Source organism: Paenibacillus sp. 102, from assembly GCF_039549175.1.
Lineage (GTDB): Bacteria > Bacillota > Bacilli > Bacillales > Bacillaceae_G > Bacillus_A.
In genome coordinates, this window is the sequence record NZ_JBCGHT010000016.1 from 57,672 (window position 1) to 101,527 (window position 43,856).

A 43,856-nucleotide genomic window follows, 5' to 3' on the forward strand; every position below is an offset into this window, starting at 1 on the left:
ATAGCGGTGCTGAAGCGGTTGAAAATGCTGTGAAAATTGCTCGTAAGTATACGAAAAGAACTGGCATTATTGCGTTTTCAAAAGGATTTCACGGTCGTACATTGATGACAATGACGATGACAAGTAAAGTAAAGCCTTATAAATTCGGGTTTGGTCCATTTGCACCGGAAGTATATAAAGCGCCATTCCCATATGAATATCGTCGTCCAGAAGGTTTAACAGACGAACAATACGATAATTTTATGATTGAAGAATTTAAGAACTTTTTAATATCAGAAGTTGCACCAGAAAGCATAGCTGCTGTTGTAATGGAGCCTGTTCAAGGTGAAGGTGGTTTTATCGTTCCAAGTAAGAAGTTTGTACAAGAAGTACGTCGTCTTTGCTCGGAACACGGCATTTTATTTGTAGCGGATGAAATTCAAACAGGATTTAGCCGTACAGGAAAATATTTTGCAATTGATCACTATGATGTTGTTCCAGATTTAATTACTGTTTCGAAATCATTAGGGGCCGGAGTACCAATTAGTGGTGTTATTGGGAGAAAAGAAATTATGAATGAATCAGCGCCAGGAGAACTTGGTGGAACATATGCAGGAAGTCCATTAGGATGCGCTGCGGCATTAGCTGTTTTGGATATTATAGAGAAAGAAAAGTTAAATGATCGAGCTCTGCATGTAGGGAAAGTTGTGATGGATCGATTTGAGGAAATGAAGAAAAAATATAACTGTATTGGTGATGTTCGTGGTTTAGGAGCGATGTGTGCGTTCGAACTTGTTAAAGACCATACAACGAAAGAGCCTGATAAAGCATTAACAGCAAGTTTATGTGCTGAAGCAAATAAAAGAGGACTGCTCTTATTATCTGCTGGAACGTATGGGAATGTAGTTCGTGTGTTAATGCCACTTGTCATTACGGATGAACAACTAGAAGAGGGGCTTACAATTATTGAAGATTCCTTGCAAGCTTGTTATGAGCAAGCAGATATCGCTCGTGTGTAAATAATAGCGAAATAAAACCTTTCTTTTTAGGTAGGAGAGAGCATCCGTCCATACGTAGAGGTGGTCAGAGCCGTTTTTAGCCCCATGCCGAGTGAAAACAAAAGGAGAAAATGAGTGCGGAGCCCTTTTTGTTTTCGTGGTAGTAACCTATCTGCCTGAAAATCAAAACGGATTTACAACAAATATGCAATCATTCTAGTTTACTCTGTTCAGAAAAAATGCAGAAAATTCCCTTAAATAAAGATTTCACTTTATAATGAAATGTAAGCGATAATAAAGTGAAGCAATGGACCCTGAATTTGAGGAGTGGCTGGAATGGTTGCAGAAAAGGAACGAGCATTTATGGATTTAAAAGATGTGTTTGAATATGCATTTGATGAGATTTTTGTTACGGATGAGAAAGGGACTGTTGTCCGTGTAAATAGCACATGTGAAAGACACTATCAATTATCTGCTGAGGAGCTCGTAGGTAAGCATGTAAAAGAACTACAAAAAGAAGGGATTTTTTATCCATCTGCAACATTGGAGGTAATTGAGAAGAAGAAACCGATTGAACTTGTTCAGACAACAAAATCAGGAGAGTATTTACATGTTCGTACAAGGCCTGTATTTGATGAACAAGGTAATTTACGAAGAGTGATTAGTTATTCTCGTGACCTCACTGAACTCTACCAATTACGAAAAAAGGTAGAGGAGATGGATAATCAGTTAAAGACATATAAAAAAGAATTAAGAGAAACATATGAACATGAAGGGCTTATTTTTAAAAGTGTAGCTATGCAAAAAATAGTCGCAACAATCAAAAAAGTTGCTATGGTAGATAGTACGGTTCTTATTTTAGGTGAGACTGGGGTAGGAAAAAGTAGATTAGTACGGCATTTGCATGAAGTGAGTCATCGTAAAAATGAAATGTTTTATGAAATTAACTGTGCGGCATTACCGACAAATTTAATTGAATCGGAACTGTTTGGCTACTCAGGTGGTTCCTTTACAGGCGCGAATCGCGAAGGGAAAAAAGGGATTTTGGAATTAGCACATAAAGGGACCCTTTTTTTAGATGAGATTGGTGAAATGCCGCTTGAAATTCAGGCGAAACTGCTGCAAGTATTACAGGAAAAAACATTTCGTCCAGTAGGAGGTAGGGAACTAAAAAAAGTAGATGTTCGTATTGTTGCAGCAACGAATAGGGATTTAGCTGAAATGGTAAAGCAAGGGACGTTTCGGAAAGACTTATATTATCGTCTTAATGTCATACCAATCCAAATTCCACCACTTCGCGAGAGAACGGAAGATATTTTACCGTTAGTTTATCATTACCTACAACATTTTAATGAAAAGTATGGGCGCGATGTAAAGTTAGCACCCAGTACATTACAAATGTTCTTAGGGTATCCTTGGGAAGGAAATAATAGGGAAATAGAAAATGTAATTGAAAGGATTGTCATTACTGCTGATGATATTGTTATGATAGAAGACTTACCAATATCTATGCAGAAATCTACAGTTGAGCAATCTGGTCAAAGCCTCTATAAAATGCTGGAAGAAGTAGAACGAAATATTATTCTTAAAGCGTATAAAATACATGGATCAAGTTATAAAGTCGCAGAATTCCTGAAAATAAGTCAATCTGCAGCTACTAGGAAAATTAAGAAGTTTATAGGGGAGGAATATTTAGTTGGAGGAGAAGAAGGAACTTAAAAAAGTACTATCACGTTTTGATGTTCTTTTCCTTGCGATAGGTGCAATGCTTGGATGGGGTTGGGTTGTGCTTTCGGGGGATTGGGTTACATCTGCTGGTTCTATGGGGGCAGTTATTGCTTTTATTATAGGAGGATTACTTGTTATTTTCGTTGGATTAACATATGCTGAACTTGCCTCAGCTATGCCAGAAACTGGCGGCGGTTTATTATATGTATATAAGGCATTTGGAAAGAAGGCAGCCTTTATTGCTTCTTGGGCAATGGTATTAGGCTATGTATCAGTTGTTACTTTTGAGGCTGTTGCGCTTCCAACCGTTGTAGACTATATACTACCAGACTATCAAAGTATCTATTTATGGACGATTGGTGGTTGGGATGTATATTTAACATGGGCGATGATTGGGATGGGGGGAGCACTCCTTATTACAGTTATTAACTATTTTGGGGTGAAAACAGCAGCGGTATTTCAAAGTATATTTACAATATTCATCGTCGCGACAGGTATCATGCTTGTCTTTGGTGCTGGTTTGAATGGTGATACGAAAAACTTAGAACCGTTTTTTATAGATGGTGCAGGCGGTGTGATGGCTGTCCTTATTATGGTTCCGTTTTTATTTGTTGGATTTGATGTCATTCCACAAGTAGCAGAAGAAGTTAATCTTCCGTTCAAAGAAATTGGAAAGCTTTTAATTTTCTCTGTCGTTTGTGCGGTTATTTTTTATCTCTTAATTGCATTAGGTGTATCGATGGCGTTAGATCAAAATGCGTTAATGCAAACAAAACTAGCAACAGCTGATGCAATGGGAGCCGTATTTGGTTCGAAAATCTTTGCGAATGTCTTAATTTTTGGCGGGTTAGCGGGAATTATTACAAGTTGGAATGCTTTTATTATAGGAGGCAGTCGCGTCTTATACGCAATGGCGAAAACAGGAATGATTCCAGCTTGGTTTGGGAAAGTCCATCCAAAATATAAAACACCTTCAAATGCTATTATATTTTTAGGGATGCTTTCATTCTTTGCTCCATTACTAGGAAGACCAGCGCTTGTTTGGATTGTAAATGCTGGTGGACTTGGAATTGTTGTTTCTTACCTATTAGTTAGTCTGTCCTTTTTAGTACTACGTAAAAAGGATCCGAATATGAATCGACCATTTAAAGTGAAAAAGGGTAAAGTTGTTGGAAGTATTGCAACGATATTAAGTATTGGGTTTATTTTGCTATATATGCCTGGAATGCCAGCTGCATTAATTTGGCCATATGAGTGGTTAATGGTATTAGGCTGGGTAGTTTTTGGAGGCTATTTCTTTGTTAGAATGATTCTCGGTAAGTATGAAGGAAATAACTTAGAAAATGAAGAGAATATAAAGGAGGAAGAGAACATTGGATAAGAAAGCGACGTATGTAAATTTAGATCAAAAGGCAATGTATATAAATGGGGAATGGATTCAATTGCAAGAACAAATTGAAATTAATAATCCAGCGACTCAAGAAATATTTGCGACTGTTCCAAAGGGTGGGGTTACGGAAGCGAAGCAAGCAGTTGATGCTGCACATGAGGCGTTTAAATCTTGGTCAAAATTAACAGCAGCTGACCGTGCGCAAAAATTAAAAAAGTGGTTTACCTTAATTGATGAAAACAAAGAAGAAATTGCGGCGATTATGACGAAAGAACAAGGGAAACCATTTGCAGAAGCACTTGGGGAAGTGAACTATGCAAATAGTTTTGTAGAATGGTATGCAGAAGAAGGAAAACGAGTATATGGCGAAATGATTCCAGCTTCTCATCCGAATAAACGTATTTTAGTAACGAAGCAACCTGTTGGTGTTATTGCAGCAATTACACCGTGGAATTTTCCAGCTGCAATGATTACAAGAAAAGTAGCACCAGCTCTTGCAGCAGGTTGTACAGCAGTTGTAAAACCTGCAAGTCAAACGCCGTTAACAGCATTAAAATTAGCTGAATTAGCACATGAAGCTGATATTCCGAAAGGTGTTTTAAACATTGTAACAGGTAGTGCAAAGGCAATTGCTGATACTTGGATGGAGGATGGACGCGTAAGAAAGGTTTCATTTACAGGATCGACTGAAATCGGAAAAGAATTAATGTGTGGAGCTGCGAAAACGATGAAGAAAGTTTCACTTGAGCTAGGTGGCCATGCTCCATTCATCGTAATGAACGATGCGGATTTAGATAAAGCAGTAGAAGCAGTAATTGGTTCGAAATTCCGCAATGCTGGACAAACATGTATATGTACAAATCGCGTGTTTGTGCAAGAAGCGGTGTATGGAGAATTCGCAGCGAAATTCCAAAAAGCAGTAGGTCAGCTTAAAGTAGGCGATGGATTTGGAGAGGATACGACTGTAGGACCGCTTATCGATGCGAATGCTGTAGAAAAAGTACAGGAACACATTGAAGATGCAATCAAAAAGGGTGGCGAAATTCTGTCTGGAGGTCAAACACTTACAGAGTTAAATGGTCACTTTATTGAGCCAACGGTCATTGGAGGCGCAAATGACACAATGTTATGTATGAATGAAGAAACATTTGGCCCAGTAGCACCAGTTGCGAAATTTGAAACGGTAGAAGAAGTCATTGAGCGTGCAAATAACACGCCATATGGCTTAGCGGCTTATGTATTTACAAAAGATATTAGCCAAGCGTTTCAAATTAGTGAAGCACTAGAATATGGAATTATTGGCTTAAATGATGGACTTCCATCTGTTGCACAAGCGCCATTTGGCGGATTTAAAGAAAGTGGAATTGGCCGTGAAGGTGGTCATTTTGGAATCGAAGAGTATTTAGAAATTAAATATATTTCGTTAGGATTGTAATAAAAAGGGCTGTTTTCCTAGGAAAACAGCCCTTTTTATTAAGTCATTTGTAGTCTTAGAATGCCCAGTTCCCTTTACGGAAAATTGGTTCATGTGTTCCATCAGCTGTAATACCGTCAATATCAAGCTCGGCAGAACCAATCATAAAGTCTTCATGTGTAATACTAGAGTTTGCACCATTTTCTGCAAGCTCTTCTTTTGTCATTGTTTTACCGCCGTCTAAGTTAAATGCATAAGCATTTCCAATTGCTAAATGGCAAGAGGCATTTTCATCAAATAAAGTATTATAGAATAAAATATTTGTGTTAGAAATTGGCGAGTCGTGAGGTACTAATGCAACTTCTCCTAAGAAGTGAGAGCCTTCATCTGTCTCAACTAAATGTTTTAAAGCTTCTTCACCAACATCAGCTTTATAATCTACAATACGCCCATTTTCAAATGTAAGTGTAAAGTTATCGATGATGTTACCAGCAAATACTAATGGTTTTGTACTCGATACTTGGCCATTTACACCTGTTTTTAAAGGCATTGTAAATACTTCTTCTGTTGGAATGTTAGCCATAAATGGTACATTTTTTTCATTTAGACTACCAGCTCCAGCCCATACGTGTTTTTCTGGAAGTTCAATTGTTAAATCTGTTCCAGGGCCTGTATAATGAAGAGCTTTATAATGTTTTTCATTTAAGTAATCTACTTTTTTATGTAATGTTTCATCATGTTCTTTCCATGCTTCCACAGGGTTTTCTAGATTTGCACGAGTTGCTTGGAAAATTGCATCCCATAGCTTTTCTTCTTGCTTTTCTGATGCGACATCAGGGAATACTTTAGCTGCCCATTCTTTCGTAGGAACAGAGATCACACACCAACTTACTTTATCTGCTTGTACATAATCACGGTATACTTTCATTGCTTCTCCAGCAACCTTATGAGCACTTGCAATTCGTTTTGCATCTACACCTTTTAATAAATCTGGATTTTCTGCATAGATAGACATAAATGCAGCGCCTTCTTTTGCTAATTCTTCACGTGCATGCGCCTTCCAAGCAGGGAATTCTGAGAATGCTTCTTCAGGAGCTAAATCAAATTTTAAACGCGTTAACACTTCATCATTCCAATCTACATATACATGTTTTGCGCCTGATTTATATGCCTTTTCTGTAACAAGACGGACAAATGGAGCAGCTTCAAGTGGGGCATTAATAGATAATGTTTGCCCAGGTTGAATATTAACACCGACATTTACTGCAAGAGCAGCATACTTTTCTAACGTTTGTTCAAATGACATATGTACAATCTCCTTTATTCGAAAGATTTCTTATATACATAATACAAGAAAATTTCAAAAATATAAATAGAACTCAGATGAGATTGCGTTCTATTTTTACTTATTTAATAGCAAGTCCAAACTGTTCAACTGTTGTGGAATGGTGCATGCGAACGCGCTTTATTTTTAACAGTTCATCTGTTTCACCTTTTGTAATAAACTGTCCCGGTTTTGTTGTTGTCGCAAATTGATAATATTTCTTTGTTTCTTCTACAACTTGATCATTTACATGTCCAAATGGATAGGCAACTGCAATAACTGGTTTACCAGTAATTTTTTCAAGTTTTTCCTTCAAATTCTTTTACATCAAAAGGAATTGTAAATTGTTTGTCTTTCTCTTTTGATGTAAATGATTTTGCCCCCTCTTTTCCGTCAGCAGTTCGCCAAATTTTATATTGTACTTCGGTTAAAGAATCCTTTATATCGTCATATAGATAGAGGTGTTTGTGGATTCATGTGTAACAGGATTCCAAGATATTTTACCCTGTGGTTGTACTTTTTCTTCTTGCTTTTTTGGTTGTTCTTGAACCGTTTTCTCTGTTTTCGGTCCATTACTTGCATTGCTAGAATTACAACCTGCTAGAATGGCAGATGTACATAAAGCAATAGCTGCATATTTTTTCATAACGTTCACCTTCTATTGTGTATTTTCTTTTGTATTGTCATAGTAAAGTGGTGGTAGTTCAAAGAAACAAATAGTTAAGATGTTTCTCTATTTCGAAGTCTTTTTCTTTTTACAGGCTTGTTCAGCGTTATAATCATGTAGCCAACAATAAAAATAAAAGGAATTAAAAATACATAACTAGGGATGCCAAACACATAATAACTTTTTATGCTGAAAAATAATAAATGTAGAAACTCAAAAAAAGCATGTAATTTCATTTTGACCTCCAATAACTTTTTTACAAATTATAACATTTTTAGAGGCGTACTAAATGTTCAAGGCTATAATTTAAGCTAATTTTAAAGTTGAAGAAGTAAAGAAAAGGCCACTTTTTCATAAAAGTAGCCTAAGTATGATTAATAGTTTTCTTTTACAAGCGACATGAACTGTGCCATTGTTGTATTAGGACCAACAAAATGACGTTTGATTAAGTGTTGTTCGTTCGGTGTGCCTTTTGTAATATGAGTTCCATGATCGGTAGTTACTGCAAATTCATAATGTTTCTTTGTTTCTTCCACAGCTGGATCATTATAAGAACCTACCGGATAGGCAAGGGCGATGACCTTTTTGCCTGTAAGACTTTCAATTTTTTCTTTAGATATACGTAATTCTTCATCATAATTAGTTGTATAAGCCATCATTGTATGATTAGCAGTATGAGATTGAATGGAAAAAATACCGGAATCAAGCATTTGTTTTATATCATCTGTCGTAAGACGATTTGGTGTATCAATCGTACTTGAAACGAGGAATTCTGTTGCCGCTGGTTGGAATTTATCATCTTTTAATTTTTGTAAAATATGAAGGGCATTCATATTATTTTTTCGACCATCATCCATTGTTACAAAGACAGGTTTATTGACGCGGTTTACATCACTCCAACGTTCAAACGTTAACATTGTATAACCGTTATCTTTTAAATATTGCATATGCTTTTCAAACTGTTCTGGTGGTACATATAAACCTAAATCACCATCACTTGGTCCAGGGTATTTTTCAATCGCATGATACATAAGGAAAGGTACATATTGCTGGAATGTAATCGTAGATTTCACTAGGGGAACTTCTGTGTTGTCATCTTTTAATCCCACTGCTTCAATTTGAAATTCTCCACGTTTTAAATGAAATGATTGTAAATGAAACGGGAGAGCAAAATCACGAGCTTTGTCTTGTGATACAAAGGTTTGTTTACTTTCAGGACCGTCAGCTGTACGCCAAATATTGTAACGCACTTCTTTAAATGAATCTCTTAAACTTTTTGTATAAAGCGTCGTATTTTTTGCGTTGTATTCAAATGGATCCCATGAAATGATTCCTTGTGTCAAAGGTACTTCTACTGCTTTGGTCGGTACTTCCTTCATTTCCTTTTGGCCCTTGTAAGTTGCTTCTTTTGTCTGTTTTTCACTAGCAGTACTAGTGTTACAACCTACGAGAATAGTAGAAGAAAGCAAAGCAATACATGCATATTTCTTCATAATATCATCCTTCTATTGTGTTTTTATTTTTGTCTCTCATATGTAATAGATTCTCTATCTAGTTTTGTCATAAGAGATTGTTTATGTAAATCATACCCTTGTCTATCATATCACTATGGAATATAGAGGGGAATAGCTCATTTGGGAGAATTCGACACAAATGCTGTTTATTAGGATTGAATTTGTCGTATGTAAAATTTTTGTGAATAAAAATAATGGTAGTTATCTAGTTTTTATAAAAAAAGATACCTCCCGAAAATGGATATTTTCGGGAGGTATCTTGAAATTTACTTTATGTTAGGATGTTTTTTTACTATGTAAAAGAAATATCACCCTCACATCCAAAACGAAAAGGAAAGAGAGGGTGATTTCATGATTAAATAAATAATCCAGCAATCGTAGCGGATAAAATAGAAGCAAGTGTGGATGCAAATAGCATTTTCCAGCCAAACTTAGATACGACACTTCCTTGTTTTTCAGAAAGGGCACGGATTGTACCAACGATCGCACCGATTTGGCTAATACTTGCGAAGCTAATTAAGAATACGGTAACGATTCCAACTGTACGTGGAGATAACGTTTTTGCAACTTCTTTTAGATCAAGAATAGCTACGAATTCATTTAAAACGATTTTTGTTCCCATGATTCCGCCAGCTGGGATAATATCGTGAGCTGGAATCCCCATTAAGAATGCAAACGGAGCAAGAATGTAACCGAAGATTTGTTGCAGTGTAACAGCATATCCCATTGCGCCTGAAGCTGCACTAATTACATAATTTACAACTTCCATAACGCCGATAAAGGCGATCATTAGAGCAGCAACGATACCAGCTACTTTTAAGCCATCTAGTGCACCGTTAATCATTGCACCGATAAAGCTGTCACCGAATAGGCTTCTATCAAATTTTTGAACTACTTCTTCTTCTTTTTGTGTGTCAACTGGTGTTAATAATGAACAAACAATTAAGCTAGAGAATAAGTTCAACGGAAGTGCTGCTAGTACATATTTCGCATCTAACATCATAACGTACGATGCTGTAACAGAAGCTGAAACTGAGCTCATTGCTGAACAGCAAATGATAAACATACGGTTTTTATTGAAATGTTTTAAATCATTTTTAATAACGATTAATGCTTCACTTGAACCGAAGAATACAGAGTTTACTGCATGGAATGATTCAACGCGTGGTAAACCAGTAATTTTTGAAATGGCACCGCCAACAATGCGAACGATGAATGGTAAAACACCTAAGTAACTAAAAATAGAAAGTAGTGCTGAGAAAAAGACGATAATTAATAATACATTTAAGAAAAAGACAAAGTCTCTTTGGATTCCGTTAAAGAGGAAATCAACACCTGTTGTACCAAGTTTAATCAGCTTGTTGAAGACTTTACTAATAAAAATAATAATCTGCTGACCAACCTTTGTGCCAAACATAAACCAACCAATTAAAATTTGGAAACCAATCATAATAGCAATTGCACGGAAGTTGATTTTACTTTTGTTGTTTGACAAAGCAAAACATAAACCTAAAACGACAAGAATGCCGATAACGCTCATTACATATTGCATGTAGTTGCCCCTTTCAGAAGTTCGTATAAAGTTTTTACATAAAACACTCGTTATATAACTAATAAATACAAATTGAAAAACCGGCATAAAAACCCTTTCCTTTAGAGAGAAGAGAGGATCCAGCCAAGCATAGAAGCGGTCAGGTCCTTTTTTAGCACCATGCCAAGTGAAACCAAAAAAAAAACGAGAGTAGGTCACCTTTTGGGTTTCATGGCCGCGGATTATATGCTTGAAAAACCGACATCCTTTTTTAGGTTGGAGAGAGAATCCGGCCAAGCGTAGAAGCGGTCAGGTCCTTTTTCAGCCCCGTGCCAAGTGAAACCCAAAAGAGAAAGTGAGAGCAGGTCAATGTTTATTCTTCATAGCCGCAGCTTATATGCTTGGAAATCAAAATGAAAATAAATAAAGTTAGAGAAGTTTTATGTCATACGTAAGATGTCTGACCTTTTAGAAAAGTAAAAAAAGACTCATATGGATTCACTTTCATCTATGAGAGAAAGCTAATCAATATGAGTCTTTGTATACACAAAAAAGCTAATATTCATTAGTTTTCCCCATAGTCCAGCAATTTTCGGTTGCCGGGTAGAAACTCTCGATCCATATTATCGAGTATATATGAGGTAACATCGTCCGTATTAAATTAGTAGTAGCGTAACATTACTAGAGAACTATCGTCAATAGCTTTTTTTCTTCCAATAGAAATAGACCATATAAGTATGATAAAATGTAACGCAGTGTTATGAAAAAGAGAGGTCGGAAAATGAGTACTAAAATGACGCCACCAGTTGAAAAAAACGAGTTTATAGATGTAGTATTTGAAGATTTAACACATGATGGTGCCGGTGTTGCGAAAGTGAAAGGATATCCTATTTTCGTCAAAAACGGATTACCAGGTGAAGAAGCACAAATTAAAATTATTAAAGTAAAGAAGAACTTCGCATTTGGTCGTTTAATGAAGCTTCATACAGAAAGCACATATCGTAAGGATGCAGAATGCCCAGTTTACAACCAATGCGGTGGTTGCCAGCTTCAGCACTTAACATATGAAGGACAACTAAAGGCGAAAGAAAAACAAGTGCGTGACGTAATGCAGCGCATCGGTGGACTTCAAGATGTACCGGTTCATCCTGTTCTCGGTATGGAGAATCCGTGGGTTTATCGAAACAAAGCGCAAGTACCGATTGGAGAACGTGAAGGCGGACTTGTGGCTGGTTTTTATCGCCAAGGAACGCATGACATCATTAATATGGAAACGTGTTTAATTCAAGCAGAAGAGAACGATACGCTAATTCAAGAAGTAAAACGTATTTGTGAAAAGAACGGCATCACAGCGTACAACGAAGAACGTCATAAAGGAACACTTCGTCACGTAATGGCCCGCTATGGACAAGTAACAGGGGAAATTATGCTTGTCTTCATCACACGTACGGCAGATCTTCCAAATAAAAAGGCGATTATCGAAGAAATTACAGCGAAGTTCCCAAATGTAAAATCAATCGTTCAAAATGTAAACACGAAACGTACAAACGTAATTTTCGGAGACACAACAACAGTCCTATATGGATCAGAATATATTTATGACTTTATCGGTGACATCAAATTTGCCATCTCAGCACGTTCTTTCTATCAAGTAAACCCAGAACAAACGAAAGTGCTATATGACAAAGCATTAGAATACGCAAAATTAGATGGAAACGAAACAGTTATCGATGCATATTGCGGAATCGGATCAATCTCACTATTCCTAGCGCAAAAAGCGAAAAAAGTATACGGCGTTGAAATCGTCCCAGAAGCAATCGAAGACGCAAACCGAAACGCTGCACTAAACAACATGACAAACGTTGAATTTGGTGTAGGAGAAGCAGAAGTAGTCATTCCAAACTGGTACAAAGAAGGCGTAATTGCCGACACAATGGTCGTTGATCCACCGCGTAAAGGCTGTGACGAAGCATTACTAAACACAATCATTGATATGAAGCCAAAGCGTGTTGTATACGTATCATGTAACCCAGCAACATTAGCACGTGACTTAAAAGTATTAGAAGAAGGCGGATATAAAACGCAGGAAGTTCAGCCTGTTGATATGTTCCCACATACGACTCATGTGGAGTGTGTGGCTTGGCTTAAGTTGGTATAATAGAAAAGCAGTTGATATAGAAAAAATCTATACCATCTGCTTTTTGGTTTATAAAAATACCATTCAGGAACGATTTTAGTTAAAATAAACATGGCCAATTTTCACAAATTATAAATGTCCAAATATACTTGTGTTTGATAATAAGTTATGAAGCATGATATAAGTGGAACATTTAGCTTAATATTTTTGGGTCGTGAGTTTGAAGTTGTAACCATAGTGAGAGGATTTGAGTTTGAAATGATAGATAATTTTTGGCGTGATTTACCACGACCATTTTTTGTACTTGCACCAATGGAAGATGTGACAGATGTTGTTTTTCGTCACGTAGTAAGTGAAGCCGGTCGACCGGATGTATTTTTCACAGAGTTTACAAACTCGGATAGCTATTGTCATCCAGAGGGTATGAAAAGTGTGCGTGGCCGTTTGATTTTTACAGAAGATGAACAGCCAATGGTGGCACATATTTGGGGGGATAATCCCGAATATTTCCGTCAAATGAGTATTGGCATGGCAGAGCTAGGATTTAAAGGCATCGATATTAATATGGGCTGCCCTGTACCGAATGTGGCATCGAGAGGGAAAGGTAGTGGCCTTATTCTGCGTCCAGACGTTGCGGCAGAACTTATCCAAGCAGCAAAAGCGGGCGGACTGCCTGTCAGCGTGAAAACACGACTTGGCTTTAAGGAGTTAAATGAGTGGGAGGAGTGGTTAACGCATATTTTAAAACAGGATATTGCGAACCTTTCTATTCATTTACGTACAAGAGAAGAAATGAGCCAAGTAGATGCACATTGGGAGCTAATTCCGGAAATCAAAAAATTACGTGACCGTATTGCACCAAATACGCTACTAACAATCAATGGAGACATTCCTGACCGTCAAACCGGGCTGCAGCTTGCCCAGCAATATGGTATTGATGGTGTTATGATCGGGCGAGGTATTTTTAAGAATCCTTTTGCTTTTGAAAAAGAGCCAAAAGAGCATAGCAGTAAAGAATACCTTGATCTTTTAAGACTGCAGCTTGATCTTCAAGATCAATATGCGGAAGTACTGCCACGTTCAATCACAGGGCTTCATCGCTTTTTCAAAATTTATGTAAAAGGATTCCATGGAGCTGCTGAATTAAGAAATCAATTGATGAGCACGAAATCAACAGATGAAGTGCGTGCATTGCTTGATAACTTTGAAAAGAGTGTTGATGAGGCAGGGAACAGTGAAATGATGTAACTCTCAAAAAGTTAGAGGGGAAATGAATCGCATCAACTCATGTGTACTTATTTTAAAATAAAGCAGCCAGCTCTCTGATAAGAGGGCGCTGCTTTTTTAAGTTTTTTGAAAAGGATTAACGAAACTATATTGAATTCGAATATTTCCAAGCGATATTATAAGAGACGCTTTCTACTCGTGAATGTAGAATGGAAGGCGTAAGTTTTTTAGTATTAGAAAATTCTTTAACTTAGTTGAAAGTGAAAGATATAGTTTCCTTTGGGATTATTGGTGATTTTTTCCATTTTTTATTTGTGATAATATGAATAAAGCTTAAGTGGGATAGATCTTATGGAGGTTATTATGAAAAAAGTCGCTGTAATACAGGATTTATCATCTTTTGGAAAATGTTCATTAACAGCCGCGATTCCGGTTCTTTCGGTAATGGGGGTGCAGGCATGTCCTTTACCAACTGCTATATTGTCTTCACAAACAGGTTATCCAAGTTTTTTTTGTGAAGATTTTACATCTAAAATGCAATATTTCGAAGAGGAATGGAGCAAGCTTCATGTAACCTTTGACGGAATCTATACTGGTTTCGTAACTGGTCGAGAGCAAATTGATAATATTTTTCGTTTTTTAGATAAATTTCATACAAAAGAAAATATCTTGCTTGTTGATCCTGTGATGGGGGATATAGGTGAGGCCTATAAACTTTTTACAGAAGAATTGTTAGTACGAATGAGAGAACTTGTGAAATGTGCAGATGTGATTACACCAAATGTAACGGAGTGCTGTCTATTAACCGGATTATCTTATGAAAAACTATATAGCTATTTAAATGAAAGTGATTTTATCGAAGCGTTAGAAGAAGCTGGAAAGACATTGCAGCAAGAAACTGATGCTAAGGTGATCATAACTGGCGTGAATCCACCGTCAGCAAATCCAGATAAGCAGTTTATCGGGAATATGTATTTGGACGAGAATAAAACCTTTTATGACGCAATTCTGTATAATGGTAAAAGTTATTCTGGTACGGGTGATTTATTTGCTTCTGTCATAATGGGAAGCATGATGCGAGGAGAGGACCTAGAAAAATCTGTACAGCTTGCAGAGGCATTTCTAACAGCGGCCATTCATGATACCTCCTTGGAGCAAATTCCTGAAGTAGAAGGAGTTAACTTCGAAAAATATTTGAGAATGTTATTATAAAGTGAAACTTTAATCGGGATAAAATGTCTAATATCAAAGCGCTATTAATTTTTGAAAGAATGATAATAGAATATATAAAATGTTAAAGTATTAATTTAGCGGCCAGTAGTTTGAAAATTATACTTAACATAATAGTTTTTTAAAGCACGTTAGAGAATACACTCTGACGGTTAGAGAAATAATCAACATTTTAGGAGGACTAACAATGGCAATGAGCAACAACGATATATTAAAAAGAGTAAGATATGCTATGGATATAAAAGATATAGATATGGTGGAAATCTTTAAACTTGGTGGTATGGAAGTAACGAAAGAAGACGTAGTTGATATGCTTACAAAAATAAAGAGAGCGCCTCAGCATGAAGCTGAAAACGCTGATGTGGCCGAAGATGAGTACGTATTAACATGCGATATGATGATGTTAGAGGCATTTTTAAATGGATTTATTACTTTAAAAAGAGGAAAGCAAGATCCGAAACCAGGACAACCGGCACCTGTACAGAGCAATGAGAGTGCTAATAACCTTCTTTTAAAGAAAATGAAAATCGCACTATCTTTAACGAGTGAGGATGTACTTGATATATTAGATAACGTAGGCGTTAAGGTAACAAAAGGGGAGTTAGGCGCTCTATTAAGAAAAAAAGGCCATAAGAATTACAAAGAGTGCGGCGATAGATATGCAAGGAATTTCATTAAAGGATTAGCTGTAAAGTATAGAGGATGATAAGTCTGTTAAAAAAGTAAATGATATAATAGGTAGAGTAGGACGTTTGTATCCTACTCTTTTTTATTTGTAAAAATAATACGCTAGGTGATGAAATGGTACATACATATTTAGGTGAGACAATTAATTTTCATATAACTTATAAGAAGAAAAAATCAGTACGTCTTTATGTAGATTCGTACGGGAATGTGGAAGTACAAGCTCCAAAAGGAACGCCTGTTGAATACTTAGTCCAATTGTTAGAGGAGAAATGGGATTGGATTCAGAAAACACGTAAGGAAATGCAGGAGCGAGTGCGCGGTCCACAGGAAAAGGGGTATGATCAAGGAGAGGGTTTTCTGTATTTAGGGAACACATATCCGATACAGATTTCTCAAGATGTAAGCATTGAGCAAGACAATGCAGTTTTTGAAGGGAATAAGCTACACATTTATGTGAAAGAGCTTGAGAATGAGAAAATACAAAAGGCTTTAAAGCGGTTTTACTATAAACAGTGTAAAGCGTTAGTGGAGAAGAGTATTAAATCATATCAAAGTAACTTTAAAACAAAGCCACGTTCCATCCGTATTTCAGATAGTAACCGTACTTGGGGTACCTGTGATTCAAACCTACAGTTAACGTTTAATTGGAAACTGGCAATGGCACCACAGCGGGTGATTGACTATGTAGTCGTTCATGAAATGTGTCATATGGTCCATCTAAATCATGATCGATCCTTTTGGCGCCTTGTTGGGAAAATAATGCCTGATTATAAGGAAATGGAAAACTGGTTAGCGTTATCAAGCTGGAAAATGACTGTTTAGCAGTGATATCGTTGGAGCGATTACTATTGCATTACAGTTTTAGTTTATAATTGCTTCTTCTTTTATAACTGAACTCACAAACATTCCATTGTATTCCCGCATACACTCTGGACATGTGGAGTGTGTGGCTTGGTTTATTAAAAAAGAAGAGTAGATATATGACTAAGAGCCTCTCCATGTGGAGGGGCTCTTGTTGATTTTTGAAGGGTAAGAAGGAATATGCAGCTGAATTTATTTTTCTTCCACGTTATCATAGTGGTTAAAATTAAATTCATCAGCAAGAGTAAATACTTGGAATCCATTTTAAAATACTGATTAATGATTATACACCACTAACACATTACAATAATTTTATAGGGAGTGGTTTGAGCTGGTATACTTTTGGTGGTAGCGCCATAGACAACAATTAGGTTTCGGTTTACAGGAATTCTGGTAAAGGGTTGCCCATTTATTAATAAAATTTGAGTATGTGGGGAAATATTTAATCTTAATTGGCCATCGTTACTCTCTAACTGATTATTAAAATAGTCTACTTTTACATTTCGATTTGGTATATCTTTTGCCATAACAATTGCTCGAAATTGTGGAGGGAATATGAGGGGAACAGGCGCATTTGCATCATAATATCCAGTTACTCTATCTCCTACTTCCACTATTGCATTGTCAACAAAGTAAGTAGTGGGTGCCACTACGAAATTTACTAAAGTTCCAAATCCATTATCTACTGATACTAATTTATAACAACCCGCCCCTTCATCATTTTCCCCTATCAAAAAATCACTAATCATGGTTATGGTACCGTTAAAAGATTGGAATTTTATCATTCTTGTACCTCCATAGCTAATTAAACTCATACCTATGTAGATTATGCATTCTTAAGGCACTGTGTTATTTATCAATTCTTTTTTGGTGCTTCTCCATTCTAGAACGTTAAAAGAACCCTAATTTTAATCAGGGTTCTTTTTAGAGAAAGTAGAATTTTATTTAACAGCTTAAGAAGGGAACCTTATCTTTCTCCTATATTAAAATAAACAAAATCACTAAAAATAATTGAATATTAAGGAGTAACAAATACCGCCCTATTTCCCAAACTGAACAAAATAATCCCCATCACGATGTTTCATCTCATAACCACGATAACCTTCTACTAGAAGTTTCTGCTGCCCAACTACATCACTCATTTGAAGTGTCTCAATACTTATCCAATTTTTCTTGTCATTTGCCCGCAATTCTTTAACAAAAATATAACGAAGATTATCACTATACTTTTCCTTCAACGCCGCAACCTCCATCCCTTGCGCAAACTTATCTTTCAAGCTAGGAATATTAAACGGCGCAACAGTGCAGCAAACGTAATCATATTTGCTGTCTGATTGTGTTAATTGCTCCATAATCACTTTCGCCAATATTTTTTGCATCCCATTCCCGCGGCACTTTGGATGAACATTTGATATTTCTTGATAGATGACGCGGTCTAATTCTTCATGTGTTAAACCGATATCAAGTCCTAAATGCTCGTCATCGATAGGTGGAGCTAAGAGAGCGCGAAATGCGATCAGTTCTTGCTCTACAAATGCACCAATCATTAGGCCGTTCTCATCTAATATATATTGATATTCTTCTAACGTAAGAGGTTGCAAGCTATCTTTATTTTCTAATGCTTCAATTACGATATCCTGTAATGATAGGATTTGCTCGATATGATCGATAGACAATCGTGCAACTTTGAATATTTGTTCATTCTGTTTTAATGTTCCTTCATAAAGAATATTCATGGTGGGCCTCCTTTAACGAATCGTTTCTTGAAAAGCGGTTAATTCATTTAGTATATCTTCATTCATATCAACGCCTAATCCAGGTTTTTCTGTTAGGCGAATAAAAGGTACATCATAGGAGAGGTTCCCAACATCTTTCGTAAATTTTAATGGTCCTGTTAGTTCAACACTTGTAATGATTTTTTTCGAAAAGGCAACATGGAATCCTGCGGAAGAAGCAATAGAAGATTCGACCATGGAACCAACTTGGCATTCAATTCCAGCCATTTCTGCTTGGTGAGCTAGTTTAACAGCAGGGTATATGCCGCCACATTTCATTAATTTAATATTCACTTTATCAGCGGCCTGCATCCCGATAATTTGGCGCATTTCACGTGAACCTTTTAATCCTTCGTCAATCATCAGGGAAAGATCTGTTTTAGAGCGAATGTAAGCCATCGCATCAATATCGTCAGCTATAACAGGTTGTTCAATCCAATCAATGTTCAAATGTCCAAGTGAGCGCAGGGCAGTTAATGTAGTAGCGCTGTTTTTCCAGCCTTGGTTTACGTCAACGCGAATTGCGATATCATTTCCTACTCGTTCACGTACAGCTTCAATTCTCTCTACATCGTTTTTGACATCTGTTCCCACTTTCATTTTAAAAGATTGATACCCTTTGTTTATCATGGAAGCAGCTTCTTCTGCCATATCTTCTGGGGAAGCGATGCTTAAAACATGAGTAATTGGAAATTCTTCATGATAGCGGCCACCAATTAATTGGTATACAGGCTGATTTGATTTTTTTCCCATTATATCAAAGCAAGCGATATCAATCGCAGCTTTTGCGGTAGGAACTCCGTAAATCGTTTGATTCATGACGTCATGTATCTTTTCGATATTCATTGGGTTTACACCGATTAGGGCCGGAGCTAATGTATGTTTTAAAACATGGAAGGTGCTTTCCCATGTTTCACCTGTGACATGATCATCGGCTACTCCTTCGCCGTAACCGACAATTCCCTCATCTGTTTCTATTTTTACGATAATTGAAGGCATATCATGATAAGTACCATAACTAATAATAAATGGATCTCGAAGTGGTAAACGAATAGCGTAAAGATGGATTGCTGTAATTTTCATTGGATAGTCCCCTTCCTGTTTACAATGCTTTTGTGCATTTGATATAGTTGACGTTAAATAGTCGTTAAATAATTATAAGGAGTTAGAGCATATAATGATAAAAATTGCAGTTATCGGTTCAAAGGAGTTTATGGAGAATCTTTTATCTTTTTCTCATAAACTAGAAGAAATAGAGATTGATCCATATATTTACCTTCATCCGACGGAATCTTCTGAAATATTAAGGCGTTTAAAACCTTGCGATGTTATCTTTTTCTCAGGTGCCTTACCTTATTATATGGCAAAAGAAATAAGAGAACAATTAACAATTCCAAGTGTATATTTGCAGCAAGACGAGACGACTGTCGCATCTTCACTTCTTTCTATAGTATATCATCAAGGTATTCAACCTCATAAAATTTCAATTGATTTAGTAAATCGTTCGTTTATTACAAATGTGTTCAATGATATCGGTCTAAAAGAAACTCCGCAAGTGATGGATTATGAAAATATGTTGTGGAGTAATGATGAAATTATGAAAATCACTGATTTTCATTTGGCTAAATATCAATCAGGAGCGGTTGATTTAGCTTTAACAAGTATTCACGCTGTCTACGATGAACTTCAAAGATTAGGTGTTCCTGCAGAGCGTATGATTGACCCTACGAAATCGATTATACAAGGGCTAAAAGATGCAAAAATAAAAGCTGAGTTAGCAAAAAGCCATTCAGCTACTGTTGGTGCTTGTATTATATCCTTTATAGAGTTACAAGAAAGCTCGCTTGAACAATTAAATGTAATTTCAAAAGAATTACGTGGTTCATTTAAACAAGTTGATGAAATGACATTTATTTTGTATACAACTCGTGGTGATATCGAATCGATTATAAAAACAAATACGCTAAATCAATTATTTATGAATATAGAAGGAGCGATAGCTATTGGATTTGGTTACGGAAAAACAGTAAACGAAGCGGAGCAAAATGCAAAAATCGCCCAAGGCTTCGCAAAGAATAATCCGGTAGAAAGCTGCTTTTATATACTAACAAGTGATAAAGAATTATTTGGTCCGTTCCCAAAAGAACAGAGAGTACAAAGTTTAAAAAACGATAATCCGGAATTAATTAAAATAGCGAAGGAAACAAAGCTTAGTCCAGCAAACTTGTCAAAAATCATTCAATTTAGTCAATCGCATCCATCGTTGAAATTTACAGCAGCTGATCTTTCTGAGTACTTGCAAGTGACTCGGCGATCGACAGAAAGGTTGTTAAAGAAATTAGTTGATTATGGGTATGCAAATATTTGCGGCGAGGAAATGCCCTATCAACAAGGGCGTCCTCGTGCAATATATGAACTGAATTTACCGATGTATTCGTTTCAAAAATTTTAAGCTTCTAGTTGAGCTTCTTGTTTTTTCAGTAGCTCTGCTTTTTCAATATCTGACAGTTTCGTAATCGTGAAGCCAATTATACCGTAGATGATTGAGATAATAGGAACGATGAAATTCAATATAGCATAAGGAGCATATTCAAAGGCGCCTACTCCAAGCGTTGCGAGAATAAATACACCACATGTATTCCAAGGTACGAAAACAGAAGTTAATGTTCCACCATCTTCTAATGCCCTGGATAAATTTTTAGAATGTAGTCCTTTTTCTGTGTACGCATTTGCATACATTCTTGAAGGAACAACAATTGAAATATATTGTTCAGAGCAAGTAAGGTTCGTTGCAAAGCAAGAAGCGATAGTAGAAGCAATAAGCCCTTTTGCTGATGTTGCTAATTTTAAAATTTGATTTACAATTGCACGAAGAATACCAGTATGTTCTAATACTCCGCCGAAAGTCATAGCGACAATTGTCATAGAAACTGTATTCATCATAGAATTTAAGCCACCACGGTTAAATAGTTCGTCTACTAGCTTGTTTCCAGTATCTATGACAAATCCATTTTGGAGTGCACCGACAGATGCTGAGACAGAACCGCCCTGAATGAAGACTTGTGATAAGAATCCTAAAATAATACCTACGAGAATAGCTGGTATAGCAGGAACTTTTTTTGCGACTAATACCATGACGATCACAGGTATGATTAATAGGAAAGGCGAAATAACAAAGTTTTGTTGTAGTACTTGTAATGTTTGATCGATACTTTTCGCATCAATATTGTTAGCACCAAAGCTTCTTCCTAAGAAAGCGTAAACGATAAGAGTAATAATTAAGCCTGGAATTGTAGTAAATAACATGTGACGAATATGAGTGAATAAATCTGTGTTTGTTAATCCTGCGGCTAAGTTTGTTGTGTCTGAAAGCGGTGACATTTTATCGCCAAAATAAGAACCAGAAATAATGGCACCAGCAACCATTGGAGCTGGGATTCCCATGCTTAGGCCAATGCCCATTCCAGCAACGCCGATTGTCCCCATTGTAGACCAAGAGCTACCGATAGCTAATGCAACGATAGAACAAATAATTGTAATTGAAACTAAAAATAGTGATGGAGTTAAAAGCTTTAAACCGTAATAAATCATTGTTGCGACGATTCCGCCGCCAATCCAAGCACCAATCGTTAAACCAACAAGGATAATGATAACGATAGCGGGTAATGCGAGGCGAATTCCTTTATACATTGCTTCTTCAATGTCGTTCCATTTATAACCGTAACGCCAGGCAACGATAGAAGCAACGGTTGTACCGATAATAAGTGGAACGTGAGGACTTTGTTCTAATACAACAATTGTAACCATCATAACTGCAACTGTAATGATAATAGGGATAATTGCTACTGAAAAAGGTATATCTTTTTTCATAAATTTCCTCCTTATTATGTTTGTTCTTATTTTTAGAATTGTCGCAAAATAGACGCTTATTAGGTTATAATAACTAAAGATATATGTAAGCGTCAATAAAAAACAGAAAATATAGAATGTTTCATTTGTATAAATACTTTTATAAAATGAGTGGAAATCAGGTATTATTAACATTTAAAAATAAATAATTGACTTTTTTCTTAAAATTCAATATGTTCGTAAAAACATCTGTTTTTTCAGAAATATAATTAACTTTGATGGTTTGTAATTTGGGAAGGAGAATGAAACGTTGAAAACATTAGAACTACAAGAGCGTGTAACGGAAATTTTTCAGCATTTACATGAAAATCCTGAAGTGAGCTGGAAGGAATATGAAACAACAACTTATATTACTAATTTTCTAAAAGAAGAAGGAATTTCATATAAAACATTTGATGATTGCCCAGGTGTGATTGCTGAAGTTGGAAGTGGGAATCCAGTTATTGCGATTCGTGCTGATATGGATGCACTGTGGCAAGAAGTAGACGGAGAATTTAAAGCGAACCATTCATGTGGCCACGATGCTCATATGACAATTGTGATGGGGCTTATTTTACAATTGAAGAATATGAGATGGGAAAGTGGCACAGTTAGATTTATTTTTCAGCCGGCAGAAGAAAAAGGAAATGGTGCTTTAAAGATGGTAGAGAAAGGTGCCGTGGATGATGTTGATTTCTTATTTGGTGTTCATTTGCGACCAATTGAAGAATTACCTTTAAAACAAGCGGCACCATCTATTCGTCACGGAGCAGCAGGATTTTTAGAAGCTCATATACATGGGGATGATGCACACGGGGCAAGACCACACCAAGGTGTGAACGCGATTGATGTTATTTCTATGATTAATATTGGGTTGAAAAATATATGGTTACCGCCGCAAACGTCACATTCTGTTAAGATGACGAGATGTCAAGCTGGTGGTGAAAATTTGAATATTATTCCAGGTAATGGGCATTTTGGTTTAGATGTAAGGGCAGAGAATAATGTATTATTAGATGAATTGAAGCGAAAAATAGAGCACGTAATTCAGTCAGCTGAATCAATGGGATCTAAAATTTCTTATGAGTGGGTTGATCTCGCACCAGGAGCGGAAGTGTCAGAAGAAGCTGAGCGTTTTATGCGTAAAGGTATTCTAGAAGTATATGGGGAAGAGGGATGTACGGGACCACTGTATACGACAGGAAGTGATGATTTCCATTACTATACAGTGAAAAGACCCTATTTAAAAGCAGTTATGCTTGGACTAGGGGCAAACTTACAACCTGGATTACACCATCCGTATATGAAGTTTGATCATAGTTGCATAATGGATGGGGTAGAAATATTGAAGCAAACTGTATTGAAAGCTTTAAAATGATTATTGATTTAACGTGAAAGCCTGATTTTATCAGGCTTTTTTCTGTGGTGTATAATTGAAGTATTATTTCTTAATAGGAGAAAATCAATGAACGAACAATATTATGATGCAGTATTAAATATAAAAACAGCAGGAGAACAAAAGGGATTCAATAAATCTTTGCATTATCATCGCTATGAACCAACGCCATATAGTGGGCTAGAAGAACTGTTGAACCAATATGAAATAAGTAGTAACGATCGAGTTGTAGACTTCGGGTGCGGGAAAGGTCGATTGAATTTTTACATGCATCATAAATGCGGTGCTTCAGCAGTTGGCATTGAAATGAATGAGACATTTTATAAAGAAGCGATGGAGAATCGTGAACGTTACGCGAGAAAGACAAGGAATAGTAAAGATAAAATTCAATTTGAATGTTGCTTAGCGCAAGAATACGAAATTGATCCGCGTGATAATCGATTTTATTTCTTTAATCCATTTTCTGTGCAGGTGTTTATGAATGTAGTGAATAACATTTTGCTTTCGGTAGAAGCGGTGGAGAGGCATGTAGATCTTATTTTATATTATCCTTCTGAAGATTATATTTTCTTCTTAGAGAATCAGACGGCTTTTGAGCTGAAGAAGGAAATTAGGTTGCCGGGAGCTTATGAGAAGAATGGGAATGAGAGGTTTTTAATTTATAGATTAGGATCGTAAAATAGAAGGTGGAAGAAGAATGTATTTATCAATATTTGTCGTTAAGTCGATATTCCTTGTCGAATCGCTGATATATTGAAAAAATCGCCGATATAATTGAAGAACCGATCGATATATTTGAATTATCGCTGATATAATTTTATTTACTATTTGATAAACTCAAAAAAGCAGGTGCCAAAGGCACCTGCTCTTTTAAAATCCACGTCTGTTTTATTAGTTACGGATTAGATAATCAAATGCACCTAAAGCTGCATTCGCACCTGATCCCATAGAAATAATGATTTGTTTGTATGGATTATTTGTACAGTCACCTGCAGCAAACACTCCTGGTACATTTGTAGCACCGTGCTTGTCTGTAACGATCTCACCACGATTACGTTCAACCGTTTCGCCTAACCAATCTGTATTTGGTACAAGACCGATTTGAACGAACACACCTTGTAATTCGATGTGATGAACTTCTTCAGTTTCACGATCGATATAAGAAATACCGTCTACTTTGTCAGTACCAGTAATTTCTTTTGTTTGAACGTTCTTAAGAACAGTTACGTTAGGTAGGCTGTGAAGACGCTCTTGCAGTACAGCGTCAGCTTTTAATTCTGGCATGAACTCAAGAACAGTTACGTGTTTTACGATACCTGCTAAATCGATTGCTGCTTCAATACCAGAGTTGCCGCCGCCGATAACTGCTACGTGTTTTCCAATGAATAATGGACCGTCACAGTGAGGGCAGTATGCTACACCTTTGTTTTTGAACTCAGCTTCACCTGGTACGCCAACATTGCGCCAACGAGCACCTGTCGAAACGATTACGCTCTTACTTTTTAGAACAGCGCCGTTTTCAAGTTCCACTTCAATAAGTTCTTTCTTTTCTAAACGTTTCGCACGTTGTAGATTCATTACATCAATGTCGTACTCTTTTACGTGTTCTTCAAGGCTTGCTACAAGTTTAGGACCTTCAGTTTGTTTTACACTGATGAAGTTCTCGATACCCATCGTATCCATCACTTGACCACCGAAGCGTTCAGCAACGATACCAGTGCGGATACCTTTACGTGCTGCATAAATAGCTGCACTTGCACCAGCAGGGCCACCGCCGACAACAAGAACATCGTATGGATCTTTATCAGAAAGCTCTGATGCATCAGGGCCATTACCCATCTTAGCTAGAATTTCTTCAAGTGTCATACGACCACTGCCGAAGGATTCGCCATTTAAGTGAACAGTTGGTACTGCCATGATGTCTTTGCTTTCCACTTCTTCTTTGAATGCAGCGCCGTCAATCATAGTATGTGTGATACCAGGGTTAAGAACGCTCATTACGTTAAGTGCTTGTACAACATCCGGGCAGTTATGACAGCTTAAGCTGATATAAGATTCAAAATGATATTCGCCTTGAATATTTTTTACTTGATCGATTACTTTTTGTTCAACTTTTGGAGCTCGTCCACTAACTTGCAGTAAAGCTAACACTAATGAAGTAAATTCGTGTCCTAGAGGGATACCAGCGAAAGTTACTCCAGTGTCTTCACCGATGCGATTCACGCTAAAGCTTGGTGTTCTCTCAAGCTCAGCTTTTTCTACTGTAATCTTAGATGACATAGTAGCTAATTCATCAACTAGAGCTAACATATCTTTAGATATGTCATCGGATCCTGCGCTAACTTTAAGTAAGATATCGTTCTCCATTAGTTGAAGATATTGGGTTAGTTGTGCTTTTATATCTGCATCTAGTATCATTTTGATCGCGCTCCTTAAATTTTGCCTACAAGGTCAAGGCTTGGCTTAAGTGTTGCAGAACCTTCTTGCCATTTAGCTGGGCAAACTTCACCTGGATTGTTGCGAACGTATTGTGCTGCTTTAATTTTGTTAACAAGAATGCTTGCATCGCGGCCGATACCGTCTGCATTGATTTCCATAGATTGGATAACGCCGTCTGGATCGATGATGAATGTACCACGAGCAGCAAGACCTTCTGCTTCAACTAATACGTTGAAGTTGCTAGTGATTGTGCGAGTAGGGTCACCAATCATAATGTATTCGATTTTGCCGATAGTTTCTGAGCTATCATGCCATGCTTTATGTGTGAAGTGAGTGTCTGTAGAAACAGAGTATACTTCAACGCCTAATTCTTTTAGAGTTGCGTATTGGTTTTGTAAATCTTCAAGTTCAGTTGGACATACGAATGTGAAGTCTGCTGGGTAGAAGCAAACTACGCTCCATTTTCCTTTGAAACTTTCGTCAGTAACTTGGATAAACTCTCCATTATGATAAGCATTAGCTGCAAACGGTTTTACTTCTGTGCCGATTAATAACATATTAAAATTCCTCCTAAGTGTGGGTTTAGAGCAACATAAATTATCTTGCTCATAAAGTATTTTTTTTAATTAACTATAATAATTCTAATTCGATACTAATTATCATATAAAATCTGTTATTTTGTCAAGGGAAATGTACAAGTTTATTGAAAATAATTATCAATTATTTTAGGAATGTAGGGTCCTTTCCCTTAAAATGGTTGTGATATTGGTAAGATCTATTGTTTCCTTTCATTCTATTATAGTAAAGGTACCATCAATAACTCCAATTATAATTTGAAAATTATTTGAAACTTCAAGCTATTCTTTCGCAGTGAGCCCATGTAGTTAAAATTCTATTTTTGATGTAGACGAATAAAGTAATTTTATACATTGCAATTGTAAAATAAGTAATTCCGAAGAATCCAGTGAATGTGGTAAGACCTCTATCTTAACATTCGGTAAGAACAAAGAAGTTGGGTGGAAATTCAACTTTCCATAAAGGATCAGATGGTTTTGTAAAGATACATAATGAGGTTTCTGATGGTGTGTTAACGATTGAACCAGAACTTCTTAAAGAGAATACAACTTACACACTCAAAATGAAAAAGGAAGCTATTTGAGGTTATCTAGGTATTCATTTATCTAATGATATTGAGATAGAGTTTAAAACTAAATCAACGAAAACTGGTTGGATACAAATGGATGGAAAGTGGTATTATTACTCTCCTACTACAGGTGAAAAAGAGATTGGTTGGAATGAGATCTCAGGAACTTGGTACTATTTCAATAATAATGGTGAAATGAGAACTGGCTGGGGAAAAGTAAATAATATTTGGTATTACTTTGAGGGAAGTGGCGCAATGAAGACAGGCTGGCTAAAGTCAGGAAGCACTTGGTATTACTTTGAGGGAAGTGGCGCAATGAAGACAGGCTGGCTAAAGTCAGGAAGCACTTGGTATTACTTTGAAGAAAGTGGTGCAATGAAAACAGGATGGTAAAGTATAGGAGGAGTTTGGTATTACTTCTATAGCAGTGGAGAAATGGCTCATAATACAAGAGTAGATGGACATAAGATTGGTCCAGACGGGGCATGGATAAAATAGAAGAGTTATACATTCATATAAAAAGTAAAACATGAAGAAACAGAGAAATACCCTGTTTCTTTCATTTTTGGACTATAATTTTTTTCTGTTCAAACAATCACTGAATCATTTACTACAGCTACCTCTTCTTTTAGCTAAAATCATTGACTCCAACATTCAACTAGCTATAATAAAAACTAGATGTTCGTTTCAAACAAAAACTGATACAAAAAGAACAACCTATAACATAGATTGAGCAAAAAGCTTTCAATCTATAATTTTTTATGGCTTTTAGAAAACGCTTACATTTAGTGTGGAGGGAGAAACCATGGCTAAGTTCACAGAGTATTTTTTAATGGAAGCTAACGATGTAATTGAGTATGTGAAAGAGAAGTTACCTAAGTTTGAAAGTGCAAAAGATTTACAGTGTCAGGAAATTGGGGATGGCAATTTAAATTATGTGTTTCGTGTTTGGGATGAGGAGAATGGAACTTCTGTCATTGTGAAGCAAGCCGGCGACACGGCGCGTATTTCAGATGAGTTTAAACTATCTACGAATCGAATTCGTATTGAGTCAAATGTGTTGCAGCTAGAGGGGAAGCTGGCACCTGGACTTGTACCGGATGTGTATGTATTTGATGGTGTAATGAATTGCTGTGTGATGGAAGATTTATCAGACCATACGATTTTGCGGACCGCACTTATTAACCATCAAATATTTCCAAAGCTTGCGGATGATTTAACGACTTTTATGGTCAATACGCTTTTACTAACATCTGATGTAGTAATGCATCATAAAGAGAAGAAGGAACTTGTGAAAAATTATATTAATCCTGAGTTATGTGAGATTACGGAAGATCTTGTATATTCAGAGCCTTTTACAGATCATAACAAGCGTAATGAGTTGTTTTCACTAAATGAAGGATGGATTCGGGAGCATATATATGGAGATGATCAGCTCCGTCTAGAAGTAGCAAAACGTAAATTTTCATTTATGACGAATGCGCAGGCATTACTTCATGGTGATTTACATACTGGTTCTGTGTTTGTAAGAAAAGACTCTACCAAGGTGATTGATCCAGAGTTTGCTTTCTATGGTCCGATGGGATATGACGTTGGGAATGTGATGGCAAATTTAATATTTGCTTGGGTAAATGCTGATGTGGTGAAGGTCGATGGAGTAGAGAAAGATACATATATGAGTTGGCTGGAGTCTACGATTATCGATGTAATCGATTTATTTAAGAAGAAGTTTTTAGAAGCATGGGATACCAATGTAACAGAAATTATGGCAAAGGAAACTGGATTTGATCGTTGGTATTTACAGTCTATATTAGAGGATACGGCTGCTGTGACGGGACTTGAGTTAATCCGTCGCATTGTTGGATTAGCGAAGGTGAAAGATATTACATCGATTCCTAATGATGAATCTCGTACGAGAGCAGAACGTATTTGTTTACAAGCAGCGAAGAAATTTATTTTACGAGCAGATGAATATAGAACAGGAACGAGCTTTTTACAAACGTTAAAAGAACAGTCTATGCATAGTGCAAAGTAAGGAGAGAAGACAATGTCAGAGCAATTAATACCAATTCAATGGAAAGACGATGCTTTAGTTTTATTAGATCAAACGTTATTACCGAATGAGGTAGTCTATGAATCTTTTACAACAGCTGAAGGTGTGTGGGATGCCATTCAAGTCATGAAAGTGCGCGGGGCACCAGCAATTGGTGTTTCAGCAGCTTACGGTGTGTATTTGGGAGTTAAAGAAGTAGCTGAAGATTCCATGGAGTCATTTATAGAAGAAGTAAACAAGGTCTGCACATATTTAGCGACATCAAGGCCAACAGCGGTAAACTTATTTTGGGCACTTGAGAGGATGGAAAGTGTGGCCAAAGAACATTCTCATTTATCTATTGTCGATTTGAAAAATAGATTACTAGAGGAAGCGAAAGCGATTCATAAAGAAGATGAAGAAATTAACCGTCAAATTGGAGAGCATGCATTAACATTATTCCAAGATGGCATGGGTGTATTAACGCATTGTAATGCAGGGGCTTTAGCAACAACGAAATATGGCACTGCGACCGCACCTATGTATTTAGCAAAAGAAAAGGGATGGGATTTAAAAATTTATTCTGATGAGACCCGCCCTAGATTACAAGGCTCAACGCTAACGGCACTAGAATTGCAGAGAGCTGGTATTGATGTAACAGTCATTACAGATAACATGGCGGCAATGGTTATGTCACAAGGGAAAATTAACGCAGTTATAGTTGGTTGTGACCGCGTAGCAGCAAATGGTGATGTGGCAAATAAAATTGGAACACTTGGTGTATCTATTTTAGCAAAATACTATAACATCCCATTTTATGTCGCAGCACCGACTCCAACAATTGACTTAAAAACACCAACAGGTAAGGAGATTCCAATTGAAGAACGAGATGCTTCTGAAGTAATTAATCGATTTGGCCAATATTCAGCTCCAAAAGAAAGTAAAGTATATAATCCAGCGTTTGATGTAACGCCGCATGAGAATGTAACAGCAATTATTACGGAAAAGGGAATTGTTAGGGCGCCATTTACCGAGAATTTAAGAAAGCTATTTTAGCAAGTTAGCCGTCATAAGGATTACACCAAGGGGGATTGTATATATGTTACTACAAAAAGAAAGAGAAGAGATTGTAGCGTATGGAAAGAAAATGATCGCTAGCGGATTAACAAAGGGAACTGGCGGTAATATTAGTATTTTTAATCGTGAGCAAGGTCTTGTTGCGATAAGCCCAAGTGGGTTAGATTACTTTGAAACAACACTTGAAGATGTAGTTGTTTTAAATTTAGATGGCGAAATTGTAGAAGGCAAGAGAAAGCCTTCAAGTGAACTAGATATGCATCTAATTTATTATCGAAAGCGTGAAGATATCAATGCGCTTGTGCACACTCACTCACCTTATGCAAAAACAATTGCATCATTAGGATGGGAGCTTCCAGCAGTATCTTATTTAATCGCCTTTGCAGGACCAAATGTCCGCTGTGCCCCTTATGAAACATTTGGCACAAAGGAATTAGCTGAGGCAGCGTATGAAGGAATGATTGACCGCCGTGCAGTTCTGCTTGCGAATCACGGTTTAATGGCTGGCGGGAACAGTATCAAAATGGCATTTACCGTTGCTGAAGAAATTGAGTTTTGTGCACAAATTTATTATCAAACGAAGTGTATTGGAGAGCCAAAATTGTTGCCAGAGGAAGAGATGGCAACATTGGCGAAGAAGTTTGATGGGTATGGTCAACAATAGAATTAGTGGATAGAAAAAATCCCTCGAGAACAAATTGGTTCTCAAGGGATTTTATTTTTATTTCTTAAGCAACAAATACATAAAATAAGGAGCACCAATCAAAGCAACCATAGTCCCCGCAGGAATACCGCTTGGTTCCACAATATGACGACCAATCGTATCCGCAAGTAACAATAGCCACCCGCCGATTAATATAGCGACAGGGATGAATAGTTGATGTCTTGGTCCAACTAAAGATTTTGCAATGTGAGGAGCCATAAGTCCGATAAAGGCGATTCCTCCTGTTACTGAAACGGCAGAAGCTGCTAATGCGACGGCAGCGATAAGGAGTGAACGGCGTTCTTTTTCGAGCGCGATACCAACGCCAATTGCTACATGCTCGTTTAAAGCAAGGAGATTTAAGCGATTTGCTTTATAGAGCGTAAATGGAATGAGTACAGCTAACCATGGAAGAAGGGCGAGAACAAAAACCCAGTCATCTCCCCAAATGTTTCCGGCAATCCATTTTGCGATAAAGTCTACTTTTGCACGCTCAGCCGATGAAATGAGAACAATCATCATTCCAGAAAGTGCGAATGAAAATCCAATTCCTGTTAGTGTCAGCCTTATTGGCTGAAGCCCAGCAGTTTTACTATATGAAAATACATAGATGAGACAGGCTGTAAGGAAGGCACCGATAAATCCAACGATTGGTAGCAAGTAAACAAATGAACCTGCGTCTGTTGGAAAATATAAAAAGAAAAGAGCAACTGCAACGCCTGCCCCTGAGTTAATACCGATAATACCAGGCTCGGCTAGATCATTACGTGTTATGCCTTGTAGTATAGCCCCTGATAAGGCAAGTGCCATACCAGCTAATAGTGTAATTACAATTCGCGGTAACCGAAGAGAAAATAAAATAAATTCCTCTTTAAATGTACCTTGGCCAAAAAGTGTAGGTAGCAGTCTATCATAGGGTAGTGAAGCTGCACCTAGGCCCATTCCAATTGTAATGGTTGCTGCAATAAGCAGGAGTAAGGCAAGTACGGTTACTCGTTGTTTTTTAGTTTGTTGAATCATGAGAATGATCTTCCTCCTTTACGGACGATGAATAGGAAGAATGGTAAGCCTACGATTGCGACAATGGCAGCTATTGGTGTTTCATAAGGAGCGTTAATTGTACGTCCAAGCGTGTCTGCTAATAGCATAAAAGAAGCACCCGCAATAGCAGACATCGGTATAACAAATCGATAGTCAGGTCCGACAATAGAACGGACCATATGAGGTACCATTAAGCCTATGAATGCCATATTCCCCACAAGTGCAACAGAAGCACCAGCAAGTAAAATGATAACGATAAAAAGAATGGTTTTAATGACGATAATTTTTTGACCTAATCCGACGGCTACTTCTTCGCTTAGGCTAAGAATCGTCAATTTCTTTGAAAATAAGATTGCAATGAATATACTAATTGAAATAACTGGAACAATAACTTGTAATTGGCTCCAAGATGTTCCGATTACGCCCCCAGCAGTCCACATCGATACATCTTGTGAGATTTTAAAATAAATGCCGACTCCCTCCGAAACAGCGATTAAGAAAGCAGAGACAGCAGCACCAGCGAGTACAATCCGAAGAGGAGAAAGTCCACCTTTTTTCATCATACCAATTCCGAAAACCATAATAGCTCCGACAGCCGCCCCGATAAAGCAAGCAATCATTATATAAAAATAGTTTACAGAAGGGATGAAGGCAATTGTAATTGCGAGTGCAGCATTTGCACCGCCAGTTAGCCCAAGTAATCCTGGATCAGCGAGTGGGTTTCGCGTGATGCCCTGCATAATCGCACCAGAAACAGCGAGCCCAGCTCCAACAAAAATGGCTGCAATTTCACGCGGCAATCGGAGTTCACGGATGAGGATTAATTTTTCTCCATTAGCATTGGAAGTTAGCGCCGTCCATACATCCTTTATAGTGGTATCTGCTGCGCCAAATACCATGGCAATCATAAATATAATAAAGAACATAATGATTCCTAAAATGAGTTTGTACACAAAGGAAGTGGAACGTAGATTGTCTTTTGTCATTAGTTTCACATCTTTTCTTTTCATAGAATAAAGGAAGAGGAATTCTTTAAATAAGAATTCCTCATTGTTGTTGTGTTATTTACCAAGAAAGCTTTTCTTGAAGAAATCTAGTTGGAAATCTAATGTAATTGGATCATTAAAATAGAATTCTTTCGCGTTTACTTCAAATGCTTTATTGTTTTTAACAGCTGGAATGTTTTTATACGACTCTGTTTCTTGGAATGAATTATTCGTATCGTTGTTTTTACTTATAATTAAGTAATCTCCAGCATATTCAGGTAGAACTTCAGCAGATAATGCATAGTAGCCATCTTTTAGGGCCTTTTCTTTTACTTTTTCAGGAATTTTTAATTTCATTTCTTGATAAAGAATTTCTGTTCCGCGGCCCCAGTTATCGCCGAATACATAAATTTGTTTGTCGAAGTTTTCGATAACAGAAACGGTTGTATCTTCACCAATTTTTGCTCTAATATCTTTTCCAGCAACTTGCGCACGTTTTTTGAAGTCATCAACCCAAGCTTTTGCTTCTTTTTCTTTATTTAGTAGTTTACCGATTTCTAAATGTTGTGTTAAGTAGTCGACTTTCCCATATGTGAAAGTTACAGTAGGAGCGATTTTCTTTAACTTATCGATATTTTTAATGTTTGATAAACCAATGATTAAATCTGGATTTAATTCGATAATCTTTTCAACATTTTCATCAGATACTTCTGTAACATCTTTTAATTCTTTTTCAAAACGTGGATTCATTTTAGACCATGAATCTACACCAACAAGATTTACACCTAAAGACATTACGTTACCTGCGAATGATGATAGTACAACAACACGTTTTGGATTTGCAGGAACTTCAACTTTCCCGTTTTCAGATTGGTATGTAATTGTTTCTGATTTGCTTCCCTTTGCAGTTGAATCGTTTTTCTTCTCTGTCGAGCCGTTGCTACAAGCACTCATAACGAGTACGAATAGAACTGTAAGTGAAATGAATAATTTTTTCATTGTTTTTCTCCTTTTATAAAGTGTATGTAATGTATAGTTTTCTAACAAGATAGGTGTTTCGCAATGAATTGTTCTTATAAATCTTGATGTTGAGATTTATTACCGTAAAATATTTGAGTGAGTTATAAATAAATGAATCGTTATTTCAATTCCAATTTTGTTAATAGTTTACATATTGATAATGATTATCAATACCAACTCTTTAAATAATATAATTTTATATTTTTATCTTGTCAATAGCAATTTTGATTGTAAATTTAACGAAAAAAAGGTATATTTTATTGAGAATGATAATCATTTAAAAGGATGGTCGAGGAGTGAACACAAATGAATCCAGAAGAATTATTTGATGTGACCGTGATTGGAGGAGGTCCAGCAGGGCTTTACTCAGCGTTTTATAGTGGACTAAGAGAAATGAAAACGAAGATAATTGAATTTCAACCACAGTTAGGTGGGAAAGTACATGTTTATCCCGAGAAAATGATTTGGGATATCGGGGGACTACTGCCAGTTACTGGAGCAAGGTTAATTGAGCAGCTTGTAGAGCAGGGGTTAACATTTCATCCAGAAGTAGTATTAAATGAAAAGGTAGAATCAATCACTAAGAATCAAGAGGGGATTTTTGTGTTAATAACTTCCTCTGGCCAAAAGCATTTTTCAAAAACAGTCATTGTAGCTACTGGAAGCGGCATATTACAACCGCAAAAGTTAGCAATTGAAGGGGCAGAGAGATTTGAAGTATCGAATTTAAATTATACTGTAAAATCTTTAAAGCAATTCAAAGATAAGACTGTCATTGTTTCAGGCGGAGGGAATTCAGCTATAGATTGGGCAAATGAATTGGAGCCAATTGCGAAAAAGGTGTATTTAACATATAGAAAAGATACTTTATCTGGTCATGAAGCACAAGTTACACAGCTTATGAATAGCTCAGTTTCTTGCATCTTTAATACAGCAATTACGAAATTAATTGCAGGGGAAGATCATGAAGCAATTGAGCGTGTCGAATTGACTAATCACGAAACAGGGGAAATCTCTTATTTGCCAATTGATGAAGTAATCATTAATCACGGCTATGAACGTGATATGACATTATTGGAAAATAGTGAGTTGAATGTTGAAATTGCTGATAATTATTTTATTGCTGGAAGCGCGAATAGCGAATCGTCAATAGAAGGACTATATGCTGCCGGAGATATTTTAAAGCATGAAGGGAAATTGCATTTAATCGCTGGTGCATTCCAAGATGCTGGAAATGCTGTAAATAAAGCAAAGCAATTTATTCAGCCAGATGCGAGTGAATATGGAATGGTATCATCACATAATGATGTTTTTAAACAGCGTAATAGGGAGCTTATTAAGCAAATGATGAAATAGAAGAAATATACTTAGGTAAAATAAGCATTCGTGAAATAACGGATGCTTTTTTCATATTTTCATCTCGTACATGATTGAAAATAAAGATGATTAGGAGGGGAGAGAAATGTTACCAACGTTTTTACAAATGGAATTAAATCAAATTATAAAAGAGTACGGTCTTAAGGAAATAAAGAACCAACTTAATAAATATGCTGAAGCAAGTATCGAAATTGTACTAGGGGAACAGGAAATTTTCTAGTACATATACCTATATTTTTACTAGCTAATCAGAAAATGGTTATCCATAATGAAACGAGTAAGTAGGATGGATTTATGAAAGATTGTTCGATTTTTTTTACAATATATAAATACCCAGTCACTTTCCTATCTTTATTAAGTAAGGAAGTAGGCTGGGTATTTATCTGTTTCCTATCTTTTTTATCATTTGTATTACACCGGTTTCTTCAGTTCACGTCTTTTATTTACATGTATTTTGAGAGAAGAGAATACAGAGCCGTAAACGTTTTATTTGTAAATCTTTTTATTGTTCAGATAATTTTTTGTATGAAAGGAAAATCATGCCGTTCCTTGTGCGTACTGATCAGGAAATTGTTTGTTTTGCACAGAGGAAATGTATTGTTTCCCATGCTTTCTAGCAACGGATTCTAGTATGTGGCGTACACGTTTCGTAAGTTGGCCTTGGTTTTGTAATGCTTCGCAGTATGCATCATAGTAAGCATATTTAGCCCAAAGAAAATCATCTTGCTCGAATAAGAAATGATTTTGATACCATTCTCCAATGGTATTATAGTTCGCGTCTTCATTTGCAGTCTTTGTTTGCTCAATAATTCTTTTTGGTAAAGCTTTAGAAAGTTGAGAAGCAGTGTTTGTTGTTTCAGCTTGTAATGATTGCTCTAACATTGTAATGATGTGACGAGTAGCCATATGTTAACTCTCCTTTTTTGTAAATGGGTAAGTGCCATCTGTATTTTTTAAATACTCACTATATTATTATACAATATATGGAATGGTTCTACCTTCTTTTTGATTTGTATTTACAAAATCTTTTTATTTTGTTTACAAAAGTATCCTATAATAAAGTAAGATGAATGCTGTATATGAAAAAATAATAAGGGAATGAAACCATTGTATATAACGATAAAAGAAGCGGCGGAATATTTAAATCTTCCGGAATCTTACATTGAAGAATTAGTTCAACAAAAACGAATTCGAGCTGTGTATGACGGTGAACAATATTTACTGAATAAAGAACAGTTCAACACGCACTTAGAGCAAATGGAAAAATATAAGCAGTTAGTAGAAGAGATATTAAATGAGCCAATTCCAGAGGATATGGATGTAAAAGACGAGGATTGATTTCGTGGGTTTATCCCGCTATTTGCGGACAGGAGTAACACGCCACCTTAAAATTCAGGGAAAGAAAAGAAGTTAGGTGGGAGATGAACTGTCCGTAAAAGCCCGATTGGTGAGGGCTAATAATCAGTGGGGAATGAAAAAAACACTGATTAAAGCTTCACTTTATAGCATCGTATTCTATGAAGGGTTATACAGAATCATTTTTATAAATACCGTTTCAAGAGCTGTAGGATAAGCATCTTGAAACGGTATTTTTTATGATGACATAGTAAAATTTTTGTAGAAGATGGAGGGCTAATGTCATGCTGGGTATCGGTAGAAGTCATGTTAGTCTTTTGGACATAAGGGATATACGTACTGGATAGATGTCCACCCGTGTTAAAAACATATTTTTGTATAATGAGACAATCATAGAGAACGTAACCTGTACAGATACATATACTATCAGTGCAAACGACTTATAAGACACTGAAAGGAGTTTTCTCATGAGCACGATTGGTAGTGATTTGCTGTATGGATTGATTGGAGAAAGTGTTAGAGTGAATCGAGGTGGACCAGAATCCCCAAAAGGTACAGTGGTCGCAGTGTATTCGGATCATTTCATTTTATTAAGTGAAAACAAAAATTTTTACTATTATCAATTTCAACATCTAAAAAGTATTACAAAAAATGCAAAAGACGTTGCTGCAGATATTGGAGTTATACCAATATTTGCAGAAGGTGAAGATTTTCAAGATTTACTTCAAAACTTAAAGCATCGTTGGATAAAAATTAATTGCGGCGGTGTAGAAAAGATCGAAGGGATTCTACAAGATGTTTCTTCTGAATATGTGATATTAATTGTAAAAGAGGAAATTGTACAGATTCCACATTTTCATGTTGAAAATGTAAGTTATGGTCTGAAGGCACTAGAAGAAGATGCAATATATGGCTATCAAGGATATCAAGGAAATTAGTCAAATAACCAACAATCTAATCAAAATACAGTATATGTTTCATGTTCAAGAGTAAGAGCAATAAGACAATCAAGTCGATATAATCGAGGTGAATAATAAAGAAAAAGGAGGGATAAAATTGGAAAATATATTACCTGAAAATCAAATAGAAAGCTGGGTTTATCAAAACGTAACAGTAAATCTTGGGGGACCAGAAAGCCATACGGGTGTTTTGTTAGCGGTAGGCGGTGATTATCTCGTTTTGCAAGAAAATACGGGAGAAGTCATTTATTATCAACAGAAGCATGTGAAGGGTGTTATGAAAAAGAAAAAAGAGATAGGGTTAAATCCTTATTTTATTGAGCAATCCTATGTGGATGGTGCGACGTTTCAAGAGATACTAGGTAGTTTTAAGTATAAATGGGTTAAAATCAATCGTAGGGGACCAGAAAGTGTAGAAGGGTTATTAAGTGAGGTGAATAAAGAGTACGTTACACTAATAAACCGTGATGAAGTAATTTACGTTATTAATTTTCACATTAAAAACGTAAATCAAATCATTAAAACTAATAAAGATGAAGAAGAGTAATGTTTGATAAATAAGAGGCGCAACGTGGAAAATATTCTTCATTGAATTGCCATTATTTTACTGTAGTTTAAATGTTCCCCTCTGCTATTTATGCTGGTGGACAGAGAGTGTTGTGTCGTTCTGCATACATGTTTTCCCCTTAGTATTCTTTTTAGCTACATGTGAATGAGAGAAAGAGAGGAAGCCACGTTTTGAAGAAAGGAGGATACAGATGAATGAACTAAGCAAGAATATTGGAGAGTATGTCTATGTTAAATTAATTGGCGATAAAAGGGTTAAAGGAATATTAATTGATGTAGGCAATGATATTGTTGTTATTTATAATGGAAAAGATTATATTTATATTTCCTTATATCATATTCAGTATTATAAATTTATGGCAAGTTTTGTGGCTGAAATACAAAAACCAGAAACGGATTCTAATTCTATTATTAAAACAGAGTCACCGTCTATTTCCTTACGAAAAGTCTTGAGCACATCTAAAGGGATTTTTACAGAGGTTTATGTGGCGGGTGATTACTCTATCCATGGTTATGTTACAAGTGTTTTGAATGATTATTTAGTATTTTATAGCCCCGTTTATAAAATAGTATATATTTCTTTAAAACATCTAAAATGGTTAATCCCCTATCAAGAAAATCAAATTCCATATGCGCTCAATAAAAATGAACTTTCAGTTAATCCATTAAATGTTACACTAGCTAGAACATTCGAAGAACAGCTAATCAAAATGTCAGGAAAAATGATGATGTTTGATTTAGGAGAACATGCAAATAAAATTGGGAAGATGACGAAAATTGAAGATAGTCATATTGAATTAGTTAAGGCGCGTGATGAAAAAATATATTTAAATATTCAACATGTAAAATCGGTTCATTTTCCATAAGCGGCTTAAGAAGGCTTGCTTTTTCTTTTATATATGTAGAAGAAAAGGTCGAGCCTATTTTTATCCTATCATTTGGGAAAAGTAATACTTCAATCTTAAAGATATACGATGAGCAAAAATTAGTTAAGGGATAAACGAGGAAGATAGGTAGGGGTCAAGAACCCCCACTGATTAAAGTTTCACTTTAAGTCGTTTTTAAATTTGGATTTATAACAGCTATTTCCTATAGGATAGTAGTACTATAAAATTTATATGAAATAATAATTAGATAGGGAGGAATTCATATTTAAAGTAAAGTTTAAATATGGTTAAAGAGTTGCATGTTGCTCTGACAACAATTTCATAATTACAATTTAAAGCATTAACCAATGCAATATACTGTTATATTGCCTAAGAGGTGTTATTTAGATGAGTAAATTTCAAAGCTTAATGCAGGAAGAAAAGGAAGCTTTAAAATTATTTTTATTACTATTTTATATTATTTTTTTTGTATATGACATTATATATTATTATATATATCCTGCAATGAACATAAACGACGCAGAAGTCGGATGGCCAGAGGGTGGACTAGGGTTTTGGGTATATATTTTTGTAAGTTTATTATTTCCAATTTCAATGTATCTTCAAAAGATAGGGCATATATATGCTGTTAAATATTTATTTTCAATGGGCTATATGCTAATTGATGTTATTAATAATTTAATGATTTATTTACAAACAGATCGAGTATTTGAAAATGGAAATATGGTAGAAATATTTCTAATACTTTTTGCACCGGTCTTTGTAAATAAAAAATATTTTTATTTAGTTGCTTTCAGTGTAATTGGTAAATACACGTTTTTTACTGTATTACTAAAAGATATAAAAGTGGTCATTCCCTTAGTGTTGTGTATCTTTTTCTTCATCATTTCTAATTCTTTATTAAAGAGATTTCAGTCGTACGTTCGCACAGTTGTGACAGTGTTGAAAGATAAGGAAAAAACTGAAAATCTCGTGTTGATTGGAAAAATGTCTACAGCAATTGGGCATGAAATACGAAACCCGTTAACAGCTTTAAAAGGATTTACTCAAATTCAAAAGGAGCGTAATCCAACTGATGTTGCTAGTTATGACATTATGCTACAAGAAATCGAAAGAATCAATGGGTTTGTTAGTGAATTAATGCTACTTGGAAAGCCCAGACCAACAACTTATCAATTGTGTAATATGCAAATGATTTTGTTATATGTTGTTCAATTAATGGAAAGTTATGCAATGCAGTATGCTGTGAAAATTTATATACAGATAGATGAAGACTTACCTGATATAAATGGTGATGAAAAACAAATAAAGCAAGTATTATTAAACCTTGTGAAAAACGGAATTGAATCTATGATGGATGGTGGAAATCTAAAGATTTATGCATCTAAAACGATCGAAGAAAAAGTTTGTATTTGTATTCAGGATGAAGGATGCGGTATGGATAGTGCAAAAATAGAGAGACTCGGAAAAGCTATTTATACAACAAAGGAGAATGGAACTGGCCTTGGCTTAATCATTACACACAAAATTATTGCAGAACATCAAGGGAATATCAAATTTGAAAGTGATGTTTGCGAAGGCACAAGAGTGGAAGTAACTTTACCGACTACATAAAATGTAAAGACAAGAGCACTTTTCTGAAAAGTGCTCTTGTTGTGTAAATATAAACATTTTATAAAAAGCTTCGAGAATGCTTTTTTTTATAAAACACTTAGTTTATAATGGAGAAAAATATCGGTATGCAGCTTCTTGCTCATATAGCGGTTTGGAGTTTTTTTATTTTGTGTGAATTTAAAAGAGGGGTGCACACGCATCCTTTTTTCTATGCGGATATTATGAAAGAGGTGGTATGATGGAATTAACATTAAATTCGACTGTATGTTTACACACGATTCAATTTCGAAAAGAACAAAAGAATTATATTGTAAAAGATACAATTACAGGCGGAAAATATGAAATGCCGCCACTTTGTATTGATGCACTTGCAATGATGCGTGACGGCTTTTTATTAGGAGAAATTGAAGCAAAATTAAAGGAAGAATATCCAGAAGAAGAAGTAAATATTCTAGAATTTACGAGACAATTGTTAGAACTAGAGCTTGTTGGAATGGTTGACGGAGAAGAAATCATTTGTACGAAAAAGAAAGATAAAGATTATTTAGCTTGGATTCGTCCTCGAATCGAACAATTTTTCTTTAATTTAAATCGAAAATACCGAAGCAGAGATCAATGATGATCTCTGCTTTTTTGTTACTAGAAGGAAAATAGGTATTCACCCAACTCAGGTTTTAAGCATATTGTGACTTATGTAAGTAGACTGCTATAAAGGAGTGAGGGCAGTGACAGGAAAAATTTTAAATTATTATGCTGGAGGAAATACAGCGAGAGGTTTTTATAGTTTATATGAGGAAAATTTAATTGGACTGGAAAGACTTTTCATTTTGAAAGGTGGTCCAGGGACAGGGAAATCGTCATTGATGAAAGCGATTGGGCGTGAGTGGGCTGGAAGAGGATATGATATTGAGCTTTTGCATTGTTCTTCTGATAATAAATCCATCGATGGTGTTATTATCCCAAAATTAAAAGTAGGAATTGTAGATGGAACAGCACCACATGTCATTGAGCCAAAAACACCTGGAGTTGTAGAAGAATATGTAAACTTAGGTGTTGCATGGGATTCCGAGAAATTACGAAAACATAAAGATGAAATTACACGTTATATTTCAGAAGCAAGTGGTGCATTTCAATCAGCATATGCTTGTTTCAAAGAGGCATTAGCTATACATGATGATTGGGAGCGAATTTATATTGATAATATTGATTTTCAAAAAGCGAATGAATTAACAAACCAGCTTATACAAAAGTTATTTGCAGATAACAAAGGAAAACAAGCGGTTGTAAAGCACCGTTTCTTAGGGGCAGCAACACCAAAAGGTGCGGTTGATTTCGTTCCAAATTTAACAGAAGGTATCCCGCATCGCTATTTTATAAAAGGACGCCCAGGGTCAGGGAAATCAACGATGTTAAAAAAATTAGCAACTGCAGCAGAAGAAAAAGGCTTTGAAGTTGAAGTGTATCATTGCGGCTTTGATCCGAATAGCCTGGATATGATTATTGTAAGAGAATTAGGTTTTGCAATCTTTGACAGCACCGCGCCGCATGAATATTTTCCTGAGCGAGAAGGTGATGAGATTATTGATATGTACGATCTCATTGTTACTCCGGGAACAGATGAAAAATACGCTACAGAAATTCGCGATGTTTCCATTCAATATAAAACAAAAATGAGTGAAGCGATGTCTTTTTTGGCGAAAGCAAAAGCGGTTCGAGATAAATTGGAAAGAATTTATATTACTGCAATGGATTTTGCAAAAGTAGATGCTTATCAAGGTGAAATACAGAGTGAATTTGAGCGAATTGCAAAATTTGTTGGCAAACAGCAAAAATGAAGTGATTGTAAAGCTGTCAGGAAGGACCTGACAGCTTTCTGAGAAATTTATTATGTTACATACTAAAGAGGTACCGATATATCGATGTTAAAAGTAGAATAACACTTCAATAATAAGTAGATTATATTTGTCGAATTTCCAGGGAAATGATCAGAAAATGAGGATGATACATATGAAGGATAAAATTCAATTGGAATTAGAGAGAATTGAGAAAGAGAATAATGTGAAAATTTTATTTGCTGTCGAATCTGGAAGCCGTGCATGGGGATTCCCATCGAAAGATAGTGATTACGATGTTAGATTTGTATACATTCACCCGGTAGATTGGTATTTATCCATAAATGAAAAACGTGATGTTATTGAATATCCAATTAGTGATGCCTTAGATATAAGTGGTTGGGATATTAGAAAAGCACTGCAGCTATTTGCAAAATCAAATCCAGCGCTATTAGAATGGATCCGCTCGCCAATCTTTTATTCTAAGAACTCGGATCTTCCAGAACGTCTACAGAAAATGAGCGAAAACGATTTTGATCCAAAAGCAACGATTTATCACTACTTGCATATGGCTTCAAAAAACTATCGTGAATTTCTACAAGGAGAGCGTGTGAAGTTGAAAAAGTACTTCTACGTATTGCGCCCTATTTTAGCTTGCAAATGGTTAGAAGAGAAAGGGACATTACCGCCTGTAGAATTTGACCGATTCATTACTGAATTGTCGCTAGAACAAAAGCTTTTAAATGAAATTGAAGATTTACTAATAAAGAAAAAAGCGGGTGTTGAGCTGGATGCTGGTCCAAAAGTTATAGTATTAAATGAATTTTTGGAGGAACAGATAAAGTACTATCAGGAGTATGTGAAGGGAATTGAAAAGGGAAAGTGTATTGAAGTTGAGAAGTTGAATGTTTTGTTTCGAGATATGTTATTTGAAATAGAGCACCAGTAGATGAAGTGAACCCAAAAAGTTAGACACATATTTTTAAGCAGCTTGCGAGAAATGAGTTCTGTATTGTACAGGACTCATTCCTTTTAGTTTTATTTTAATACGATCATGATTATAGTAATGAATATAT

Annotated in this window: 41 protein-coding genes, 1 pseudogene and 1 riboswitch (1 of these 43 only partly in view); of the genes and pseudogenes, 27 read left to right on the forward strand and 15 right to left on the reverse strand. The window is 36.0% G+C overall.

Annotated elements, in window-relative coordinates; genetic code table 11:
* The 4 genes from gabT to AAIE21_RS23605 all read left to right on the forward strand — a co-directional run.
* A protein-coding gene (gene gabT / locus AAIE21_RS23590) for a 4-aminobutyrate--2-oxoglutarate transaminase (RefSeq protein ID WP_343268989.1) crosses the window boundary here: on the forward strand, positions 1-998 show its 3' portion. Its footprint begins 364 nt before the window's first position; only the last 998 of its 1,362 coding nucleotides appear in the window; its start codon lies off the left edge, out of view; it ends in the stop codon at positions 996-998.
* 315 nt (positions 999-1,313) lie between these two features.
* Positions 1,314-2,696: a sigma-54 interaction domain-containing protein gene (locus tag AAIE21_RS23595; RefSeq protein ID WP_343268990.1), complete on the forward strand. Its 1,383-nt coding sequence runs from the start codon at positions 1,314-1,316 to the stop codon at positions 2,694-2,696.
* Positions 2,674-4,086 (forward strand): APC family permease, encoded by a 1,413-nt coding sequence (locus tag AAIE21_RS23600; RefSeq protein WP_343268991.1) that lies wholly within the window; start codon positions 2,674-2,676, stop codon positions 4,084-4,086. Before AAIE21_RS23595 ends, AAIE21_RS23600 begins: the two co-directional genes overlap by 23 nt.
* A complete protein-coding gene (locus AAIE21_RS23605) occupies positions 4,079-5,530 on the forward strand; it encodes an NAD-dependent succinate-semialdehyde dehydrogenase (protein ID WP_343268992.1) in 1,452 nt (483 codons plus the stop codon). Before AAIE21_RS23600 ends, AAIE21_RS23605 begins: the two co-directional genes overlap by 8 nt.
* A 55-nt stretch (positions 5,531-5,585) precedes the next feature.
* Here AAIE21_RS23605 and AAIE21_RS23610 read toward each other — a convergent pair whose 3' ends face one another.
* From AAIE21_RS23610 to AAIE21_RS23630, 4 genes and pseudogenes are all read right to left on the reverse strand, one after another.
* Positions 5,586-6,815, reverse strand: a complete 1,230-nt coding sequence (locus tag AAIE21_RS23610; RefSeq protein ID WP_343268993.1) for an aminopeptidase — start codon at positions 6,813-6,815, stop codon at positions 5,586-5,588.
* Between the two features lie 100 nt (positions 6,816-6,915).
* A pseudogene (locus AAIE21_RS23615) lies at positions 6,916-7,479 on the reverse strand (polysaccharide deacetylase family protein).
* A gap of 395 nt (positions 7,480-7,874) precedes the next feature.
* Entirely contained in the window at positions 7,875-8,993 is a 1,119-nt protein-coding gene (locus AAIE21_RS23625; RefSeq protein ID WP_343268995.1) for a polysaccharide deacetylase family protein, read from the reverse strand.
* A gap of 376 nt (positions 8,994-9,369) precedes the next feature.
* Positions 9,370-10,566: a NupC/NupG family nucleoside CNT transporter gene (locus tag AAIE21_RS23630; RefSeq protein WP_343268996.1), complete on the reverse strand. Its 1,197-nt coding sequence runs from the start codon at positions 10,564-10,566 to the stop codon at positions 9,370-9,372.
* 537 nt (positions 10,567-11,103) lie between these two features.
* A riboswitch (purine riboswitch) is annotated at positions 11,104-11,205 on the reverse strand.
* A gap of 121 nt (positions 11,206-11,326) precedes the next feature.
* On the opposite strand from AAIE21_RS23630, the gene rlmD reads away from it, so the two are divergent.
* The 5 genes from rlmD (at position 11,327) to AAIE21_RS23655 (ending at position 16,648) form a co-directional block, all read left to right on the forward strand.
* Positions 11,327-12,703, forward strand: a complete 1,377-nt coding sequence (gene rlmD, locus AAIE21_RS23635) for a 23S rRNA (uracil(1939)-C(5))-methyltransferase RlmD (protein WP_343268997.1) — start codon at positions 11,327-11,329, stop codon at positions 12,701-12,703.
* A gap of 237 nt (positions 12,704-12,940) precedes the next feature.
* A complete protein-coding gene (locus AAIE21_RS23640) occupies positions 12,941-13,930 on the forward strand; it encodes a tRNA dihydrouridine synthase (protein WP_343268998.1) in 990 nt (329 codons plus the stop codon).
* 342 nt (positions 13,931-14,272) lie between these two features.
* Complete coding sequence (locus AAIE21_RS23645) at positions 14,273-15,121, forward strand: pyridoxamine kinase (RefSeq protein ID WP_343268999.1); 849 nt, start codon at positions 14,273-14,275, stop codon at positions 15,119-15,121.
* 205 nt (positions 15,122-15,326) lie between these two features.
* A complete protein-coding gene (locus AAIE21_RS23650) occupies positions 15,327-15,845 on the forward strand; it encodes a YehS family protein (RefSeq protein WP_343269000.1) in 519 nt (172 codons plus the stop codon).
* Positions 15,846-15,940: 95 nt separating this feature from the next.
* Positions 15,941-16,648, forward strand: a complete 708-nt coding sequence (locus AAIE21_RS23655; RefSeq protein WP_343269001.1) for a M48 family metallopeptidase — start codon at positions 15,941-15,943, stop codon at positions 16,646-16,648.
* A gap of 332 nt (positions 16,649-16,980) precedes the next feature.
* On the opposite strand, the gene AAIE21_RS23660 is transcribed toward AAIE21_RS23655, so the two are convergent.
* The 3 genes from AAIE21_RS23660 to AAIE21_RS23670 all read right to left on the reverse strand — a co-directional run bounded on the left by AAIE21_RS23660 (position 16,981) and on the right by AAIE21_RS23670 (position 19,545).
* Entirely contained in the window at positions 16,981-17,472 is a 492-nt protein-coding gene (locus AAIE21_RS23660) for a hypothetical protein (protein WP_343269002.1), read from the reverse strand.
* Between the two features lie 255 nt (positions 17,473-17,727).
* The gene (locus AAIE21_RS23665; protein WP_343269003.1) at positions 17,728-18,423 is read right to left on the reverse strand and encodes a GNAT family N-acetyltransferase; all 696 of its coding nucleotides are present in this window, start codon (positions 18,421-18,423) and stop codon (positions 17,728-17,730) included.
* A gap of 12 nt (positions 18,424-18,435) precedes the next feature.
* Positions 18,436-19,545, reverse strand: a complete 1,110-nt coding sequence (locus AAIE21_RS23670; RefSeq protein WP_343269004.1) for a mandelate racemase/muconate lactonizing enzyme family protein — start codon at positions 19,543-19,545, stop codon at positions 18,436-18,438.
* Positions 19,546-19,636: 91 nt separating this feature from the next.
* Between AAIE21_RS23670 and AAIE21_RS23675 the strand changes: the two genes are divergently transcribed.
* Positions 19,637-20,914 carry a transcriptional regulator gene (locus AAIE21_RS23675; RefSeq protein ID WP_343269029.1) on the forward strand — a complete coding sequence of 426 codons (1,278 nt, stop codon included), beginning with the start codon at positions 19,637-19,639 and terminating at the stop codon, positions 20,912-20,914.
* Here the strand turns inward: AAIE21_RS23675 and nhaC are convergent.
* Complete coding sequence (gene nhaC, locus AAIE21_RS23680) at positions 20,911-22,332, reverse strand: Na+/H+ antiporter NhaC (protein ID WP_343269005.1); 1,422 nt, start codon at positions 22,330-22,332, stop codon at positions 20,911-20,913. The genes AAIE21_RS23675 and nhaC overlap by 4 nt on opposite strands.
* 289 nt (positions 22,333-22,621) lie before the next feature.
* Here nhaC and AAIE21_RS23685 point away from each other — a divergent pair, with 289 nt between their 5' ends.
* The gene (locus AAIE21_RS23685; RefSeq protein ID WP_343269006.1) at positions 22,622-23,728 is read left to right on the forward strand and encodes a M20 peptidase aminoacylase family protein; all 1,107 of its coding nucleotides are present in this window, start codon (positions 22,622-22,624) and stop codon (positions 23,726-23,728) included.
* Between the two features lie 87 nt (positions 23,729-23,815).
* A complete protein-coding gene (locus AAIE21_RS23690) occupies positions 23,816-24,424 on the forward strand; it encodes an SAM-dependent methyltransferase (RefSeq protein WP_343269007.1) in 609 nt (202 codons plus the stop codon).
* Between the two features lie 213 nt (positions 24,425-24,637).
* Here AAIE21_RS23690 and ahpF read toward each other — a convergent pair whose 3' ends face one another.
* Together ahpF and ahpC are read right to left on the reverse strand one after the other, a co-directional pair.
* On the reverse strand, positions 24,638-26,164 hold the full coding sequence (gene ahpF, locus AAIE21_RS23695; protein WP_343269008.1) for an alkyl hydroperoxide reductase subunit F: 1,527 nt from the start codon (positions 26,162-26,164) through the stop codon (positions 24,638-24,640).
* Positions 26,165-26,178: 14 nt separating this feature from the next.
* Positions 26,179-26,742, reverse strand: coding sequence for an alkyl hydroperoxide reductase subunit C (ahpC, locus tag AAIE21_RS23700; RefSeq protein WP_343269009.1), 564 nt, complete (start codon positions 26,740-26,742; stop codon positions 26,179-26,181).
* Between the two features lie 638 nt (positions 26,743-27,380).
* On the opposite strand from ahpC, the gene AAIE21_RS23705 reads away from it, so the two are divergent.
* From AAIE21_RS23705 to AAIE21_RS23720, 5 genes are all read left to right on the forward strand, one after another.
* On the forward strand, positions 27,381-27,722 hold the full coding sequence (locus AAIE21_RS23705; protein WP_343269030.1) for a hypothetical protein: 342 nt from the start codon (positions 27,381-27,383) through the stop codon (positions 27,720-27,722).
* Between the two features lie 3 nt (positions 27,723-27,725).
* Positions 27,726-27,827, forward strand: a complete 102-nt coding sequence (locus AAIE21_RS29670; RefSeq protein WP_481858708.1) for a hypothetical protein — start codon at positions 27,726-27,728, stop codon at positions 27,825-27,827.
* A gap of 307 nt (positions 27,828-28,134) precedes the next feature.
* Positions 28,135-29,364: an S-methyl-5-thioribose kinase gene (mtnK, locus tag AAIE21_RS23710; RefSeq protein WP_343269010.1), complete on the forward strand. Its 1,230-nt coding sequence runs from the start codon at positions 28,135-28,137 to the stop codon at positions 29,362-29,364.
* A gap of 12 nt (positions 29,365-29,376) precedes the next feature.
* A complete protein-coding gene (gene mtnA / locus AAIE21_RS23715; protein ID WP_343269011.1) occupies positions 29,377-30,417 on the forward strand; it encodes an S-methyl-5-thioribose-1-phosphate isomerase in 1,041 nt (346 codons plus the stop codon).
* Between the two features lie 43 nt (positions 30,418-30,460).
* Positions 30,461-31,102 carry an L-fuculose-phosphate aldolase gene (locus tag AAIE21_RS23720; protein ID WP_343269012.1) on the forward strand — a complete coding sequence of 214 codons (642 nt, stop codon included), beginning with the start codon at positions 30,461-30,463 and terminating at the stop codon, positions 31,100-31,102.
* 57 nt (positions 31,103-31,159) lie between these two features.
* On the opposite strand, the gene AAIE21_RS23725 is transcribed toward AAIE21_RS23720, so the two are convergent.
* The 3 genes from AAIE21_RS23725 to AAIE21_RS23735 are packed head-to-tail and all read right to left on the reverse strand — an operon-like array spanning position 31,160 to position 34,167.
* A complete protein-coding gene (locus AAIE21_RS23725; protein WP_343269013.1) occupies positions 31,160-32,161 on the reverse strand; it encodes a FecCD family ABC transporter permease in 1,002 nt (333 codons plus the stop codon).
* Complete coding sequence (locus tag AAIE21_RS23730) at positions 32,158-33,192, reverse strand: FecCD family ABC transporter permease (protein ID WP_343269015.1); 1,035 nt, start codon at positions 33,190-33,192, stop codon at positions 32,158-32,160. Before AAIE21_RS23730 ends, AAIE21_RS23725 begins: the two co-directional genes overlap by 4 nt.
* Positions 33,193-33,243: 51 nt before the next feature.
* The gene (locus AAIE21_RS23735; protein WP_343269017.1) at positions 33,244-34,167 is read right to left on the reverse strand and encodes an iron-hydroxamate ABC transporter substrate-binding protein; all 924 of its coding nucleotides are present in this window, start codon (positions 34,165-34,167) and stop codon (positions 33,244-33,246) included.
* A gap of 327 nt (positions 34,168-34,494) precedes the next feature.
* Here AAIE21_RS23735 and AAIE21_RS23740 point away from each other — a divergent pair, with 327 nt between their 5' ends.
* Positions 34,495-35,544 carry an NAD(P)/FAD-dependent oxidoreductase gene (locus AAIE21_RS23740; RefSeq protein WP_343269018.1) on the forward strand — a complete coding sequence of 350 codons (1,050 nt, stop codon included), beginning with the start codon at positions 34,495-34,497 and terminating at the stop codon, positions 35,542-35,544.
* Between the two features lie 106 nt (positions 35,545-35,650).
* The gene (locus AAIE21_RS23745; protein ID WP_343269019.1) at positions 35,651-35,785 is read left to right on the forward strand and encodes a hypothetical protein; all 135 of its coding nucleotides are present in this window, start codon (positions 35,651-35,653) and stop codon (positions 35,783-35,785) included.
* 317 nt (positions 35,786-36,102) lie between these two features.
* Here AAIE21_RS23745 and AAIE21_RS23750 read toward each other — a convergent pair whose 3' ends face one another.
* The gene (locus AAIE21_RS23750) at positions 36,103-36,471 is read right to left on the reverse strand and encodes a hypothetical protein (RefSeq protein ID WP_343269020.1); all 369 of its coding nucleotides are present in this window, start codon (positions 36,469-36,471) and stop codon (positions 36,103-36,105) included.
* Between the two features lie 192 nt (positions 36,472-36,663).
* On the opposite strand from AAIE21_RS23750, the gene AAIE21_RS23755 reads away from it, so the two are divergent.
* From AAIE21_RS23755 to AAIE21_RS23790, 8 genes are all read left to right on the forward strand, one after another.
* The gene (locus AAIE21_RS23755) at positions 36,664-36,903 is read left to right on the forward strand and encodes a helix-turn-helix domain-containing protein (protein WP_087958035.1); all 240 of its coding nucleotides are present in this window, start codon (positions 36,664-36,666) and stop codon (positions 36,901-36,903) included.
* Positions 36,904-37,388: 485 nt separating this feature from the next.
* On the forward strand, positions 37,389-37,859 hold the full coding sequence (locus tag AAIE21_RS23760; RefSeq protein WP_343269021.1) for a spore coat protein: 471 nt from the start codon (positions 37,389-37,391) through the stop codon (positions 37,857-37,859).
* Between the two features lie 118 nt (positions 37,860-37,977).
* The gene (locus tag AAIE21_RS23765) at positions 37,978-38,427 is read left to right on the forward strand and encodes a spore coat protein (protein ID WP_343269022.1); all 450 of its coding nucleotides are present in this window, start codon (positions 37,978-37,980) and stop codon (positions 38,425-38,427) included.
* A 211-nt stretch (positions 38,428-38,638) separates the two neighbouring features.
* Positions 38,639-39,313 carry an LSm family protein gene (locus AAIE21_RS23770; RefSeq protein ID WP_343269023.1) on the forward strand — a complete coding sequence of 225 codons (675 nt, stop codon included), beginning with the start codon at positions 38,639-38,641 and terminating at the stop codon, positions 39,311-39,313.
* 408 nt (positions 39,314-39,721) lie between these two features.
* Entirely contained in the window at positions 39,722-40,948 is a 1,227-nt protein-coding gene (locus AAIE21_RS23775; protein WP_343269024.1) for an ATP-binding protein, read from the forward strand.
* A 238-nt stretch (positions 40,949-41,186) separates the two neighbouring features.
* A complete protein-coding gene (locus AAIE21_RS23780) occupies positions 41,187-41,567 on the forward strand; it encodes a hypothetical protein (protein WP_343269025.1) in 381 nt (126 codons plus the stop codon).
* 106 nt (positions 41,568-41,673) lie between these two features.
* The gene (locus AAIE21_RS23785; protein ID WP_343269026.1) at positions 41,674-42,783 is read left to right on the forward strand and encodes a PRK06851 family protein; all 1,110 of its coding nucleotides are present in this window, start codon (positions 41,674-41,676) and stop codon (positions 42,781-42,783) included.
* Between the two features lie 172 nt (positions 42,784-42,955).
* A complete protein-coding gene (locus AAIE21_RS23790; protein ID WP_343269027.1) occupies positions 42,956-43,729 on the forward strand; it encodes a nucleotidyltransferase domain-containing protein in 774 nt (257 codons plus the stop codon).
* 33 nt (positions 43,730-43,762) lie between these two features.
* Here AAIE21_RS23790 and AAIE21_RS23795 read toward each other — a convergent pair.
* Positions 43,763-43,856 (reverse strand): IS3 family transposase (locus AAIE21_RS23795; protein WP_343267758.1); only part of this gene is annotated, 94 nt, incomplete at its 5' end.

Bases quoted from the DNA above. Each gene is read 5' to 3' on its own strand.
- AAIE21_RS23595 (WP_343268990.1), top strand. From the start codon at position 1,314: ATGGTTGCAGAAAAGGAACGAGCATTTATGGATTTAAAAGATGTGTTT.
- AAIE21_RS23610 (WP_343268993.1), bottom strand. From the start codon at position 6,815: ATGTCATTTGAACAAACGTTAGAAAAGTATGCTGCTCTTGCAGTAAAT.
- AAIE21_RS23625 (WP_343268995.1), bottom strand. From the start codon at position 8,993: ATGAAGAAATATGCATGTATTGCTTTGCTTTCTTCTACTATTCTCGTA.
- AAIE21_RS23630 (WP_343268996.1), bottom strand. From the start codon at position 10,566: ATGCAATATGTAATGAGCGTTATCGGCATTCTTGTCGTTTTAGGTTTA.
- rlmD (WP_343268997.1), top strand. From the start codon at position 11,327: ATGAGTACTAAAATGACGCCACCAGTTGAAAAAAACGAGTTTATAGAT.
- AAIE21_RS23640 (WP_343268998.1), top strand. From the start codon at position 12,941: ATGATAGATAATTTTTGGCGTGATTTACCACGACCATTTTTTGTACTT.
- AAIE21_RS23645 (WP_343268999.1), top strand. From the start codon at position 14,273: ATGAAAAAAGTCGCTGTAATACAGGATTTATCATCTTTTGGAAAATGT.
- AAIE21_RS23650 (WP_343269000.1), top strand. From the start codon at position 15,327: ATGGCAATGAGCAACAACGATATATTAAAAAGAGTAAGATATGCTATG.
- AAIE21_RS23655 (WP_343269001.1), top strand. From the start codon at position 15,941: ATGGTACATACATATTTAGGTGAGACAATTAATTTTCATATAACTTAT.
- AAIE21_RS23660 (WP_343269002.1), bottom strand. From the start codon at position 17,472: ATGATAAAATTCCAATCTTTTAACGGTACCATAACCATGATTAGTGAT.
- AAIE21_RS23665 (WP_343269003.1), bottom strand. From the start codon at position 18,423: ATGAATATTCTTTATGAAGGAACATTAAAACAGAATGAACAAATATTC.
- AAIE21_RS23670 (WP_343269004.1), bottom strand. From the start codon at position 19,545: ATGAAAATTACAGCAATCCATCTTTACGCTATTCGTTTACCACTTCGA.
- nhaC (WP_343269005.1), bottom strand. From the start codon at position 22,332: ATGAAAAAAGATATACCTTTTTCAGTAGCAATTATCCCTATTATCATT.
- AAIE21_RS23690 (WP_343269007.1), top strand. From the start codon at position 23,816: ATGAACGAACAATATTATGATGCAGTATTAAATATAAAAACAGCAGGA.
- ahpF (WP_343269008.1), bottom strand. From the start codon at position 26,164: ATGATACTAGATGCAGATATAAAAGCACAACTAACCCAATATCTTCAA.
- ahpC (WP_343269009.1), bottom strand. From the start codon at position 26,742: ATGTTATTAATCGGCACAGAAGTAAAACCGTTTGCAGCTAATGCTTAT.
- mtnK (WP_343269010.1), top strand. From the start codon at position 28,135: ATGGCTAAGTTCACAGAGTATTTTTTAATGGAAGCTAACGATGTAATT.
- mtnA (WP_343269011.1), top strand. From the start codon at position 29,377: ATGTCAGAGCAATTAATACCAATTCAATGGAAAGACGATGCTTTAGTT.
- AAIE21_RS23720 (WP_343269012.1), top strand. From the start codon at position 30,461: ATGTTACTACAAAAAGAAAGAGAAGAGATTGTAGCGTATGGAAAGAAA.
- AAIE21_RS23725 (WP_343269013.1), bottom strand. From the start codon at position 32,161: ATGATTCAACAAACTAAAAAACAACGAGTAACCGTACTTGCCTTACTC.
- AAIE21_RS23730 (WP_343269015.1), bottom strand. From the start codon at position 33,192: ATGAAAAGAAAAGATGTGAAACTAATGACAAAAGACAATCTACGTTCC.
- AAIE21_RS23735 (WP_343269017.1), bottom strand. From the start codon at position 34,167: ATGAAAAAATTATTCATTTCACTTACAGTTCTATTCGTACTCGTTATG.
- AAIE21_RS23740 (WP_343269018.1), top strand. From the start codon at position 34,495: ATGAATCCAGAAGAATTATTTGATGTGACCGTGATTGGAGGAGGTCCA.
- AAIE21_RS23745 (WP_343269019.1), top strand. From the start codon at position 35,651: ATGTTACCAACGTTTTTACAAATGGAATTAAATCAAATTATAAAAGAG.
- AAIE21_RS23750 (WP_343269020.1), bottom strand. From the start codon at position 36,471: ATGGCTACTCGTCACATCATTACAATGTTAGAGCAATCATTACAAGCT.
- AAIE21_RS23755 (WP_087958035.1), top strand. From the start codon at position 36,664: ATGAAACCATTGTATATAACGATAAAAGAAGCGGCGGAATATTTAAAT.
- AAIE21_RS23760 (WP_343269021.1), top strand. From the start codon at position 37,389: ATGAGCACGATTGGTAGTGATTTGCTGTATGGATTGATTGGAGAAAGT.
- AAIE21_RS23770 (WP_343269023.1), top strand. From the start codon at position 38,639: ATGAATGAACTAAGCAAGAATATTGGAGAGTATGTCTATGTTAAATTA.
- AAIE21_RS23775 (WP_343269024.1), top strand. From the start codon at position 39,722: ATGAGTAAATTTCAAAGCTTAATGCAGGAAGAAAAGGAAGCTTTAAAA.
- AAIE21_RS23780 (WP_343269025.1), top strand. From the start codon at position 41,187: ATGGAATTAACATTAAATTCGACTGTATGTTTACACACGATTCAATTT.
- AAIE21_RS23790 (WP_343269027.1), top strand. From the start codon at position 42,956: ATGAAGGATAAAATTCAATTGGAATTAGAGAGAATTGAGAAAGAGAAT.